We start from the raw sequence: 57671 nt of genomic DNA, 5'->3' as shown, positions 1-57671 counted from the left end.
TAGCAGTAAAATATTATTAAAGATAATGGGAGTTGGTACATTAGTTGCTATTGTCTGTTACATACCAGCAAATTCGTTTGCTAGTTTACTAATCGCAACAATCGCCTTACACCTATTCTATCCAACTTTAATGCCTGCGTTGGATAGTGTCGCTGGTGTTCTTGTGCAAAGTAAACAATTACAACATTATGGACGAAGCAGGCAATGGGGTTCGATTGGTTTTGTCTCTGTCGGCATGGTTTTAACCATTTTTACAGGATGGTTGGGGGATGAAATCATTTTATGGGCACTACTACTCGGTGTAATCGGATTTGTAAGTCTTGATTTTATGCAAACACCTGCTATTTTATCGAAAAAGCCACCAGTAGACCAAACAAAAAACATAGGAATATTACAATTATTCCGTATCAAACACTTCAGCTTGGTACTGATTATTGTCATTCTATTACAAGCGGCACATGCTACGTATTACAATTACGGCTATATATTCTTACAAGAAATCCAGGCACCAACATACCTGATTGGTTTTATTATTAACATTGCCGTAATTGCAGAAATCATCTTCTTCTCCATTGCAGATAAAAAGTTTGATAAATTTTCAATTGGATCGTTACTGACAATCGCAGCAATCGGTTCATCTGTTCGTTGGATATTAGTTTTTACCTTTCCTAATGTGATTATTTTCTGTATAGCCCAAACGTTGCATGCATTATCGTTTGCAATGGCACATTATGCTTTTATGAAGTACTTAATCAAAAACATTCCACATCTACAGATACCAAAAGCACAAGGTGTTTATTCTGCATTGGCACTTAGCTGGAGCACTGCTGTATTCACTATTTTGGGAGGCTATTTATACGAGATCGAGCCGAGGTTATCGTTTATTGGAATGATTATTTGTACGATACCTGCCATGTTGCTTGCGCTTATATATCGAAGGTTGGAACATAGTGAGAGGGCTTTTAAATTCTAATACATTCGGAGCTTTTAACTGAAGTACCGAACATTACGGAATTTTGCACGCTAAGCGAATTTCAACATAAAAAAGTCGAATTCCTGTACGCTACAGGATCGACTTTTTAGGTTTGGCTTGTTACTCTATAGCTCAGTTAATTTGATTAAAGATCATTTATTTTAAAAATCAGATTTGACTATTTCATTGTATTCGCAGATATCAGCTATCATAATTTGCAAGTACTATTTGACCTAACTCTGATACCAATATAAAGCGAGGTCATTCATTGTCGAAGTGTACCCCTGTTGTCTTAACATAGTTGTTATGTTACCTCTATGATAAGTACCATGATTAGCAACATGAAATAAAATTTCTGAGTAAGCTGTTTCTCTAGCTCCTGTCCAAGGATTATTCAAATTAATTTTTTGTTCCAAATCATTTTGGCTATTCATCCATTCTTCATACTGTGAAGCTAGTTCTCCATAAGACTTAACAAATTCATCTACAGAATATACATTAGTCTTTTCTAAGAAAACCATAGAAGCTTCCAATGCTTCTTGCATCTCAATTCCTTTAAGTACTTGTAACCACGTCACATCTACCACATAGATGTGACTAAACGTTTTAGCAATAGTTGGATACGAACTACTAACCTCTTCATAAAGGACATTGCTTGGTAATTCTTTTATTCTTTCTAGTAACACCTTATTAGCCCAAATATGGTACTCATACATATTTCTTGCATGATTCATTTTACATCTACTCCTTAACTTCTTATTTTTTTAAGTTGATATTTGTATTATAAAAAAAGATATATGACAACATCTTGTCATACATCTTCATAAACTTTAATTATTTTTTTTGCCTCATCTATTAACATTGATTGCAGTTCTACAGGTTTTATAATTTTAGCCCCACTACCAAAGCTTAAAAGAATTGATTTTAGCCATCCTGCATGTAGAGGTTGATAAACAGAAATTGTAAATGTCATACTTCCATCACTGTTAATAACTTTTGAAGAATTCTGGAATTGGTCTAATACTTCTGCTAAGGAATTTGGATTAGCCCAGATTACTACATCTTCAAACCCTTCTAGCTTACAGTCTGAATAAGATGAACCACCTTTAATTTCGTGATTCTGTAGAAATTTTTCTTGTGTCAGAGTTATACTCATCATACGTGAAACTCTAAATTCTCTATAATTCTGACGTTCTCTGCAATAACCATATAAATACCAGTTACGGAACTTATAATGAAGGTGAATAGGTTCTAATTCACGTGATGTAAATTCATTTTTATTACTTACATAATCAAAGAGGATTACCCTTTGTTCATGTATAGCTTTTCTCAGATTCATTAATGAATTTGGTTCTGTTCTATGGCTTTCCAAGTCAACCAATAAAGTCTTATTGTTGCTATTTGAATCAAGTATTTTTAATCTATCTATAGTATGTTCAATTTCCTTATCTTCAAAAATACTCAATAAACTACTTAATACTGTGATTAGATTCAATATGTCATCAGAACCTATTAAGCTTTTATCAAATTTGTATCCTTCTATTATACCGAAACCTCCGTTAGTACCTTGGTAAGAAACGATTGGTATTCCAGCCGCACAAATAGCTTCGATGTCTCTATAAATTGTCCGCGATGATACTTGAAATTCATCAGCTAAACTAGAAGCTGACAAAATTTCATTATTTAGGAGCTTGAATATGATGGATATCAAACGTTCTAATTTCAATTCTCATTTCCTCTCCTCAATAATTAATTAAGCGGCCATTATCATTCCACTGACCATACATTCTATTTTTTCTTGTATTTTCAATAAACTTATCCAACCTTTATTAAAATACCCATTTCATTTCTATAACTTTGCATTGTATCAATTCTAATCCTCCTGTATAGTTCAGGAAAATTAATGAAGTTCTGATATAATTGATCATCTTCTTTCAGATGAGTTTCAAAGATTCAGGTCGCATATCGGGTAGAATTCTCAGTCCTTCTTCTTTCATCAAACACTGGCTTTTCCACATCTGTTCTCATTATAGATCGATCATGACAGATGCTTTATCCAATTCCTCAACGAAGTTGTTTCCTAACCAGTCGTTTACATACCCAAATGGTTGACATATAACCCTCTTTCCATGATGATCAACGACACCGTGGCGTTTATGTGTGTGCCCAAAAACAACATAGGCAACATTTTGATATCGATCTACCAACTCGCCAATTTGATTACTGCCCATATAAGCTTGACAAAAATTCATTTTATCGTCATCAGTGTGCCATGTTAGGAATTCTTTGTATGGAACGAAATGATTGATAAACATCACAGGATTATCTTTATGCTCATCCAGACGAAGTCGCCAATTGTTTATCATTTTGTTTAAAACTCCTTCATCATCCATTTCCCATCGTGCATAGAGAGCATCCTTCCAAACTTGTTTTTTCTCTTCTTTAAATTTGATGGGTGGAAAATGTTCTAATCCAAATGAATAATCGTACCATCCCATGTCGCCAATTACGGTATGCCTTCCAATTTGTATAGGTTTATTAAGATAACATGGGTGATTATACATTAAATCATAGCTGTTCCAAGAGTTCTCCTTATTATCCTTAGGTACCCACACATCGTGGTTTCCAGCTACAAAGTATACCTTCTTGTTAGTTTCATTTTGAATTCTTTCAACAAGTTGGATTGCGTCTAACGCATCACCTGCCAAATCACCGGCAATGAAAATCACATCACAGGACTTTTTATTCAACCAGTTAATAAATTCCGAAGTTACACTTCTTCCTAATAATTGTTCATTAATATCTAAATGTAAATCAGACATGATTAGAGCCTTCATTTAATATTCACCTCTATGATATGTGTTAGGAATAGTATAAAGGCTTTTTCAGTATAAAAATAATATATATTTTTATGCTATTAATAAATAATATTGATGATTCTGTTTCAGCTAGGGGTTTTCTAACTCATCTTTTATTAGTGAAATAAAGTTGGCTGTGGTCGTTAAATGTTCTTCATTACTCCTCGTACAAAGTCTTATCGGATGCTTAATAAATACATCTTTGACAAAAACTCTGGCAAGCCTATCGTTATGCAGGTCATTCTTCACTGCAAGTGCAGAAACTAGTGCAACACCGTAGCCTGCTTTTACAGCTTCAATAGACTCTCTCATCCCCTCGATTTGAAGGACGGATTCCGGCTCCTTGAGATTAGCTACTTCACATAATTTCATCACATTTCTTCTTGTGGCACTTCCTTTTTCACGTAAGATAAACGGTTCTCTCAAAAGCTCCTCGAGTGAAACTTCTAGTCCAGCTAATCGATGATCTTCGTGGACAATAAAAATAAGCTCATCGTCAAGAAGCGTGTGTGATTCAACACTTTCTCCCTGCTGTTCGCTATAAACGAAAGCTACATGTACCGAATAGTCTAGCAGCTGTTGAAAGGTCCAATCAGTGTTTCCTTTATAAAGTTGAACATCTACCAAAGGGTATTTTTGCTTAAACTTTACAATCCAATGTGGTACTACTGTACTCGCAGGTAGTTGAGTTGAACATATACGTAAACTTCCACGTTTCCCTGTTAAAAAATCATTCATCTTTGTTTCGATTTCGGCTTCGAGTGCAAAGAGACGTTTTGAATGAGTGGCAAGTAACTCACCCGCCTCTGTCAATTGTATGGAGCGTCCTTCAGAAGTAACCAACTTCATTCCCATTTCTTGTTCTAATTTACGGAGTTGTATTGTCACAGCAGGCTGGCTAACTAAGAGACTTTCTGCTGCGCGCGTAACGCTCCCATGCTTTGCTATTTGTGTAAAAATTCGTAATGCATGAAGATTCAACGTTCCGCCTCCTATCATAAATATTATTTATAATTTAAGTATAATTATATATTAGATTTATTAAATAATCTCCTTTATATTAATATAAGAGGCTACTATTCATATTCATAAAGAAAGGAGCAGAATCATGAAACAAACAAAGGATTTATTAAGAAACTTAAAATCATTAGCCGGTCCTTTTCCGGATTTTCATATAAAAGATTTACCGGAATACCCGTCAGATTTGTTCATGGAATGGTTATATGTTGCGATTGAGAAAGGTATTCATGAACCTCATGCAATGACTTTATCCACTGTTGACAAGGCAGGTGCTCCAGACGCCAGAGTATTAATTCTAAAAGATGTAATAAACAATGGATGGTACTTTGCAACATCGACCACAAGTAGAAAAGGAGAACAACTGAATTTTAACCCAAAAGTTGCTTTAACATTTTATTGGTCAGAAATCGGCAGACAGGTTCGGATACGTGGAGTAGCCACTGAAATGCCATCAGAGACAAGCTCAAATGATTTCTTGAAAAGGTCGAGTGGAGCAAGGGCAATGGCTTTAATTGGACACCAGAGTAAGGAAATGATGCAACGTGAGAATTTAGATGAAGCTTTATTAAAAACAAAGGAATTAGTAAAAGAAGTACCCGATATTATAAGCCCTACCTGGAAGTTATACGCAGTCTATGCAGAAGAAGTGGAATTCTGGCAAGGGGATCCAGAACGGAAACATATCAGGGTACAATATCAGCGTAAAGATGATTATTGGGTACATCGTTTGTTGTGGCCTTAATGAAACTTCCCTTTTAATTCAAAAAGTTATTAATACATCTCACCTGATCTAAACAGATCGCTGTTATACAAATTTCTTATTCTACAAAACTGGCTGATTGTTGAATGTAAAGAATCCATAGTACTAATATAATTTTATCAAAATTGATTATAATCATATTTCCTTTAAAATGATCAATCATTATTATAAATAATCAAAACCTATGAAAAGTGGGAGCATATCCTATTCTCGACTTGTACCTTTTTCTTGAATAATATTCTATTCAAAATTCCTTGTCTATTTGTGAACTATGTAAAGAACCACATCCTCATACAAAGAATGTGGCCACATTAATAATGATTGTTTAGGTTCACCGAAGAACGCTCAATGCACTACTCCAATTGATGACCTGATCAAGCATGGCATGAACTGATTTTTCTTGGAATGCAGCCGGCTTCAACTCGCTGAAATTCTCAAAATCGGTGAAGAGAGAAAGTCGAACCTGAGCACGTACGTCGGCAACTTCCAATTCAGCCATAATCATCCTAAGATTTTCAACTGCAGTCGTAGCCCCGGCAGCCCCGTATCCGACAAAACCGGCCGCTTTATTATTCCATTCCTTATACAAGAAATCAATAGCATTCTTAAGGGCAGGTGACGTTGCGTGATTATACTCTGGCGTGACGAAAATAAAACCATCAAAAGCATCTATTTTTTTGGACCAGGCCTTAGTATGTGGTTTCGTATACTCACCTGATGCTGCTCCCTTCGGTTCATCAAGCAGTGGCAAATCGTAGTCTGCAATGTCCACGATTTCGAATTCAGCATCACTACGTTGATTAGCTATCTCATATACCCAATGGGCAACAGTCTTGCCGTTGCGACCCGGACGTGTACTTCCAATAATAATGGCTATCTTACTCATGTTACATTCCTCCTATTAAAAATTGTGGAATCATGGGGAGTATACCCCTCAAGTAAACTCAAATATTTGGATATCTTCATTCAAACAGTTTTTTAGCGCTAAAACAAAATACCTCTTTACGAGCTTTCGATCACTCGTGCAACTTGAAAGAAATCAACCTTCGCAGTTCTTGCCCCACAGCGCTTAATAACTTCAGCGATTGACTCTTTTGCGATGTCAAAACCCGTTGCTGAAGAGCTTCTCATCCAGGATTCTTTTGACAGCCATTGACCATAGTTCACCACCTTTCGCCCATCATCACTCGCATGAAAACTCGCGGAAACAAATCCAGTAAGATGGGGAAAGTATTGTTCGACTTGATCAGTAATTCCATCAATCAATACCTGTTGGAATTGTGGTTCAACATCAAACTCAACCATCACTGTAAAAAATCGGTTTTCATCTATTGTCACCATTTTTTAATCCTCCTCAGATTATTTAAGTTATCGTTGCTACCACTTAGCGGCTGTTTCCCACTTTCAATGAATCATATTATGGGTTCTGCTCAGTCCTACTTGGTTTATAAGTCATTTAAAAATGCTTGCTTGATGCTTTCTGAAGCTGGAAATAGTAAAGCAATATAATACTTACAAGCAAAAGAGCAAGGAAGAGGTAAATATTACTGTAAACAAATCCGGCCGAGAACAAATTTGCGGGATTCCAGTTCACAACAGCCCCTAGATCAACTACCTTTCCATAAACGGCTCCTGCTACGCTTCCTGCCATAAAGTTCAACATGGAGAAAATACCCATGCCAACCCCAATCTGTTCATTCGGTAATGTTTGGGAAATCGTGTTCGACAGTGTAATGAGTATAAACGCTGCTCCGACATCACCAATGGTTAAAAAGACAGCGATAATAACCGGCGAACTTCCTACAAAGGAAGATAATAAAAGAAAGGCGATGAACATTAACACGGATGATAAGTAGAATAAGAATGGATTTCCTTTCACATCTGCTAATTCACCACCTTTTTTCCCGAGAATAGCAGCAATGACGGCTGCTGGAACCATCACCATGCCAATCAGTTGTGGGTCCAAATGATTGACGTCGGATAACAACAACGGACTAAGATAAACAAAGGAGAAACTGCTCCCACTGACAAGAAAAGTGATCACCAGCCCAAGAGCGTAACGTTTGTTTTGGAACAAACGAGCTTGAAAAAATGGTTCTGCTGCAGAACGAATGCGTACCATGAACAAGACGAACAAAGTCAGGCAGCCAATGGCAAGCATCCATTCTCCTTTCGTAACAGTCAAGAGCAATAGTGCGATTGCCCCGGCAAACAGCCCACCGCCAATCCAATCCACTTTGCTTCTACGCCTTTGTTCGTCCTCCAAATATTTACGGTAAAACGGCAATAGGAACAGCGTAAAAAGCGGTAGGCAGAACAACCATCGCCAATTAGCAATGCTGACAATTAAAACAGGAACAATAGGACCCAATACTCTTCCAAGCGCCAATCCAACTGCGACCATACCCAAAGCGCGACCGCGTCTCTCAGGCGGAAAATATCGGGTGGGGATGATCATAGCCATTGCCGGAATGACTGAAGCCCCCACAGCCTGTAAGATTCGACCAAGAAGCACCATCCAATATACTTGAGCGATTAGGCCAACTATTGAACCAAGTGAAAAAAAGATCAGGCCAAACGTTAATAAATTTTTAGGCTTGCAATTATCGGCCAACTTCCCATAGATGACCGCTCCGATTCCATAAATCAGCATATAGGCTGACGAAACCCAGCTCACTTGGGCAAAAGAAAGGTCAAGATCCTCGGCGATATCTGGCAGCACGATATTAAATACCGTTGCACTCATGACGGACAGGACAAGCGTGAACATCAAAATACGCATTAATTTTTCTCCAGTTTGTTGCTTTACCTCGTTCACCATTTTTTATTTCTCCTTTCCAGATAATAACTTTGTAATAATCCCTCACTTTTTTGACAGTCACCACTGACTGACATTAAGTCTTTAAAAAATAACTAGGGGGTTAAAGCCCTAGTAAATATCGAAATACTTTCTTCAATAAAGTCTTCAATCGAAAAAGCTTCAAGAATGGGATCATTGTTGATTCTCCCCGTGGCTGCACCATAATGCATATACAGGAAGACGACTGCCTGTCTTTCGGGATCTGTTTGTATGATTTTTCCCTTATTGTACATTTCTTCAAAGTAATCGGTTAAGAACTCTTTTAACTGTTGCGGGTGTTTGTGAGTAGATTCCTGAAAACCAGGAAGATTCTCACGCTCTCTTCCACTAATTTGGATAAGTTTTCGATTCTGATGCATGATTCGGTGGTAGTTTCGGCTAATCATCATCAAGTCTGTATGGAGATCCCATGTTATTTTCTTGTCAAAGAGATCTTTCATCTCTTCTGCATAATGATAACGATGAAAAGCTGATTCTAACAAATTTTGTTTGCTTTTAAAGTGTCTAAACAACGTTTTTTCACTAAAACCAGCTTTTGTTGCTATTTCTTCAGTCGTAACGCCGTTGTAGCCTCTTTCTGCCATAAGATCTATAGCAGCCGTCATAATTTTATCAGCAGTGTCCTGTTTTCTATTAGAATTCATTTGACCCTCGACCTCTCAAATTAATGTCAGTCATTAGTGACTGTCACCAGCATACAATATCATTTTTGAATTGTCAAGTTTCATTTGAAATTTTCAGACATGTTCTGCCTGAACAAAAAAACCCCCTGGCTCCTTGGCCAAGGGGTTCAAACACCATACCTTTAATTAGCAGTATTTTTTCTTTCTCTTACCGTTAAGAACAAACCTACACCGATGGCCATTAATAATAGCCCTAACGCCAACCAATTATATTGATTTGTAGCCGTGTCTGGTAAGGCTTCTCCATCGCCTTCTGCTTGATCATCATTGCCTGATGTACTTTCATCACCTGATTCACCGTCATTTTCTGATGAACCATCGTCTCCTGTACCATCTTCATTGTCTGATGGATCATCACCACTTGTTCCATCATCCGCTATTTCAAATACACCATAGATACTGAAGTGAGCTACATCTGCTGTTACTTCACCCGTTGAACTATCGACACTTCCTGGTATGATTTGCTCCTTTTGTTCGCCGTTATCATCAACATAGATAACTCTTAAATTATCCCAATTTGTAACTTTTTCTACGTCCACTTTAAATGTTAATGTTACAGGTGAATCAAAGCTGATCTCTTTACCACCAGACGTTAAAGTGAAATCATACAACTCACTTACTGCATTTGTATGTTTCGACTTAATTGTTTCCGATACCTCTCCTAATTCAAATACAATATCCTCTTTACCTTTGAGAATCGATACCGGAATTTTCACTTGAACGTTATCCTTTTGTAAGGCAATAAAAGCTGTTTCCTCTAACTGATCAATCACTTCTTTTTTGATAATGGTTTTCTTAGTGTCTACATTTGTTTGATAAACATTATTAACTTTCTCTAATTCATCTACATTACTAACAACTTTGTCTTCAACTTCTTGTCCCTCGTCTTCTGATGAACCATCTTCTTCATTTTCGTCTTCATGATCTGATGAATCATCATCTCCATCTGTTCCTGGAGCTTTAACACTAGTGTAGTAATCATTTACTTCACTAGCCGTAAGTACCTTATTACCGTAGATCTGTAAATCATCCATCAACCCATTATATGGCGTATCCCAATAGTTTACACCTAGTCCAAAGACACCATCTGTAGTTGTAAATATATCTGGGAAGTCTGTGCCCGTAAAGGCCTCTTCACCATTTACATAGACCGTAATTTCGCCATTATCGACCGTAAAAGCTACATGTGTCCATTGATTGGTTGGTATTTGTGATTCGGAAGTGGCATCATACCACGTTTCGCTTCCTGACCAAAGCATGGTATTTCCAGCCCCTGGTCCAGACGGTACAAGGCTGATCCAATTATTTTGATCTCTACTACCAAAGAATGTTGTGGTATACTGCGTTATTTCTATTGGATTTAGCCACACAGATACAGAATAATTATTGCTTGCAATTAATCCATTCGGTAAAAGAACACCTGATTCACCATTAAATACAGCCGCTTGTCCATCTATACCTTGCTGATAGGAAATTTCTCCACCTGTATTATTAATGGAATTACCCGTTATCGTTCCAGCACCGGTATTACCTGTTGCATCTTCTAAATTATCTTCAAAGCGATAATGTGCTGTTAAACCATCAGGACTTTGATAAAGAGCCTGAACTTCTTCTGCTGGAAGTACTACTCCATCATAGACGCGAACCTCATCCATTAAACCTTTAAACGGTGTATCCCAAAAGTTTACACCTAAACTAAATTGTGCATCTACCGTTGTAAAGACATCAGGGAAATTAGTATCAGAGAATTTCTCTTCCCCATTAATATATACTTTTGCTTCTCCTTCATTTACAGTAAAAGCGAAGTGTGTCCACTCTCCTGTAGGAATAATGGAATCGGATGTTGCATCATACCAGTCATCACCGTTATGGGACCATACCTTAGTAACGTTTTGTGCATTAGGTACAAGGCTGATCCAATTATTTTCCGTTCTAGCACCAAAAAATGTTGTAGTAAATTCCGTTATTTCTTCTGGTTTCATCCATAGAGAAATAGAATATTGATCACTAGCAATTAAACCATCAGCCAACTTCAATCCAGATTTGCCATCGAATTTGGCAGCCTGTCCAACGATACCGTCAGCAAAGGTAATCTCGCCGCCGGTATTATGAATACGATTTCCAGTAACAGTAGCATCTTCTTGATTACCAGAGCGATCTGACAATCCGTCACTAAAATCATAAAAGGCTGATAGACCACCTTGCTCCTCTGCTGGAACTGTTACGGTTACCGTTAGCGTTTCGGTAATCTCTCCTAAAGCGATCGTTGCTGTCAATTCTACATTGGCATCTTCCGAACCAAATGTCGGTCTATTAACAACTCCTTCCGTTGATATAACTTCTGGATGAGAAGACTCCCACGTAATTTCCGTTCCCTGTGTTGCCAATGTCTGTAAAGTAATGTCTGAAATCGCCTGTTCTGGAAGGCTTTCATTTAATTCTTGTTTAATACCATCTACCACTTCTTGATCGGGTTTACTTTCTACATGACTTCCCCAGATCACAACACCTTCACTTGACATTGCACTAAACGTCATGACCCACTTGTCAGATGTAGGATCATATTGGCGAAGAAACACACCATCGTATGTTGCGCCATCCACTGTCAATTCAACTCTGTAATTATCATATAGCTTCCATGTACCAGTGACAGCACCTGTAACAGTATGGTCTTCATTTAATTTGACCCAAGTTGATTCTGTTAACTCACCAGTAATTTCCTTACCATGATTTATATATTTATAGTCCCCTGTTACAGCTGATTCTGAAACCGCTTCTATTTCTTCGCCAGCATAGTGATATGGTGTTGGTACTGGCCATTGGTCACTATTTTTAAATGTTTGGTGTACACGAACTTGATGCATTTCCCCTTCTTTAGGAAAGCGTGTATGTGTAACAATAAACTCTTTGCCAAGTTCATCATCAATTAAATAAGAGTTGTGGCCTGGCGCCATATATCCAGTACCGATTCCTGAACCTTCTTCACCAAGGTCTCTCTTAAACAGGAAGTTCCCCATCATTTTATTACCTATTTCTTTATGATCATCATTCCCTGGGAAATTACCTACACCTAAATTAAAGCTTTCAGGAAAAACAGCTTCGTTTCCTGCAGCATCTACATAAGGACCTTTAATGTTTTTTGATCTAAACTGTCGCATTTGATAGCCGCCATCAGAAGCTAGTCCACCATACGTAATATAAAGGTAATAATAATCGGTCTCCTCATCATAAACCGCATACGTTCCCTCACCTGATCTTCCATATCCACCAGCAATCTTCGTACCATAATATCGATCAATCATTCTACCATCAGAAGTTTCTCCATCTTCTCCAGGGTAGATCGGTGTACCAGTTTCTTTATCCAACTCTAAAATGAATGTACCACCTGACCACGAACCATAGGTCATATATAGGTCACCATTCTCATCATAGAGAATATTCGCATCAATTGCATTGGTATATAGCGCATTGTTGAAGTTACCTTCTTCGGTAAACCAGTCTGGATTGACTTCACCAATAGTCCCCTCATCAATAAGGTTAGAGATATTGGTATTTTTCCAATGTTTGTTCACATCACTATTATTGTCATAGCTTTCATAATTCGTGAAACCAGAATATATAACAGTGTCGGTATACTCAAATGGACCTTCGATATCTTTTGATACTGCTATACCGATAGCCGAGCGAATATAAGTAGAGGAAACACTATAATATAGCATATAAGCACCTGTTGAACCATCTTCCCAAACATAGTCTTTGTTCCAGAAGATATCTGGTGCCCATACCGCATAGCCCCCTGAACTATCAGCATCATCTTCCCCTGCCCATTTAAATGACTCTGCTAGATTAGAAGATAAGTCACCATAGATAGGGTTATTTTCAGGAGTTTGGTATTCTCGATCCACTATAGAATTCCAGTTACTTAAATTCGTTGATTTAGCAACCGCTATATGTGAACCAAACACGTAATAAGTACCATCTTTAGCTTTAATAATGGATGGGTCATGAACAGAAGCACGGTCAAATTCTTTAGTTTCTGTATTCGTTTGCTCTTCACCGAGCACAGTACTCGGTATGACGAACAACAATAAAAGGCCAATCATTGCTATTCTTTTTATAAAACGTATCATTATTGCTCTTCTCCTTTCGCTCACCTTTTGTAAGCGTGGTCATTTTTCTTAAAATATTTCGAAATTGCTATTACCTTGATGTTAGGGCACTCTTTGCATTACTCCAACATCCACTTTTAGTAGAGTTGTCGAATAAATTCATTTAAACGCATTAAGACAATTTAACATCACTGTTGTTATATAAAATTTACATTTTTGTTAATTATGATTTATAAACACCCCCATTTAGTAATTACAGTTAATGAATCGCTTACATTAAGGCAACATATAAACTGCACTCATTCATTAGGTTACTATAAATATATATCATACTCAATATTTATGATAATAAAATAACAAATTTATTAATAATTAACAAATTTGTTATTGTAATAATTCATTTAGTAGTTATTAAAAATACCTTTAACTATCCGATTTATATCAAAGGTTATCAAGTATTCGGAAGTAAAAGGTATTTCATTTAAAGACGTATAATTCGTCTTAATATAGACTTGATTTAAGCTCACCGTAACACATTTAGAAAAATTAAGAATTTTATACTTTCCTATTCTTAAGAAAAGCGCAGAGCGCCCGTTTAGAAACATAGCGACTTCAGAATCAACTGAGATAAAGGAATCAAGGTGAGGTTACGAACCGATGATGACTTTCACCCAAGGGTATAAGTGCGATTCGTGAAGTCGCCTAGTTTTTGGGCGATCGGAGCTAGGACATCCGCACAAATTTTATGCTTTCTTTTCTTAGAACAAAAGACACCCCTATCAAACAAGGGTGCCTCCCAATCATTTATAATCTTCCTCCATTACTTTCAATCACGTCTTTATACCAATAGAAAGATTTTTTGCGACTTCTATCTAATGTGCCTCTACCTTCATCATCTTTATCGACATAAATAAAACCATAACGCTTAGACATTTCACCGGTCGATGCACTTACTAAGTCAATGCATCCCCAAGCAGTGTAACCCATTAAATCTACACCGTCTTCAATAGCTTCACCCATGGCAGCAATGTGGTCACGCAAGTATTCAATGCGATAATCATCCTGAACAGAACCATCTTCTTCTACTTTGTCATATGCACCTAAACCATTTTCCACAATAAACAGGGGTACACGGTAACGATCATATAATTGATTCAAAGCAATTCGTAAACCGGTTGGATCGATTTCCCAACCCCAGTCACTAGCCTTCAAGAATGGATTACGAACACCTGACATAATATTTCCATCGGCATTCGCTTGATCAGATTTATCTAATTTTTCGGTGCGAGACATGTAATAACTAAATCCAATATAATCGACAGTATGCTCTTTGATTAGTTCTAAATCGCCTTCTTTCATATCTAATTCAATGTTATTTTCTTTAAAGTAGCGATTGATAAATGCTGGGTATTCGCCGCGAATTTGAACATCTGCACAATAATAATTAAACAGACGCTCTTCTTCTAAGGCGTACATCACATTTTCAGGATTTGAATCATAAGAGTAAACGGGAGCATAGATAATCATACACCCAATTTGTGCATCTGGAATAATTTCATGACAAGCTTTCACTGCTAAACTACTTGCTACAAATTGATGGTGAAATGCTTGGAATGTTGGTGTATATTTATCCTCTTCGTTTTGAATGGAAAAACCTAACCCCATAATTGGCATCACTAAACCACTATTGATCTCATTAAAGGTCATCCAATATTTCACTTTATCTTTATAACGATTAAAGATAGCATGTACATAGCGCTCGAAGAATGTAACAACCTCACGACTTCTCCAACCACCATAATTTTTCACTAAATCTAATGGCATCTCATAATGTGAAATAGTTACAACTGGTTCAATGCCGTGCTTGTGTAATTCATCAAATACCCGATCATAAAAAGCTAAGCCTTCTTCATTCGGTTCTTTTTCATCGCCTTTTGGAAAAATTCGTGTCCATGCAATGGACATACGGAATACTTTAAAACCCATTTCTGCAAATAACGCAATATCTTCCTTATACCGATGATAAAAGTCGATTGCTTCATGGTTAGGATACGTATATTTATCTTTATCGATTTCAAAATTAAATCCTGGTTCTTTTAATATATTTAAACGGCCTTTCCCGCCTGGTAGGACATCTGCAATATTCAATCCTTTATTACCTTCATGAAAGCCACCTTCGATTTGATTAGCAGCAGTTGCTCCACCCCATAAGAAATTTTTTGGGAATTGATATGTTTTACTAGTCATCATGTTGCCTCCTTATTCTACATTTTCTCCATTCGATCCAATTACTTGCTTATACCAATCAAAACTTTTCTTCTTACTTCTGTTCAACGTTCCTTTTCCTTCATTATCACGATCTACATAAATATAGCCATAGCGTTTCTTCATTTCACCTGTTGAAGCACTTACGATATCAATCGGCCCCCAACTTGTATAACCAATGATTTCCACACCATCTTTCAGTGCTTCCCCCATTTGTTTGATATGCTCACGTAAATAAGCGATCCGGTAATCATCTTTTATTTCGTTATCTTCATCCAATTGATCCATCGCACCTAAACCATTTTCAACAACAAATAACGGTTTTTGATAGCGATCATATAGTTGATTAGCTGTAATGCGGAAACCTTTCGGATCAATCGTCCAGCCCCATTCAGAAGCTTCTAAGTATGGATTGGTAATCGAATCAAATACGTTTCCACCTGTTTTATCTTTTAATACTTCTGGATCTGTACTCGTAGCTCGAGAACTGTAATAGCTAAAGCCAATATAATCCACGGTATACTTCTTTAATAATGCTTCATCATTTGGTTCGATCGCTAGCTCAATATCATTTTCTGCAAAGAAGCGCTTGGCATAGCCTGGATATTCACCACGAGACTGCACATCAATAAAGAAGAATGATTCACGATCTTGATCCATCGCTTTTTGGATATCATCCGGATTACAAGAATACGGATACGTCATACCAGCTGCCAACATACAACCAATTTGTGCTCCAGGAATGATCTCATGACCTGCTTTTACAGCTAAAGCACTTGCAACTAATTGATGATGAGCTGCTTGATACATGACTTGTTGTTTGTCTTCACCTTCTTTAAAAATAAGTCCTGCCCCAACATATGGTAAGTGTAATAGCATATTGATCTCATTAAAGGTTAACCAATACTTCACTTTATCTTTGTACCTCGTAAAAACGGTTTTAGCATATTTTTCAAAGAAGTCTACTACTTTTCGATTTTTCCAACTTCCATATTCTTTCACCAAGTGAACAGGTACATCAAAATGCGCCAATGTCACCACTGGTTCAATTCCATATTTGTTTAATTCATCTAACACATCATCGTAAAATTGTAATCCTGCTTCATTAGGTTCTGCGTCATCTCCATTTGGAAAAATACGTGCCCAAGAAATAGATAGACGAAATGATTTAAGCCCCATTTCTGCAAAAAGGGCAATATCTTCTTTATAGCGATGATAAAAATCAATCGCCTCATGTGATGGATAGAATTCATTTTCTTGTGGTGTATAGTTTTCCACTTTTCCTAGCATAATCGGAAAACGATTTTCGCCTGTTGGTAAAAGATCAACCGTTGTTAATCCTTTTCCATCTTTTAAATAGGCACCTTCTACTTGATTAGCTGCTATAGCGCCACCCCAAAGAAAATCTTTTGGAAATTTATTTATCATCGTTCAGTCCCCCAATTATTATGTGAAAAAGGAGCCTTTGACAGCCCCTTTCCCTTTATTTAGATGTCAATTCAATAACAGTACTTTCTGCAGTTACACTAGATTGTTCTATTATTTTTAGTTGATATTGTTCATGGTTCGTTACAACTACTGGTGTCGTAATCTCAAAACCAGCTTCTTGAATTCCATCTATATCAAAAGTCAGAAGTTCTTGACCTTTTTCTACTCGTTCTCCTTGCTGTAACGATGTTTCGAAATATTTTCCTTCAAGTTGAACCGTATCTAAACCAACATGGATTAAAATCTCCGCACCATTATCAGATGTAATACCGATCGCATGTTTTGTCGGGAATAAAGCGGAAATGGTTCCTGAAACAGGCGATACTAACTTACCGTCTATAGGTTCAATTGCAATTCCTTTACCTAGAGCTCCAGATGCGAAAGCAGTGTCATCAATTTCTTCTAACTTTCTTACTTCTCCAGTTAAAGGGCTTGTAATTACCTCACTTTTAACTTCTGGTTCACTATCATTGGCTGGCTCCGTATTTGATGGTTTTTCTGATGCTTCAGCCCCTGCTTTTTGTTTTCTAATACCTCCAAAGAAATAAGTTAGAACAAAGGACAATACGGCTGCAACAAGCATAGAAATAATAGCTGCAACAAAGGACTGATTCAATCCTTCTTCAGGATGAATAAAACTTGGAATTTGGAAGACACCTAACCCTGCCATATTGTAACCAAGTGTTCCAAACATACCTAATATGGCACCACCAACAGCTGACGATACAGCAGTAAAAATAAATGGCCATTTTAGTGGTAACGCAACACCATACATACCTGGTTCTGTTACACCGAATATGGAAGAAACAATTGCTGGTGGAGCTAATGCTTTTGTTTTTTGATTTCTCGATCTAATGATAACAGCAGTTAAGGCACCTGCTAATGCAAATGAGTGTGCAAATATTAAAGCTAAAATTGGATCATGACCAATTGTTGCAAAGTTATTAATTGCAATTGGTACAAGCCCCCAGTGTAATCCAAACATGACAAACACTAACCATAAACCACCAATAAAAATACCGGCAATAATTGGACTTAGATCATAAATGCCAACACTTGCGGCTCCTAATAATTGACTTGCCCAAGTAGCAATAGGACCAATGATAATAAAAGTTAAAGGTATAATAATAAGCATGGTTAACAATGGTACTAGGAACATCTTTAATACATCTGGAACAAATTTGGCAAAAGTTGTTTCTAGTTTAGCTGCAAAAAATGTTGCGATGATAATCGGAATAACGGACATCGAATATGTCATTAAGATTACTGGAATACCTAAAAATTCAATATATACTGGTGATTCATACATTGTTCCCGCAAATAACGTATACAATGGCTCACCTGATGCTGGAATCCCTTCCAAGTCAGGGTATACTAACGCCATCGCGATAACCATACCTAAGAACGGGGTTCCTCCAAATTTTTTCATTGCGGTATAACCTAAAATCACTGGTAAGAAGTAGAATAGTCCATCTCCAATTGCATTTAAAATTTGATAGGTTCCACCTTGTTCATTCAATAACCCAACTGCTACAAATAATGCATTAAAACCTTTTAACACACCAGATGCTACTAATACTGCAAGAATAGGTGTAAAAATACCAGAGATCATATCGATAAAACGATTCAGCAAATTGCCTTTTTCTTCGTCTTGATCTACTTCAGCTTTTGCTTCAAATCCACCTTCAGCAACTACTGCTTTATAAACATCTGCTACATGATTTCCAATAACTACTTGATATTGACCGCCACTTTTACGAACGGTTACAACACCATCCATTTTATTTAATGCTTCTGTATTCGCTTTACTTTCATCTTTTAATTTAAAACGGAGTCGTGTAATACAATGAACGACACTGTTTACATTTTCTTTTCCACCAACATGTTGAATAATATCCCTTGCTAACTGTTGATATTTCATGATCGTTTCACCTCTCTAATTAATGTTTTATGAAAGCTTTCATTTTTCATGTAAGGGGTTTATTTAGAGCAAATAAAAAACCTGAATGAACTGGTTTATACACACATAGTGATAGCTATGCGCTTCCAATTCATTCAGGTTATGCCCAATAAGGTAACATTCCTTACTTTTCCTATAGGTTTTGTACATTTAATTTATCACCTTCTTTTTTTCTTGTCAATCACAAATTAAATCGCTTTCTCCATTTTTAGTTCGTCTTTCTTTGTCGATAGGTAACGCGATGAATATGGATTGTCAAATATACCATATCATCTTTGGTTAATACCCAATTAAAATTCTTTTCCAAAAAAGTAGCTATTTTTTCTGTACATTTGTATGCTTGGTGATATTTACTTTGTACTTGCTCATAAAAGAATTCATCAATAGTTTCTTCAATATGCTCTTCACGTAAAAATCGCACCGTAAAGAAACGCAAATGAGTTAAAAATCGTTCATAGTTGATAGAGTTTTCATCTATTTCTGTTTTATAATGATATTTCACGATATTTAAAACCTTGTTGACAACATCAGTTACCTGGACGGCCATTTCCATGTTTTCCCCAGATAGCTGACTATTGATTAAGTGAAGAGCAATAGATGCTGCTTCATCCTCGTTCATTCTTATACCTGTATAATCTTCAATAATATCCAATGAGTGCAAACCAATTTCAAATTCTTTTTTATAATATTTGCGTATCTCGAATAGCAATGTGTTTTTTAATTGAATGCCTTCCTTCATTCTCGTAATCGCAAAACTGATATGATCTGTTAATGCGATATATAAGTAATCATTCAACTTATACGGTAATTTAGACCGTGCATGTTCATAAATTTCAGAAGCGACATCCAAATATTTATCTGACGTATCTTGTAATAATTGATTTAGCTTTTCACTTGTTCCAGTATCTTGTAGGACAAAATTCTTTTCAATTTTATCTTCATCAATTCTTTGTCCCACTTTTTTCTGAAATGCTAAACCTTTCCCCATAACAACCATTTCTTGACCATGTTGGTTAGTAGTGACGACGACATTATTATTTAAAACTTTATTAATTTTCATATCAGACATCCTTTTATTCGATATTTTGGACGTTAAACCTATTTTACCCCAATGATAAAGGAAAAAATGAATTAAAAAACCTAAGCTATTGAATAATACATACTTCCCCCAACTAATACTGGGCGATGTACTATTCAATAACTTAGGTTTTGCCTGCTTGATCAGTAACAATCCTAAATCACAATATAATTATTGTAAACGCTTTTACCAAGGAGTATATCAATATTTAAACAGATGTCAAGGGTGAAAAACGGGACTTTTCAATCAGTGGTTATTTTTGATCCACTTTTCTTAGAAGAACTGTAACGTATTTTACATAACTATCCATAGGCCTTAAGTAATTATATCCATCAAATAAATAGTGATTTTACCCTATGTAAATAGTTCTTCCTAATATGTTAAAATTTGTAATGGATATTATTACCTTTAAGATAAGAGGAGTGGAACATGTCGAATGTGAGAGTAAATATCGAGGAAGTAAATGACTTTGATCAAGAAATAAAAAGAGAAACAGCCTCCATCAAAGAAGCATTACATAAGGTTCAATCAACATTGATGAAATAATAAATATGGAGCGATTTCAGGGAGAAGCAGCAGATGCAGCAAAGGAGTATTTTCAAGTTTTACATGACATATTGCTTCAAGCATTCGTAGGTGTTTTTGAACAGTTGGAAGCTAACATAACAAAGCACCTCCAAGCGTTCTCTGATGAAGTAGACAGTAATAGCCATGCTATTTTACATACTGGTTACTTAGAGTCAGAAGAACATGATATACTAGATACATATAGGCAACTAGAGCACATTCAAAGGGATGTGGAACGCACAATCAATAGCGTTTCAGATCTGACATCTGCCCAACCTCCATCGACTTACCATCTACTAGAATCCAAAGAAAATAGTATTCGTGTCATGAGTAAGCTATCACGTAAAATGAGCACTTATTCCAATTCCTTTCGTAGGGATAATGAACAGATGGAAAGCTCATTACATGAAATCAAAGTATTGATGGATAAAGTGACCAAGCACTCCGTTAAGCATGATACGAAACATAATTTTCAAGTACAGTTACCTTTTATTACTTCATTTGTAGCGGATGCAATCGAGCAAGCGCCATTTGAACGAATGCTCTTGACGCAAAAGGAAAGAGATAGACAATCTATTTTAGCTTTCAGACATTCACGCGAAAGCAGACAATTGACAGGTTTGAAAAAATATGAAAAAGCAACATCCACAGATTTACAATTAGCGGAACGTATCCAAGCCTTTTTCATGTCCCGTCTTCAACACATTCTTCAAGCAAACCGTTGGTGGCAGCAGACACTAACTCAACAAGTGGACGTAACAAAACGTTATTTGTTAAAGGCAGGGATAGCATATACAAACCATGCTACAAATGTAAAAACAGCAGGGAAAGATATCATAAATGGAGCGATAGTAGAACCGGTCACCAAGTCATGGGACAGTTTCAAAATAATTGGTGAGTCTGTGGTAGACTCCGCTCAAGAACGAAATGAAAAGAAGTATGATTCTGGATATGATTTTGCCAACTACGTAACATTTGGTATACCAGACGCGGTGCTAGGCATAAAAGACGGATTTGAACACCGTTATCAAGCGTTAAAAGATGACGTGAGTGTCTCAAACTTTTTAAACTATGCTATGATGGGAACCAGTGAAATGACAGTAAATGCCGTTAATCCTGAGGAAGCTTATTCACCCGAACATTGGCTGAATAGCTTAGGCTTAGCAAGTGCCATAGCTACTGGTGGTTTAAGTGCAGCATCTAGCCAGTTAGTAACCAAATCAACTCTTGCCCGTCCGAAACCAGTAACAACAGGCCCACAAACAACCAAAGTGCAGCTCATCCCTTATCGAAGTGATTATATAAAGGTGAAAATGAATAAAGCACTTGAAGAAATAGGGAAAGTAAAAGTTCCTATAATAGTGAAAGAAGAGCTAGTAACTGAAGTTGGTCAGTTGTCGATGTTGAGGATGGAAACGAAAAGGTTGCAAGAGACGCAGTTGCAGTTGTTTAAAGGACGTGGGGATGGTAATAAAGGGACTTTAGAAGTGAAATTCACAAAGGGACAGCTTGCTACTAAGCCGCAATACTCACCTGTTCCAGAGAAATGGTTAAAAAAAGGTGGAACTGTGAAAATAGATGAAAATGGAACTTGGGTATATACAAATAAGAAGGGACAAACTGTAAGATATCCTGATGGTTATCCAGATTTCACTGAATACTCACATCCAACTGTTAAACCGGTAGAAATTGAAATTGCAAGTCCAACAAATCGTCCTTTAGATTATAAAAACGCAAATAGAAAGGCAAAACTGAATAAAGACTCCGACCCACCAGTTGCTTCTTTAAATGAAGCGCCTGAAGGTTATACTTGGCATCATCATCAAGATGGAAAAACAATGATTCTTGTTGATAAAAAAGTTCATAGAGAATTTACTCATGCAGGTGGAGTTAATATCGTTAATGGAAAATAATTAGGAGGATTTATATGGCAAAAATATTTGATTCACATGATAATCTTTCGTTAAAACAAATAGAAAAATTCGAGATTGAAAATAATGTTAAACTAACAGAATTATATAAAAGTTTTTTACTTAAATGGAATGGAGGAAAAGTAATACCTAATTTATTTATGATTTCTGACGAGCAAGGACCAAGTGTTTTAAATGTTTTTTATGGTATTGGAGATATGTATGATAATTTGACGGATTTTATAGATATAATGGAAGGAAGGTTACCATTAGGATTTATTCCAATTGGAGAGGACCCATCAGGAAATGTTATATGTTTAGGGACAAAGGATCCTTATTATGACAAGATTTATTTTTGGGATCATGAGAAAGAACCAGAAGAGCCTGATGATATGAGTAATATGTATTTTTTAGCAAATAATATTGATGAATTTATGGATAACTTATATGAAGACAATAAAGAATAAAAAAGTATTAGCAATAAATTATATTATACAGCTAACTATGGAACACTTGATTGTCAAATAGATAACAAGTGTTTCATAGTTAGCAACTTATTCTATGGACGACAAAAAAATGCTTACTTAGAATTCATAACTCATGATGGTTGTATCATCAAGGTATGTTTAAATACTTGGAAAGTATAATCGGAATAACTGCACCGTTAATGAAATTAGCTGGATCGGAAAATAGGAAGACGCTAAGTAGACAACTTTTTCCGGTTTACCAAAGTGTTTCATTGGATTGGCATAATCGAACTCCTTTCCTGCTTTCCCCAATTTTCTCCTCCCCATTGTTTGAGAGAGCCTTCGATCATTGGTATCATAATGGCACCAGGCGCGATCATTTTAATATTTACACCATATTCAACTCCTGAGTTGCGTGTTAGTCCGACAACCCCGTGCTTACTTTGCTGAGTAACCCGATTGATTACCACCCCCACAGATTTCTCTAACAAAAGCTGTGTTAACACTAAAAAGGGGATTTCACTAACCTCCTTAAATTAATTTAGAGAACATTTGTATCGATGGCACGGTGGTAGCTATAAGAAAAGCCTACCAGGTAAACCACTAAATGATTCAGTTGATAATGGCTTTTAAGGAGGGTATAAATATATCAGTAATACTTTTAGTGGTGGAACAAAATGAAAATCAAATAAAATATTTACCTACAATAAGAAAAAATACAAACTTAGGATTTTCTGAGATAAAAAACAGACTTGGAAATGGTAGTCCGATAATGGAATGTAATTTGTTTAAAGATGATGAGGACGATACAAAACTTAAAAAATTAATAAATGAATTGTTAAATATTGGTGCGAAGATTAGACTGTATGATGTGAGTTAGTTAAAAATAAAGAAGTAACTGTTGAATACTTGATGAATAGACTTGATAGATATAAAGAAATACAACGACAAAATGAAATTTTAGATGATTTAATGTACGGTGAAGATTAATTTGTGACGGTGTTATTTAGAGTCGAGAAAATTTAGTTACAATATTTTGACGAGAAGACATTTTAAGCTTACGAAGTATTGTTACAGAGAACACGCGAAAAACTTACGAAATTAAACAGGTTCGTTGGTTTAAAGATAGGATTTACTAACTTAATAAAAAACATCATACCTTGATGGGTTTTACTTTAGGAAAGAAAAGCTAAAGAGAGAATTATAAAGTCAACATCGTTGAATTATTGGAAAATACGAGCAAAAGAAGCTTTAGGAGGAAAATAATATTAGTATTTTGCCTGAGAGACTAGATGAAGTTCTTGGAGAAGAAATATATAAACGAGAAGATAGCAAACTAGTACAGTATGCCTTAATAAGGCTAGGTGTAAATGCATCAGATACTTTCCAAGAATTTTATAACCAGTATGCAGGACCTTTTTGGGAAGAATATGTACCCTTTGAATTACTAGATATAGCAGATGAGGAAAGTAATATTGAATCATACACAATCACCTCTAGAAAAGAACATGGTTTTCCGAAGCAGTATCTTGTTTTAAGTGAAATGTCAGCAAATTCGGTATTAGTCCTAGATACTGTAACAGATAAAGTTTATACAGTTAATTTTGAGGGTGGAGACGAACTGCTTTTAAAAGGGGAGTTAAAGGAAACTTGGTCATCATTTTTTGATTTCTTGAAGACATATTTTAATTGTTAATCATGGTTCAATAAAAGATAATTCATAGCTACTTAAAACCTTGATTGGTAATATGCCTTTCAAGGTTTTTTAACTTTAAAGAACTATATGGTTAAAACAATATCACTTTGAAATATGTAGCGGTGGTTTTAATGCAACAACAAGTCAGCTAGTAACAAAACCGACTTTTTACCGTCTCAAACCGGTAGCAACAGACCCTAAAGTCCAACAGCCATGAATCGCAAATGATACCTTAGAAAGAACGACTGAAGGATCTTATTCCAGAAATCTGCGTTCTGCAGGATAGGAGGTAATTTTAATGGCAACATTTGATTTTGTAAAAAATGGAAGGCATAAATTTATTAAACTACAAGAAAGCGAACTGTTAAATGCGGAAGAGAGGCTCGGTTTTGAGTTACCTAATGAACTTAGATATCTTTACTTAGAAGTTGGCTATGGTTTTATCAAAGGAAGAAATGAGAATGCAATAAATAGAATAATGGATCCGGATACTATAGCTGATATTACGTTGAGAGAAGGTATTTACGAGTTTGATCCAGATTTAGAAGGAATATATGAAGATGATGATAAATTAGTATTTTTTGAAGTGAACGAGGGGGTATATTTAACGCTTGATTTAAATACTCCTAAACAAACTTCTATATATTTTTTTGAAACCAAAATAGCTAATTCATTGGAGAAATTTATAAGAAAGATTGATGAGGACTCTGAATACTTTATGGATATAGTTGATTAATAATCTAATCCAGGTGCTAAGCAATAGTAAACAAACTAGCAAGGAATCAGTTTTTTATGAGAAATTTTTAAAAGATTACTCAAGACAGAAAACTTACTAAAAGAGTTATTATAATATAACGTTTGTAACATTGATTTAACAAAATATTAGATATTTATACATAAACTTTAATCTATGTGCCTTTCAAGTTTTTTATGGGGGCTCCCCTGAAAAGGTATATAAGAGTTTGATCTAGATTTAGAAGGAAAAAATGAGGAAGATGATAAATTATTACTATACTTCATCTTTTTCATTTCTCTATTGATATATAAGAGTTTTTCCAGCTGCCAGTTTCCTCATTGGAGAAATCAGTATAAAAATCACTAACAGAAAAAACTACTAATTAAAATGCAATTTTGGATGGTTCGTTTGACACTGGGATCCTCCAGGGGCTTGGTTCGATAACTTTTTTTGTTAGTATTCCAATTGAAGTCTAATACAATAAACAAGGGTTTTCCACAATGCAATCATGTGGTTTACATATAAAATACCAATAGGGAAACACAGACAATTAATTATGAATTATTGACTATGCCTTTTAGACTTATTTTGATTTTAGTGATAAAATTATTAGATACATATATTTATAAACTTCGGAGGAGATAACTTGAATATTTCAAAGTCCATTAAAGCAAAATTATTTGTTTCTATGTTATTGATTTCCATTATTCCCTTACTTTTAATAAGTTCAGTTCTATACACAAAGACAACTCAGGGTTTTAATACTATTCTACAAAATAATCAATCAACAACACAGGATTTGATTACCAATCAATTAAATAACGTATCACAAGATCTTCTTGAGCTTACAAAGTCTTATGCAACGAATCCTATTCTTTTAGAGGCTTTCCAAAATGGTGACCGAAAAAAATTAGGAACAGTAGTTGATCCTATTTTTGAAAGATTACAAAATGAGCATCAGTTAGATGTCTTTGAATTTGGTGGCAAAGATGGAATGGTATCTTTTAGAGGTCATAACCCTGAAAAGTTTGGGGATGATAAAAATGATATACCTGCTATTCAAGCAGCACTAAATGGTGAAGAAACTTCAGGTTTTGCATTTGGCAGTAGTGGTTTATCAGTTAGAGCCTTTGTTCCGTTGAAAAACGGTAATAAAGTAATAGGATCATTGCAAACAGGTCTAAGCGGCCAAGTCATTCAATCTATTACTGATTCCTTTAACGGTGTTCAATTAAATATTATGAATAATGAAGGGAAAATTCTAGTTGCTTCCGATAAAAACAATATTGGGAATGTGTTCAAAGAAGAGTCCATTTTAAATACAGTTTTTAATGGGGATGAAGTATCAAAAGAGAATGAAAATAACCTAGAATCCTATTCGCCATTATATGATCCTACTAATACAGAGGTAATAGGTATGATTCAAATTAAGCAAGATGTAGGTGTTGTAAAAAATATCGATAAAAACATATTCCTTTATTTAATGATTATCGGAATTTCTACATTGATTGTTGCTATCATCATAGCTTTTTTATTAAGTCGGAGTTTCTCTAAGCCAATAAAACAAATAACCACAGTGATGGGCGAATTATCAAAAGGCAATCTAAATAACAAGATTCATGGAAAGAAGAGAAAAGATGAGTTTGGTCAATTATCTAACTCAGTTATAGAGACACAATCACATATTAAAGATATAATTAAAAGAATTTCTGAATTATCTCAAGTTGTAAACAATAAATCTACTATAATGAAAAATGCTTGTAATGAGTTGAAAATAGGTAGTAGCCAAGTAGCATCTACTATGCAAGAGTTAGCCATCGGATCGGAACAACAGGCATCCACATCATCTGATTCAGCTAAAAAAATGAACCAATTTACAGCTCGAATTGATCTTGCAAATCAAAATGGTTCCTCTGCAAATGAATCTTCTTATGAAGTTCTGCAAATCACAGAACATGGGAACGAATTGATGAACCATTCATTGGATGAAATGAATAAAATTAATGAAATTGTGAAAGAAGCCGTTCAAAAAGTAGAAGGATTAGATGATCGTTCAAAAGAAATTGCAAAACTAGTTACTGTGATACAAGAAATTTCTGAACAAACAAATTTATTAGCTTTGAATGCAGCAATTGAAGCTGCAAGAGCTGGTGAACATGGTAAAGGGTTTGCTGTTGTAGCAGATGAGATACGAAAATTATCTGAACAAGTCTCGCATTCTATTATCGAAATTACAGACATCGTAGAAAACATCCAACATGAGTCGAGTAGTGTCACTAAATCCTTAACAAAGGGATATTATCAGGTGGAAGAGGGTTCAAACCAGCTAGCATTAACTGGAAAAGCATTTGGAAATATAGATCAAGCAGTAAGTGATATGAGTAGTAAGATACAAAATATCTCTAGTACTTTAACGGATATCACAACAAATAGTAGGGATATCAATTCTTCGATTGAACACATGTCTTCGATCTCTCAAGAATCAGCAGCTGGCATCGAAGAAGTATCTGCATCTGTGCAACAGACAGACACCTCTGTTGAAGAACTATCAAATAATGCAGATTCATTAGAAAAACTGTCTAGCGAGCTAGAAGTAATGGTGAAAAAGTTTCAATTATAATTTCGATTTCTCTACACAACGTAATCGAAAGCTGATAAAACCTCTTTGGCTTTAACTATAGGATTTTGTGAAAATCTTGATCTTTTACATCATGAATTGGATCTAAATGGATTAAAGATCATATGATTCAAATCTTAAAAGGGGATATGGTTATTTCAAATAGAAACTTAACTCCCTATTAGTCAATTCTTAAATCATTATTAACAATAAAAAACGAAGCCCTTTATTCGAGCTTCGTTTTTGTCATCTTATTTTTTTATTCAATAATCAATCCTCATTTAGGTTAATTAAATACCCGCGACCGAATTAAAAATCGCTTACCTTCTGGGTTTTCCAGAGAAAACATACCTCCTCGACCTTCTACTACATCAATAATTAGTTGGGTATGCTTCCAGTATTCATATTGATCTTTCGACATATAAAAAGGGTTATCATTCACATAAGCTAATAAAATATCAGAATCTCCAACTCGAAATTCTCCTCTTGGATAGCACATCGGCAGCGAGTGTCATAGCTATTGGTGGTTTAAGTGCAGCATCTAGCCGGCTAGTAACCAAATTAACTCTTGCCCGTACTAAAAACCAGTAGCAACTGTTCCGAATGGACAACAGTCCATAAAAACGCATCTCATTCCTTTTCGAACTGATTATATCAAGGGTAAAATGACTAAAGCACTTGAAGAAATAGTAAAAATAAAAGTTCCTGCATTAGTGAAAGAAGAGCTAGTAACCGAATTTGATCAGTTGTCGATGTTGAGAATGGAAACAAAAAGATTACAAGAAACGCAATTGCAGCTGTTTAAAGGGTATGGCGATTATAAGCCGTCTATTAAAAGTAAAAGAGTGGTACCCTTCACCATTTTGTGATGGATACTACTCTTATTTGTTTAAATAAATGGAGTTAGTCCAGCCTCATCTAATGAAAACCTATGCCACCAAACTAATTATCAATAAAATTTATCAAAATGTTGCAGGTGCCAAGCTGCCTCTAGATGACTTGGATTTAATTCCAACACTTGGTACAAAAATTCTTTTGCTTTTTCTTTGTTTTGTAATCCCATATACCCTAATGCCATCATGAAGTAAGAATGAATTTTATTTTTTTGATCCATATCTTCATCAAACACGAGAAAATCTGGTAAGGACACGGCAAAGTAATCAATTTCTAATTTTTTGAATAATTGTGTTTCACCGTAATCTATTAGTTTATTAAATGTACCATTAGCAAGTTCACCATCACCTAATTGGCGGTGTGCGAGTCCTTGATAAAAAATCATCTCTGGTGGCTGATCATTGTAATACATAGCATTAGCGGGATCACTAAGGCCTTGCGTTGCTCTTTTAAAGAAGAGAGTCGATTCTTCTTTTTGTCGATTCAATAAATGGGCTAGACCAAGCCAATAGTTTATATCATTTTCCTGGGCGCCATAAAGCTTGCCCTCACCTAAGTTTTCAGGGAATGTTTTCGCTTTTTGTAATAGATTTATTGCTTTACTATATTCTTGATTGTCCATTGCGGCTAATGCAAGACCGATATGGGAGGTAGTATATTGTTTGGTAATTTTTCCTTCGCCGCCTTCCCATGGATGGAATATTCTATCCTGAATCAAAGGTAATGTTTCTTGATAGTTTCCTCGAATATGTTGAAGCGTGATATATTCTACAAAAAGATCATCTCGTTCTTTCACGAGGTCCATGTGTTTTTCCATGATGTTAATTCGTTTTTCTGGTGAATGACCTAACTTTTTGTATAATTGATCCAATTCGTAAAAAACTCTTGCATCTTTTTTGTCTAGGCTGAAGGCTTTCTCTAATACTTCTTGAGCTTTTTCCTGATTGCCTAATTTATTATAATAGTAAAAAGCTAGGTTGCGAAAAGCGGTAGGGAAGGTATCCTCTATCGCAATCGATTGTTGCCAATGAATTGCGGCTTCTTCGTACCTTTTTTTATCATACAAAAGATTGCCAAGATAATAATGTGCCTTATCTTGTTCTGCTACGGTTTCTAATGCATTGTTTAGTACGAGATAATCATATAAATGATTAGGAAAACAATAGTCTGATGGCTGTTGGTTTGCTTGCCGATAATAGCTTTTTGCTTGATCTAAACGCCCCTGATGATGGGCTGCATAGCCCAGATAATAATCGATCATTGGGTTTGAGTCATTTTTTATCGAACCAAGCAAGAGCTCGATATCTGCAAATCGTCCTGACATAAGCAGATCCTGTGATAAATAAAGGTAATTTCGGGTTTCCCCTCGTGTGATCTTCTCTAATGATTCCCACGCTTCTGTGGCTTTTTCTTTTTCTTCAAGTGCGATATAAGTTAAATACTGTTCATATCTGGCACCAAAATCAACCGGGTCTTTTTTAATAGTTGTTAAAGTATCATCAAGCGCTTGTTCTAGATTACCTAATTGTCGGAGACATGCTGTTCTTAAATTACGTATAATTAAATTGTTTTGATTGATAAGTAATGCCTCATCAACATGGTTTAGTGCCATTTCGATCTCTCCATTCTGGTAAGCGATCATTGCGAGATGACTGATCGCTTTATCCTTCCAAAGACCACTCCATGTTGCTTTGTAAAATGTGCGGTATGCTTCTTTTGTTTTACCCTGCAATTGTAGACATAGACCAAGGTAGAAGTAAGGCTCCATTTCATATGGATTAGGATTATGTCTTGTTAACGTCTCAATTGCTTTTTCTAAATGTTTTTCACTTCCTGATAATTGTCCCCTTCTTAACAGTAACTGTCCGTATGCATTATTAATACGGTAATCACTAGGATTTCGGCGTAGACCTTCCAAATAATAATCTTCAGGCTCAAATGTCGCATGACGATATTGTTCCAAATGCTGACCAGCGAGAAAAAGGTCCTCATTATTTCTTAATGTTTCTGGAGCTTCGATCGCCTTAGCTGCTTCTGGTATTTCTTCAATGGCTGGTGCTTCTGCTTGAAATTCAACTAATAGGCAATCATTCTCTGAAAAAACTTGGATCAGATAGTCATCAAACTGATCAGTTTTGTCTACTTCGAACGTTTTTATCCAGCCTTTTTTAGGTGTGGAGTTGAACGTGAACTCTTGAAAAGTTTTATGCTTATGCTTAATGATTAATTTGACGTTATTGAAAGCTGATGTTGTATAGACACCAGCAGTTAGTACCCCATCATTTAATGTTAAATTTACTGCTGCGTCTACACTGGCATTTTTGATAGCGCCTATATCCTTATATGGCATAAAATATTGTGTGAATTGCTTTTCTTCGTAAGGTTGTATCCAGGTAAAGTCAGGCTGATTATCGGTGAAGACGCCTGTCATCAGCTCTACATATGGGCCATTCTCATCCGTTAGGTTACGATCCCATGCTTTACCAAAATCACCGCTTCCCCATGTCCATTGTTTTTTTCCTGGTGAAATGTGGCGATTGGCAACATGGTAAATACCAGATTGCTCTTTAAAATCATAACTACCAACGAAATTATAATCGGAGTGGTGAACCATATAAGACGTTGGTACAGGAATATTCTTATACTTCGAAATATCCACACCTGCTGAATAATCCATTTTGTAATATTCACCCGTAGCAATTGGGAATTTAGATACATCTCGCTTCCCATGATCAAAGACAAAACGAACGTCAGGCGGAAAAATAGATTGCGTATGATCATTGACTGGAATAGCTGGATTCGCCCACCATAAAAAGGTTTGTGCTTGGCAGGTTCGGTTAAATAATTGACCGGTGATTTCAATGATAGCTTTATTAGGATGAAGCGTAAAACCTGCCATACCTTTCGTTCCGTACATGCGATCGATTTCGCTCACCCAAACCGTTTGACTGCCATTTTGATTCGCTTCTATCGTATATTCGACTGGACCAAATGTATTGGGACGATGATGTTGTGGCCAGTTAAATTCAATCCCTCCCGAAATCCAAGGCCCCGCCAATCCGACTAACGCAGGTTTGATGACTTCATTATAATAAACAAAGTCATACTCATTCGTCTTATCAAGCGCACGATAAATACGTCCACCTATTTCCGGCATTAATTCTACATACAAGTATTCGTTCTCTAATATGACTAATCGATATGTTTTTTCTACTTTTTGATCATATATTTTTTCAATAATCGGATGGGGATACACTTTTCCTGAACTTCCCTGATAGACTCTTTTTTCTAAAAACATTGGATTTTTTTCTGGTTTACCAACTGGGTAAGTCGGAATCGTTACATCCCGCTCATACACTTTTACATTTGTTGTCACAGTATCTTTCCTCCTTATCGATGCACAATAGCTGTTACTTTGAAAACACCTAATAATTCGCTCATCGTAAGTTGTGCTGTCGGCTCAAACTGATCACTATTTAAATACTCTATAATCTCTAACAATAATGCTTGTGTTTCTGGACGTTTTAAATCTGCGGGTTTCTTACATTGTAAACTTGTTACAAATAATTTCCCTCGACCTACTTTTACTTCAAACATATATGCTAGTTTTTTTTGCCTGTTAAAATTATCGATTACTTCAATTATTGGCTCAACTTGTGGAATACTGTCTATGTTTAAAGCACCGACTTGATTGACCAAATGGAACCATTGCCAATTGGAAAAAGGATCATGTGGAAACTTTTTTAATACTGGATGCTCATGTATTTTCATCCCCATTGTCGTTCCTTGTTGCTCTGGAAACCATAAATAATTCCAAAAGGTAGGAAGATATCTTGTCATGATTTCATCCTGTTGGTTTTCTGACATCAGCCATACTGTTCCACCATCTACTACATGCTGAATCACATCGCGTGATAATTGATCTGATATCACGAGGTCAACATTTGGATCCTTTTGAAAACTGTGTTGAACAATGCTTATTTTTTCTTCAAATCTGGCGCCATTAAGGATAGATCGTAATGTAGGCATATTAGTCCAGATTCTGCTTGTATTGTTTGGTAGCGTTGGTCGTGGATAGACCCAATAATCCCAATTGTTCGTAGCTAACACTTCGGCTTTATTGGTTAAGCGGACTTTAAAGTTCAGCGATTTAGCTTTGTCAGCTTGTAATAGAACCTGGATAATTTCTACAGGTTGCAGGCCTTGACCAGTTAAATGGATGCCTCCTATTTCACCGGAATAAACGATTTGATCTCCTTCTGTTAATTGCCATTCTATATTCAGATCGTGGATGGCTTTACCGAAATATGATATATCAAGTTGTACAGTCATTGTTTCCTTATGATAAAATGTTCTCTTATCGCTTCTCGCAAGTAGCACCATATCATTACTAAACTGTCGAAATGCACTCGGAGCAATAATTCCTTTAGCATCCCAAAAGACATCTAATATGCCGACTGTTGCATGTCCTTGACCAGGAAAGTCGCGAATATCTAATAATTGAATACCTGATAGGCCAGGTGTTCTTCTTGCTTTTTCAAATGTTTCTTTTAAAGATCGTGCTAAATGTACGCCAGTCGCTTCGATGAATTCATCTACTCTTGATTGTAGCCCTTTTTTAGCGAGTGATTCTTTGATTGTTTCTAACCAATGCGGCTCTAAGATACCTTGATATTTCTCTTCCTCTTCTGGTCGGACGTACATGGTAAATTGCCCATGCTCATGAGCAATTAGTGGTTTTGTTTCAAGTTTTGTTACCTCTCGGTAGTCAGTAGTTGTATCAGGACTGGCAGCATCATTGATGTGATAGGGAGGATGCCAATTCAACGTTGGTATAAAGAAATCTCCTGCACGATCATGACTAGGTAACTCGCCAAATCCAGTATTATCGGCATAAAGTCTAGTGTTGTCTATTTTTTTCGCATGGTGCACCAATTCATTTAGCTGTGGATGCCCCTCTTGACTGATCAATTCATTTCCCATCGCTAACATGACGAAAGAAGGATGACGATGAAGCTTTTCTAGAATCTCTTCCAACTCTTCTTTATAAAAATCGTGTACGTTTGCCGGTGCATTGATTTGACGTTCGCGATAATAAACACTCCAATGAGGTAATTCCGTTTGGACGAGCATTCCCTCTTCATCTGCTGCTTCCCAAAATGGTTCTGGTGCTGTCCATCCATGTAAACGAACATGATTAAAACCATATTGCTTTGCTGTTTGAAATTGCATCTTATAATGTTCTTTATCCCATACTGGATAACCTGTTTGTGGGAACACACAGCAATCGACATAGCCATTTAAAAAGATTGGCGTGTCATTGACGAGAAACTTCTGATCGTTTGTCGTAAAAGAACGAACACCAAATCGGACTTCCTCTGTTTGTCTGCATTGATCATCCTTATACCATTCCACCTTATATACGTAAAGATTTGGTTCTTCTGGCGACCAATTTTTCAATTTTTGATGATGATTGAGTTGTACAGTTGTCTGCTGATTCATTAATTCCATTTGATCGGAAAGAATAGTATTTCCTTGTCTATCTTCTACACGATGCTTTATCGATAATGGCTTACTAGGTTGAACAAATAAGTCAACAGAAACTCGCAATTCATGATGGTCAGCTTCAACCTTTACATAGCGGATGCCGTTTTTAGGTTTAGCTACAATATGAACACCACCTGTAATGCCTCCCCAATTCGTACCTGTATGATAGGAGTGAATATGACTTTCTTGAAGTTGCATTTGCATACGATTGTCTAGTTTAATGGAAATTCTATTCCTCGAACCTACTTGAATATGATCGGTTATGTCATATTTATGAGGTATACTTAAGCGATTATTTTCAGTGATTAGATGACCGTTAATCCAAAGCTCGGAATGCCAACGAGCACCTTGGATATGTAATTGTAAGTGGTGGTCTTGAAAGTTATCAGGTATCTCGATTTCTTTAGAGTACCATGCGATACCTTCATATTCACGTTTCTTTTTCCATGTACCAATTGGAAAATGATCAGATACTTCTCCAAATCCTTGTTCTTCAATAGAGCCTGGAACTTGAATCACATCAAAAAAATTATCCGGTTCCATTGTTTCCTTTTTTTGGTCTGTCATTAGTTTGAATTGCCATTCACCATTTAGGTTGAGTGTGGCCTGGTTAGACATAACAATCCCTCCGAGTTTAAGATTTTACTGATCCACTTGTTAATCCTTCGATAAAATGCCTACTTGCAAGTATAAAAGCAATAAAAATTGGAAGAACACTGATAGAAGTTCCTAACATAATACCAGCAACATCTGTACCAAATTGAGTCGTCAAATTAGTTAATGCTAAAGGTATAGTAAATTTTTCTGTGGTATTTAAAATAATTAATGGTAATTGGAAATTTTGCCATGAATTTAAAAAAGATAAAATTGCCAAAGCACCGAGACCTGGTCGAATTAATGGAATAACCATCTGAATATAAATTCGAAAATCAGATGCACCATCTATTTTACATGCTTCATATAATTCATCAGGCACTGCTTGTTTTATATATTGATACATCCAGAAAACGCCAAAGGGATACGCTGCAGTTGGGATAATTAATGGCCAATGGGTATCAATCCACCCTAGCCACTTCATCTCCATAAACCATGGAATAATTCCTGCTAATGGCGGTACCATAATGGATGCGATCACTAGCAAAAAAATCGCTCTGTTTCCCGGTGCATTAGTGAAACGAGCAAAACCATAGGCAGCAAATGAACAAACAAACAATATTAATAAAGCATTTGAAGTGGCAACATACACACTATTCCAAAGATTCATGAAAAAGGGAATTTGATCCAATAAATTCTCAAAGTTAGTAAGAAGTTCTACTCCCGGCAATAAAGGAGGAGGAAAGCTGTATATATCTGTTTTTGAATTGGTAGATAATATAAACATCCAAATTAACGGAAAAATAAAGAGTGACACCAACATAATCACAAACAAGTATGATATATATTTATTAGCTATTTTTTCCATAAATTAAACCGCTCCCTGTTATGTTCTATTTCTTAAAAATCTCGCATTTACAAGGGTAACTAGCAGAATTAACATAAATAATACATAGGACTGTGCAGCAGCCAGCCCAAAATTAAAATACTCAAAACCAGTTTGATATAAATACATCCCCATGCTAATTCCAGAGTTGTTCACTCCACCTGTTCCTTGTGTAAGCACATACGGTTCATCAAATACTTGAATTCCACCAACAGTTGCTGTAATCACACTTACTAATAAAATGGGAGCCATAAGCGGTAGTGTGATGTTTTTGATCGTTTGAATGACATTAGCACCATCTATTTTTGCTGCATCATACAACTCATTTGGAATGGTTTGTAATCCAGCTATATATAAAATAAAGTGGTATCCTGTCCATCTCCATATGATAATAAGAACAATTAATGGTTTAATCCAAAATTGTGAACGTAACCATTCATAAGAAAATACTCCATCTGTAAATAAGCTAATAAAAGAGTTAACGATACCTGCATTTGTAGAAAATATAACACTGATCATAATGGCTGTAAGAGCTGGTGCAACTAGAAGAGGAAACAAAAATACAACTCTAAAAAACCCTTTAGCCTTATGAATGTAATGATTCACTAAGTAAGCTAAGATAAAAGCTAGACTAAGTGTTAAAATAGTAGAAAAAAACCAAATATAAACCGTGTTATAAATTGATTTTATAAAGACTGGATCATTAAAAAGTTGTTTATAGTTATCAATCCCCACAAATTTAGGTATCCCAACTCCGTTCCATTCTGTAAAACCTAAAAAGAATGATGCAACAATTGGAAATAAACTAAACATACAAAATAAAATTAAAAAAGGAGAAACGCTTATATAGAACATTTTATTTTGTTTCATTCTATTAGTTAAAGAACCAGCAACTTGCTTCATAGATAAACCACCTTTTTATTTCAGGTTTATGGTAGAGCGGTGATTAACCGCTCTATTTTAAATGAAGTTACGATCTATTATTTAAAAAAGTTTAGATTCATTGTTATAAAGCTCTCATTTTATTGTGTTTTTGCTTCAATTTCTTGTTTTGCCTGTTCCAAAGCTTGTTCAACTTCCATATCACCTAATGTTATATTGGTAAGCATACTATTTACACCATCTGTTGCTACTGGATCGTTCTCTGTTACGTATGGTGTCGCCATTTTTTCCGCAACTTCTTGAAAGATTTCATTAGTAACTTGTCCGCCAAAGAACGGATTTTCATTATTCATCCAATCTTCATCCACTGCATCTAAATAAGCAGGATATAGTTCGTCTTGTTCATACATTGCCTGTAAGTTCTCTGAATTCTGAGTAACAAATTGAACGAATTTCCAAGCAGCGTCTTTATTCTCAGCTTCTTTTGGAATTCCGATAAAATCCCCACCTTGGTTATATGCTGAAGTTCCTTGATATGCAGGTGCATAAGTTACTCCCCAATCACCTTCTGCACCATCCGTATTGTTTTTTAAGTATTTGCCGAACCAGTTTCCAAATAAAAATGTAGCAATGCTTCCTTGTTGAATTGCAGCATTCCATTCAGGTGAATACTGCTCATAAGGAGAGAACGCACCCATGTCACCCAATTGCTCAACAGTATCATACACATACATAAAATGTTCATTGTCAATTTGTAATTCATTATTTTCATTATAGTAAGCTGTTTCTGCCTGTTGAGTAACTGCATTCAATATCTCAAGTGGAACTCCTAACATCCATTGCTCACCTTCAACTGTCAAATCTTCAGCTACGTTTACGTAATCCTCCCAAGTAGCCATCAGTTCATGTACTCCTTCAGGATCTGTTGGTAATCCAGCTTCTTCGAAAATAGGCTTGTTATAAAACATGGCAGCAGGTGCAGAATTTTTCGGAAGTGCGAAAATGTAACCATCATCGTTTGTTACGTAATCCCAAAAATAATCTAGGTAATCCTCCGATAGTTCACCTGCGTTATACGGTTCCTGGCTGAGATCTTCAAATAATTCTAGGTTTTTAATATTTACCACATCATTTATCTCGACCATCGCTACATCAGGGACATCTCCCCCTATAAGTGCCGAAGAAAGTTTATCCGCATATTGATCTTGACCAAACCCTTGCACTGTAACGTTTATATTCGGATATTCTTCTTGAAAAAGTGGTATAGTAATATCTTCAAATGTTTGATCGTTATTAGGCCAAGTCCAGACTGTTAAATCAACTGTTTCATCCTCTGATTCATTGTCTACATCATCTTCACTACTACTACCATTTGAATCGGCTGCATCCTCAGAACAAGCGCTCAGAATAAATAAAACCATTAAACAAAATAAAACCCACATCTTCTTCAATGTAACCCTCTCCTTTTTTGAAAGCGTTTTCTAATATTACAAATTCATTATATAAAGTCACTTTAATAAAGTCAACTTATTTTTGGTGGTTTTATTTAATTGAACGAATTTATCGATTTGCTTGATTGTTATTTACGCATTTTATAAACTAATATAGTAAAGTAACTTTAATATTATATGTATGTTGTATATGAGGAGATGCAAGTATGTACTATGCCAAACAGAGGATCAGTAAAGACATGATGAAGCAGTACAATCAGAAATTAGTCTTGCGTATTTTAATGAAAGAAGGTGCTGTATCTAAATCGACATTATCTAAAATCACAGGACTAACCTTACCAGCTATTACTGATATTGTAGACTCTTTAGAGCAATATCGATTGATTAAAAATATAGGTGAGTCGAAAACTAATAGAGGGAGATTTCCTACTTTATATAAAATAGAAGAAAATGTATTAAAAGTTATTGGAATAGGAATCACTTCTAAACAACTTAACGTGTCTTTCTATAATTTGAAAGGGGAAGAATTAGCCTATTATTCAGAAGGATTACCAAAAAATACGTCACCAGATAATATTATCAGTAAAATCACTTTAGTAATTAATGATTTGTTAACGAAACACGGTTTTCAAAAATCTGAAATATTAGGTGTTGGGGTTGGTATGCACGGCATTGTAGATTTTAAAAGAGGTGTAGCGATTTATCCCCCACATTTAGACTGGGAAAACGTACCCATCAAAGAAAAGCTAGAAGAACAAATGGACTTACCTGTTTTAGTGGATAATGATTGTAATGCATTAACTTTAGCAGAATCTTGGTTCGGAAAAGCACAAGAAGAAAACTCTTTTATCGTTGTCAATGTTGACTATGGTGTCGGTGCAGGTATCATGATTGATAGAAAAATATTTCATGGAATAGATTTTGGAGCAGGTCAGATCGGACATACCATCGTGAATGATGATGGTCCTTTATGTTCATGTGGTAATTATGGCTGTTTAGAAGCTCTAGCAAGTGAAAATTCTATTGTGGAGCAAGTCAAAAAAAAGATAAAAAAAGGCTTTCCTTCTATATTAAAAGATGAGAATAAAACATTAAATAACATGTCAATAACGGATGTTTACAATGCTGTCGCCAAAGATGACACATTAGTGATAAATGTTGTAGAGGAAGCTGCTCGTTATGTGGGAATAGCTGTATCAGCATTAGTTAATATCATCAACCCAGAGAAAATCATTCTAACAGGAAGCCTTGTTCAGCAAGTACCAGATCAAATTTTTAACTGCTTAGTCGACTCTTTTTCAAAACACGCTTTAAAAACAAACACCAAGAAATTAGAAGTAGTGAAATCAGATTTACAAGATAATGCCATCCCGTTAGGGGCAGCAAGCCAATGGATTAATGAACTACTTCTTGGAACATTGCCATTAAATCGGGAGGTAGAGACTGCACAAGAACAGTAAGAAGGTATAGTTCGTTATTATACTTGTTACTTCATTTTGAAGCAGCCAGCCTATTAAATAGGTTGGTTGTTTTATAAAGTTAAAAATTAATATATTCCTCTTAACTTACCAATGACCATACAACTTTTTATACTCCATGCCTTAATCTATGATTGGCACCTGTTTTAAAGGATAGGCACAGGTGCCAATCACTTGTAGAACTCATTTGTTGTATTGGTCTCTATCCAAGGTTAAGGTAAAACAGATCACATTGATTACATAAAACCCAAACCGTCAATCAGCAAGTAAACCCCTGTAACAATGCGTAAAGCTTTTTGATTAATCCGTTTAAATAATAATTGTTCCAAATACAAGCCTAAAAATACCAAGCTTGATGGTCGTGTTTTGCCGTAAATCGAGTACTTCTGTCTCAGTGCCTTTCTTTTAATTTATTCATCGATTTTATAAAACACCCACATTTGTGCTGGTCCATTAGCGATATCTTCCCATGTTCCTATGTTTGCACCACTGTCAATACTAGCCCCCCCTACATCTAATGCATTTCCGTTCGCCATATTTATCAGTTTGTAATAACTATCATTGGACTTTTTTAATTCCCACTTTTGAGAAGCAGTATCATCCCAACCCTGCACATTTACATTTGCCCATGCTTCAGTCGGATCGCCATCTAAAGATAAAAATTTTCCATTCTCAGTATTTTTCACTTTATAACTACCATCATTCAACTCAATAAACTCCCAAGTTTGAGAATCGTCACCATTTGAATTATCCCAAGTAAGGACGTTTTTACCTTCTTGTGACACATCAAGTGCTTTACCACCATTAGGATTAATCAGTTTATATTTAGAACCAGATTTAACAGTGAACTCTACTTCGCCCGATATTTCTATATAGTCTATTTCAACAGCATGTTTATCTTTCATAAATTTAATTGTGTTGTTAAATCCTTTGTTAAGTTCAACTTGCATGGATGCGCTTTCAAAATTTTTCTTACCTGTATACGAATAATTTAGAGTTGATAGTTTGCCATTTACAGTTACGAAACTTGAAGCATCTGGTCTAGCATAATTAGAATAATTAATAGTTAAAGTATAGACTCCTGCTTCTGGTACATTAACATCTTCAAAAAGTAGAGAACTGTTTTTATTATTTATTGTAACAGTCTGCTGTTCTGAGTTATATTTGTTATTCTTTATTCTCACTTTGTTTGGTATAGCGTGTTCAGCTTCTATTCGATAATCACTAGATGGAGTGTCCATCGGCCCATTAGTTGGTATACCAAAATCCGGAGCTCCATCATCATTCCAAGTAAACTTTTGTAATCTGGTTGGACGAGCTCCGCATCCTAGGTCAGGGCCGCTATTTCCGTGGTAAACAATCCAATCTTCAGTACCGTCTTTCGATTTAACAAAAGAATTGTGACCTGGACCATAAACACCGTTTTCAACGGATTTACTAAATAGTGGTTCTGTCGATTTTGACCATGAATTTGGATCAAGTAAGTTACTATTTTCAGAAGCTGTCAGCATACCGATTGCATAATCATCTTCCCAACAAGCACTTCCAGAGTATACAAGAAATATTTTTTCGTTTCGCTTTAGGATAACTGCACCCTCATTAACGTGCATTCCTTTCTTTTCCCAATCATATTCTGGATAAGTTAAGATGACGTTCTCTCCACTTAACGTCCATGGGTTAGACATTGGTGCAATAGCAATAGCACTGCCATGTTCACCAGACCAATCACCATATGCCGCATACATAAAATATAGCTCACCTTTATGCTCAAAAACGGAACCGTCTAACCCCGCATATTGAGTGTTAACTTTTCCTTTTTCAACCCATTCTCCTTCTAAAGGGTCAGAAGCAGAATTTTCAAGAACATATACCCCTCTACAATCGTCTCCACAACCTGTGTTTGCTGTGTAGTAGATATACCATTTTCCATCAATATGGTGAATTTCAGGCGCCCAAATATCTTTTAAATCTGTTGGTTTCTCCCAAATTGTTTTTCTCTCACCAAGGTCTATCCCAGTTAGAGTCCTTGATTTCCAAATATCAATGCGGTGACCTAACGTTCGGGTAAAATAATAATAACCATCCGTATGCAACATAACATATGGATCAGCTCCTGCTGTATTAATTGGATTTGTAAAAGTATAAGTAGATGAATTTATAGAACTCGACTCAGAAGTGCTCTCAGCGTTGTATGTGGAAGTAAACAAGATTGAAATGAAAAGAAAAAGTAAGGATATCTTAAAAGTTTTCCCTTTAATAGTAATCACGTTCCTTTCTAAGGAATTTAAAATAAAATTGGAAATTCAACGATAGATGATGTTTTAACTTATTTGTGGCCTCAAAACTAATATGGCCAACTTTTAAAAACAACACATTACGCTTCATCAACAAGATCATTGTATTTAAACTATTATTTTGTATCAATTGGAACAGTGTAATTTTTCCCATAAACCTAGCACATTTGGATTACAAACATCCCAATCATACCCTACATCTGAAGCAAAATCATCGGTATTGTTTATAAGCCTTGACTAACTACTTTAGGTTAATGTTGTGAGCATTTCCTACACTCGAGTCTTTTCTAGTCCAACACTTGTAAGTAAATTTGGTGTATTACTTGTCTCACTCTGCATCACATTTTTAACTAAATACTCATTTTCACACTTTCGTTAAACTTGGTAACCATTTCATCCATGTACTCCGGATCTCCACCACCAAACATATTCCAAATGAAAACCTAGAGATACATCTAGAATTTCTACTTCATTTCCTTCCGATCCAAACGATCAGAACAAGTGACCAACAAAAAGTTACAAATAAATACGGTAAAACTACTAAACTATTCGCTCGCATTGACACCTCCTTTTATCAATACTCAAAATAGTTACAAATAAAATGGAGTAAAACAATTTATTTGTAACTTAATAAAAGAATACGCTTTTATGAAATAAAATTCAATAGCTTTCGGAATGTTTTTGTTAAATATTAGTTGTTTTTAGAAGCGACTTGTCTAATAACATAATAAATAACTTAACTCCCTATTAACCAATTCTTAAATCAACATCAAAAACGAAGCCCTAGTAGAGCTTCGCTTTTGTCATCATTTTATTATTCGATAACCTAATCCTATTGTTCCAAATAATTAGTTAATTAAATACCCGCGACCGAATTAAAAAACGCTTCCCTTCTGGATTTTCCAGAGAGAACATACCTCCTCGACCTTCTACTACATCAATAATCAGTTGGGTATGCTTCCAGTATTCATATTGATCTTTCGACATATAAAAAGGGTTATCATTCACATAACCTAATAAAATATCAGAATCTCCAACTCGAAATTCTCCTCTTGGATAGCACATCGGCGAGCTTCCGTCACAGCAACCCCCAGATTGATGGAACATTAAAGGACCATGCTTCTCTTCTAACAGATCCATTAACGCCACTGCCTCATCCGTTGCCAAGACCTTCTCTTGTTGTGTCATGCACCCGCCTCCTTTCTTCAGGATTAAAAAAATCCTTTTGGTTGCGTACTATAACTTACGAGCAAGTTTTTCGTTTGTTGATAATGAGATAACATCATGAGATGATTTTCTCTTCCAATTCCTGATTTTTTATAACCACCAAAAGCAGCATGAGCAGGGTAATCATGATACGTATTGGTCCATACACGCCCCGCCTGAATACCTCGGCCGAATCGATATGCCTTATGGAAATCACGTGTCCAAACACCTGCACCTAATCCATATAACGTGTCATTCGCAATATCTAGCACTTCTTCATCATCTTTAAATGTGGAAACAGCAAGGACCGGACCAAAAATTTCTTCTTGGAAAATTCTCATCTTATTATGACCTTTGAAAATAGTTGGCTTAACGTAGAAGCCTTTGGAAAGCTCTCCATCTAATTGATTTCGTTCACCACCAACTAGCACCTCTGCTCCCTCTTGCTTACCGATATCTAAGTAAGACGAGATTTTTTCCATTTGTTCTGTTGATGCTTGAGCACCCATCATTGTTTCGGTGTCTAATGGATGGCCAATTTTGATTGCTTTCACACGTTCTACAGCTCGCTCGATAAACGCATCATAAATATCCTCATGTATTAAAGCACGGGACGGACATGTACAAACTTCTCCTTGATTTAAAGCAAACATCACCATACCTTCAATGGCTTTATCTAAAAAGTCATCGTCCCCGGCCATGACATCTTTAAAGAAAATATTTGGAGATTTCCCTCCTAGCTCTAACGTGACTGGAATAATGTTTTCAGAAGCATATTGCATAATCAGACGCCCCGTTGTTGTTTCACCAGTAAAAGCAATTTTTGCAATACGACTGCTTGAAGCTAACGGTTTACCCGCTTCTAAGCCAAATCCATTTACAACGTTGACTACACCAGGTGGAAGTAAATCATTTATTAGTTCAAGTAAGACATGAATTGATGCTGGAGTTTGTTCTGCAGGCTTGATGACAACCGCATTACCTGCAGCTAGTGCTGGGGCAAGTTTCCACGTTGCCATTAATATTGGAAAGTTCCAAGGAATGATTTGTCCGACAACACCAAGTGGTTCGTGGAAGTGATAAGCGACTGTATCATCATCTAGTTGACTAAGCGAGCCTTCTTGTGCCCGAATCGTTGCTGCGAAATAACGGAAATGGTCAACAGCTAATGGCAAGTCTGCAGCTAACGTTTCTCGTACCGCTTTTCCATTATCCCATGTTTCTGCGACAGCTAGCATTTCCAAGTTTTCTTCAATGCGATCGGCTATTTTATTTAAAATATTGGCTCGCTCTGCTGGAGATGTTTTCCCCCATGATGGCGCAGCCTTGTGGGCAGCATCTAGTGCAAGTTCTACATCCTCAGCAGTAGAACGAGCTATTTCACAAAAAACTTCACCTGTAACTGGTGTCACGTTTTCAAAATATTGTCCTTTTACTGGCGGAGTCCACTCACCGCCAATATAGTTGTCGTATTTTTCCTTGAAGTTCACTACGGAACCTGGATTGTTTGGTGCTTCATATTTCATACTTATTCCTCCCCGCTTTTACTTTTAACAATGCTCAAAATAGGTCATGTTCCATTTGGAAAACACCTACTAAAAATATATTGTTTAATAAGGAAGAATATGTCTGCTGTAAGGGAAGAGATAGGGTGGATCGTATCTAAAACCAATGTATTTGATGAATTCTATTACTCTGCATTTAATAGAGTCTTCAATTTGAACTCGCTAATATTGTCATGATTCATCCCAAATGTATGGAAGTATTACACCAGTTGGGATAATTATAGTAGGGTTACTTGGAGGAATACTAATCAACTTCTTATTCTTTATTATCAATGCCCGTAAAATCTAAAACTGCAACAAACGAATTAAAGTAGGACAAGGACTTTTGTACGATGTCACTTTTTAACTTGTGTCACTATACGTTTATGACAATTTCTGATCCATATGTTATAATAACTGTAAGAAATGCATATAATATAACCCGTAGCAGACACTACGGGTTATGGATAAGCGGTTCCCCCAGTGGGATCGGCTAACCCATAGGGCTAGACCTCTCCTAATTACTTTTCAGGGCAAATAGGGAGGTCTATTTTCTATTGATCAACGAAACGATCAATGCGAGTAATGCAATCAGGAAGGTACCAAATCCAAATAGTACCATGAAACTCTCATACATACTCATAGGCATCACCCCCTCTCATCAGGAGATTAGCCGACCCTACCCTAAAAGACCATTATCCATTTTTTAGTATACCACAAATTGACCGAACACTCATTCCGTTTAATAAATAAACTATATATATTCTCATTGGAGGATCCATAATCATTGAAGTCATCCTCGTTTGTTTAGTTTGCAACCTAAGTCTGATTGTTAACTGTTTTTTCTTTAATCAATAAAATTAGATTTCAAGAGTGAATATTTCAATAACTTTCTTAGTAAATTGCACCATTTTTGCAAGTAATAATACATGATATTTTTGTTTTTTTATTTCTTTTGAACTAGTTTTGTGGTAACGAATTTATAATTCACTAACCTCTAATTGAACAAGCTATTGTGAATTTATACGCCTTTATTTTGTATATCACATACAAACGTTGCATATTCTGGAACAATCAGGCATTTTCATGGAATAAGGAAGCGAATTCTTTTACACTAGAGAATAGATTTAACGGGAAGAGCACTTTATTCACTTGTTGAAGTGATGTCAAACGAACCTACCTTTATAATTGCTATTATAAGAGATGATATAGAAAAACCAGATGATCTTGTAATTTATGATATCTGGCAAGATACAAAAGGCAGTCTTTTTACCTTGCTTCCGTAGTTTTGACCTAACATTATTATTCCAACAAGGAGGTGATAATGATGAGGAAAAGCCGTTTACAACAAGAGAAAAGAGAACGTTTGAGGGTATTTATTATTGGAATCACCGGGAAGATCGGTGGTTTACTTGCCCAGAAGCTTCTCTCCAGGGGAGATAATGTACATGGGCTCGTGCGATGCGATGAACAGCAGAAAGCTCTTGCAGCGCAAGGCATTGAAACGGTTAAGGGGGATCTCGCCAGCATGACTGTGCAAGCGTTGACAGAAGTTTTCGGCAACGCTGATGCCGTCGTATTTAGTGCAGGATCTAATGGTGGAAGTGCAGAGGTCACAAGAGCGATTGATGACGAAGGAGTAACAAAAGCAATTGATGCGGCCCACCAGGCACAGATTGACCGTTTTGCGCTTGTATCAGTAATCCCAGAGGCTTGGCGGGAACGAAACCTCAGTGACGAGGAAGAGTATTACTTTTCTGTGAAGAAGAAAGCAGATATCGAGCTTACTCGGAGTGGCCTAGATTGGATAATTTTACGCCCGTCTTTGCTCGTTGACGATCCAGGGATTGGCACGGTCTCCCTGGGGCCGGCCGAGTCTCACGAGCATATAGCTCGTGCTGATGTCGCTGAAACGCTCGTTGCTTTACTTCATGAACCCCGTATTAGTAAGCAGATTCTTGAACTTAATACGGGATCGACGCCAATCGAAGACGCTGTTCAAGCTCATGTTCGCTAGCTTTAATCCGATTTTTACTAACAATGATGCTGACATAAAGGAGAGAATCTATGACAATTTAGAACTCTTACGAAATGGGGTGGCACGCGAAGAGGGAAATGGTGTTACCTAAAAATTATTTATTGCTCAGTACAACGATACTGGTAACTAATACAATTCATTTAAGACGATCACTCTTTAAGGGTGATCGTCTTTGTCGTATTTGACTAAATACTGCGAAATAAATTATTTCCATAATTATGAAAAATAAGAACGATAATTCTTTATCTTCTGGTATGATTTAAGTAAGAAGTTATTTGGCATTGTGAAGTTATCACTTAAACGAACTGGCAAGTTAGTGCAACAAGAAATTTGGAAAAGGGAGACCGATTTATGGAGAAAATATTAAGAAAATCAAGTGTTTATGGATTATTGTTTGGATTGGTGGTTGCTATTTTTGTTATTAGTTATAAAGATGTGCAGGTAAACAATGGTGTTCGTCATATTACCTATATGCCAGTATTTGAATACATAATACAAATCTTACGAGTAGGAATTATAGGAATGTTTTTAGGACTATTTATTGGCTGGAAATGCTATGAAAAAAAATATAAATCACAACAAGAAAGAACTTATTACCTTCCATTCTTTTTTGTTGTCTTTATCATTTCAATTATTTTAATGGTTATTTTTAATTGGTAATAATATTTCGCTAATGGTTGCTTATATAAAAGAGGTAGGTGAGAGAAAGGAAATGAGGACGTTATTAGAACAATTACGCATAATAATTATTTTTCTATTACTTGGTGGTTTAGGTTGGGCAATTATAGAAAACATTTACACAATCAGTGAAGCAACTGAAGGCTATTCATGGCTCAGTGCATTAGCAATATTAGTTTTACTCTTTGTATTATATATTACAATTTTCTGGTTGGTATCAGGGGGATGGTCGAAAGACATTGCCGAGAAATGTGTCCATTACATTAATCTTCACTTCAATAATACTGTTAATTGCACCATTTATTTTAGGTTCACTATTAAGCTAACGGGCGCTTATTTCGAACAAGGGAAGGTGTTGTATTCATGATTGAATGAAAGAAGTCATCGCAAAGCTAGAAAAGGTGCTTTCAGGTGATTTAAATAGAGAAGAAGTTTATCAGTCATGGGTACATTAAAAGGTGCTTACAACGGTACTAAAAAAGGAAAAGACGGCTCTGTTAACGGTGCAGATGGAAACGAAGATAGTCCAGATGTAAAGAAAACGGTTTGGGCAAATACTGGGACGGATACTGGTACAACGACTCGTGCTGAACGTATGCTGAAACCTGGTGAAATTACGAATAGGATGGGGAAAGCCGTATTTGGAGCAGCTGGTTCTATTGCTGGTTCATCAATGGGTCCAGGTGCTGCGATATTTATTCTTCATGACCTGGTACTAGTTGATATATTAAAATTTGTTCCAAATATTGTCTTAGCGTATATTTTCGTTAAAATGTTGTCTGTACCCCATAATTAAAAATAAAAAGGATGTTTGCTATGATTCCAGCTCAATCAGCATTTAGTCTAAAAGGAATTGGTATGTTATTACGTCTAGTTGCCGTTGTATTCTCCAGTGTAGCAACGATTCTATCTATGCTCCTGCCATTGATTTTCTATTATCAAATTTCGTGGTTAACCTTATTGGGAACCACCTCTGTGCTTTTGGTAGGTGCTATTTTGATTCATGGTGTATTAACGCATGTGTTAAATGATATAGCGGACCATCAATCGGGAACAGATCAATATAGTCCAGGCATACTTTCTGGTGGAAGTAGAGTGATCCAAACGAATACAATGACGGTAACTATGCTAAAGCAGCTTGGCACATTGATGAGTGTTTTCTTAATTTTAACGGCATTTCTTTTTACTGTATTCGGTTATCTAGAATTCGCCATTTTAACCTTAGTTGGTATATGGGGGGCAGTGTCGTATTCTTTGAAGCCATTTCAATTTGCTTATATTCCTTTTATAGGAGAATGGTTCAGCTTATTTCCTACCATGCTAGCGATAGCCATTGCCTTGCCATGGATAATGCTAGAATCTATACCAGATTGGGCATGGCAAAATGCGCTCGTTAATGCCGTTTGGTGCATGGCATGGGTCATGTTTCATCATATTCCTGACAGACATGCAGACCAAAAAGCAAAACCAATGAAACGAACGTCTGTCGTATGGGCAGTAGAACGTATGGGAACTAAAGGAGCCAAATTTCCTGTTTTACTTTACTTCATGATTGTAGGATTGCTATTCATCTGGATTGCTTGTACGCGTCCGGTTGCCGCAATAGGTGTTGGTATTATCTTAGTTTATGCAATCTGGATTGTCTTAAGAGTAAATGGAGAGAATGTAGAGGAATTAACAGCAGTTGAGAAGCGGCTGCTTTGCCTCGCTCTTGCTATCGCAATATGGTTAGGTATTTTTGTATAATAAAGTGAGACTTCCATCGGTGAGGGTTTAGGCCTGTTAAGTAAGTGATTAAAGGAGTAAGGTAGATGCATCAAAGGCAGTGGAAGAAGTGATTCCAGTTGTTCTTGATTGTTTATTATTCTCATTATATATCCGACCTAATCTCTCTAGTCATAGCACCATTAACATAATACTCGAACAAATCCGCATAATGTTAATTAGAGATTTAAGTTATTTAGAAGAACAATTTAAAAACTAGCATTGAACCACCAATAGATAATGAAATCCTTGTCCGTATGGTAGCACGTCCTATTAATCCTTCTGATTTAATACCGATTAGAGGGTCTTATTCTCATCGTATATCATTACCGAATATCTCTGGCTATGAAGGTGTCGGAATTGTAGAAGATGTGGGGACTTCCGTATCTCAAAGTTTTATTGGTAAACGCGTCTTACCTTTACGAGGAGATGGAACATGGCAAGAATATGTTATGACAACATCAGATTTAGCGGTTGTTGTACCGAATTCTATTGATGATTTTATTGCTTCGCAGATGTATATAAATCCAATTACAGCGTGGGTTGTATGTACCAAAGTTTTAAAGTTAAGACCAAATGATGTTTTATTAGTAAATGCTTGTGGCTCTTCCATTGGGCGTATTTTTGCTCAATTATCAAAGGTGATTGGATTTCGTCTAATTGCGGTAACTAGAAATAGTAAACATACAGAGGATTTACTACACTTAGGTGCTTCTTATGTAAAAAAAGTTTCAACTGAAATATGGCAAGATACTTTTAATCATGTAATAACACTAATAAATGATAAAAGATTACGTTTAAGGAGCGTATATACTCAATATAATTTATCAAATGTAAAAGAGGCAGTTCACGTTGTTGAATCTTTAAATAACACCAAAGGAAAAGTGATATTAAAAGGTTAAAGAATATAATTTGTTAAAGTAACTGGTGCTTTAGCTTAACAAGCCAAATGAAAAAAATCGGTTCCTAAACGTTGTAAGGAACCGATTTTTCTATGCTTTTATTTCCTTAATGTTGTAAATCCACATTTTCCTGACGCTACCCCCATGCCCATCAAGCTAACATTCATGAATGTTAGCTTGATGGGCATGGGGGTGTACCAGTCATATTAATAAATTTCAGAGTAAAGTTAAAGAACAAATAAAGCGTATTTAATGAACCATTCTCAGCTATCGTCTATCTTGACCTATACCTACCCTTATAAAAGGAACATTAATTATTAACAGCCAATCGTCCGAGTGGGCCATTTTCAACGATAATATCCTGGAGATCATATACCGAAATTGGAAACATAGGGAAACCAAAAACATATGGGGTAATTTCATATAGTTGGAAGTAAATAACAAGGGATTTATCCGCAATATAAAAGTCCTGATCAGGCCTAATACCAGTAAATTCGCCCAAAAGTGGGATATCCCGCTGTTTTATTTGTTGATCAACTAAGCTGGAGAGTCTCTCCACATAATTACTTCCTGGCTTAAATAATTCACTCAGCTCACATTTCTCCCCTTTTTCCAGATCAAATGTTAGCGACTTGATATAGGTCATCCCATGTGCCGCCTGGTAGTGATACGTATAATTGGAAAGTGATAAACTCAGTACTTGACGCTGGTTGTTTTTTATTTCATATAATCCAATCATTTCTTCCACTGCTGTTGGCATATTTCCAATTTGTTCGTTTATCAGCTGTTGGGTTTGATCAATAATCGCATGATTAATCAACCCTTCCAATTCCTGATTTTGCAACGCTGCCACTTGGGGGTAAAAAACGGTTTTATTGTAACCGTCACTGATTTTGTGCGTTTCTATATGGACTGGAAATGTGTAAGGCATCATCACCCACCCTCTCCTGTTTTTACTCATTGTATTCTTTCAGGAAGGAATGTGTGTAAATGCCTAAAGGAAGACATCACTCCCCTACCTGTTATTTGATAAAACAGCTTCCTTTTTACTGTAACAGGAGATGGTGTGAAAAATTTTCTAATAGACGCTGGTAAAAATAACGAAATAAGCCGTACATCTCTTCATTGGCTCTTTTTTGTAGGTCCAATAAAATATAAAGGAGAAGGTTCCTTTTCCACAATCCTGCGTTGTTGTTTTTGCTCAATAGATTCAATAAGAAGTAATGTGGCTAATAATGTCCGTCACCGCCCGTAAATTGTAATAATTTGTCGATTCTATTTTATTGTTAGCTCTTAGGTAAGTACCAATAAAACATAAAAGCCAGGAACTACAACAGACAATAGTCTAATGTAGTCCCTGGTCCTATGAATCAAGTACTGAATTATTATCTCTTACTTTCCAGAAACAAAGTTTACCACTTCCTTCGTCGTTGGCAAAGCACTTATCGCACCATTTTTCGTGGTGACCATTGCTGCTACAGCGTTAGCAAAGGTCACCATAGAAACTAATTCATCTGGAGTTAAGTCTGTAAGTTTTTTATCCATTAATGAAAATTGATATAAGAAGGCGCCGATAAAAGAATCTCCTGCTCCCGTTGTATCAATGGACTGAACAACAAATCCTGGTACACTTATTTTCTTTTTACCTATAAAAAACGTCACACCCTCTTTGCCTTTTGTTAGAATTAATAACTTAATAGATTGAGACAATAGATGGTTAATTCCTTCTTCTTCTGTGTCTTCTCCTGTAATAAATCTCAGCTCATCATCACTTACTTTCAAAATATCCGCATAAGGAATAAATTCTTGAATCGTTTGAGAATATAATACCTGATCATCCCAAAGGTTTTGTCTTACATTAGGATCAAAAACTATTAATCCGGCTTCTTCCTTTACCTTTTTGATTGCTTCGATATGCGCATATTTCACTTCACTTTCAATCAAACTAACAGAGCAAAAATGTAAGATAGCATTGTCCGTAAAGGTAATCGTTTTTATATACTCCCTTTCTAAAAGCATATCAGCACTAGGTTTCCGGTAAAAAGCAAATTCCCGTTCGCCACCCTGTTTTAACGCAACAAATGCTAATGCCGTGTTGGCTTTATTCGTGTGTAACATGTGGGTAATATCTACTCTATTCTCAGCTAATACTTGTTTTAAGTAGAAGCCAAACATATCTTCACCAACTTGACCAATAAAAGCACTCTTTCCTCCCAGTTTTGCAATGGTGGCTGCAACATTAGCAGGTGCGCCTCCAGGTACTTTTTTAAAACTTTCGACCTCACTCATAGAAACGTCTACTTCGTGAGGAATAAAATCGATGAGAGCCTCTCCAATTGTATATACTTTTTTCATCATTAAACCTCTATATCCCATTTTTCTAGACGATCAACCTCTATTTCACCTTCAGCACTGATTTTTATATTATCCGCCTTCTTTGTTGGATAAATAGTAGACGTTAACGTGTATTTCCCATGATTTGCAAATACCTCTATCGATGACCGGTCAAGAAAAATCTCTAATTCAATTTTATTATTTTCCGGCTTACAGTAAACGGAGCGTTTATACACATGCTCCTCTTCATTACCCACAATCTCGATTCCACTATTTATCCGATTTAGTTCTAGAAAGCTAGTTTCACAATCATAGCTTAATAACGTTTTCTCAACCTGATTGGAACGAACTTCTAGGTCAAATTTTTTCCCAGCTTTTACATCTAATACTAATTCAATAGCACTAACTTCAGCTGATAATTCCTCAATCGCTTTTGATTCATCTGATAATTTAATAGTCTGGTAACTTTGTCTATTGGTATAGTAATTTTTAATTTCTGCAACAGGTCTTTGATAGACATGATTGTTTTTTATAAAAAGTTCCCTTGGTAATGTCATCGAACCAGCCCAACCATGTTGTTCCGTCTCCGTTGGAATGTTTCTTCCCCACATTTGCATCCATGAAATCATGATTCTTCTATTTTTGTCATCTTCAATTGTTTGTGGAGCATAGAAATCTAGACCATAATCTAACTCTTCAACCGTTTCTTTATGAAAAATTCCTTGTTCCCAATCCATTTCTCCAACAATAGCGAGAACGGAATGCGTATTTAGGAAATTGTTATCTTTTTTGGGTAATCCATCGACTGAGAGCAGCAGAACATCCTTACCGTCTAATTCGAATATATCAGGGCACTCCCACATCGGCCCTTCCTCTATTTCCCCATTTAACATGACAGAAACAAACTCCCAATCAAGTAAATCCTTCGATTTATATAGTAGAATTTGTCCTCCACCATCTTCTTTTTTGGAAGCAATTAAGGAATAATAGAAATCACCCTTCTTCACTACTTTCGGGTCTCTAAAGTCCTGTGGTTTTGCATTTTCCGGCAAATCAGCTTCCGTTATAACTGGATTTTGTTCCACTTTCTCAAAAATAACGCCATCTGAGGAAACAGCTATACATTGCACTTGTCTAATATCTTCTTCTGTCTCACCCTCAATATGCCCAGTATACATCAGATAGAGTTTTCCATCTTTTTCGATAGCTGTTCCAGAAAAACAACCATCTTTGTCATAGGATTGATCTGGGGCTAATGCGACTGGAGCGGTTTCCCAGTTTACTAAATCTTTACTTTTTGAATGACCCCAATGCATTGACCCCCATACCGCTTCATACGGGTAATATTGATAAAATAAATGATATTCACCTTTATAGTATATAAATCCGTTTGGATCATTAATCCATCCAATCGCTGCCATTGCATGATAGTCATTTCTATAGTCAGCTATGACACGCTTCCTATTTTCCTCAATATACGCATTTGCTTTTTTTACTGTGTACATTATTATCCCCCCTGTAAAAGTTCTCTCTATTTAATTCCCGTGCCAGTTCCGCCAAGTCCCTGAAGTATATACTTCTGAGCCAATATATAGACGATAATGAGTGGTATCGTTGAAATCGTAAGGATTGCCATTACCTGATTGGTATAAACAGGCTGGGTTGTATTAATATTTGTAATAGCTACTTGGAGAGGAAACTTATCTGTATCTGTTAATACCATTAATGGCCATAGGTAATCATTCCAACTAGCGATAAAGGATAGTGTTCCGACAGTAGCAACAGCAGGTTTAGACATTGGTAATATAATCTTCCAAAAAACAATCCAATTGTTTGCCCCATCTAATTTGACCGATTCTATAATTTCATCTGGTACCGCCTTAAAAAAATTCCTAAACAAGTAAATGAAAAACATGTTTCCAATCATCGGTAAAACAACTGCTAATCGTGTATTAAGAATGCCTAACGTGTGTGCCACCGTAAACTGGGTAATGATAATTGTTTCCACTGGTACAATTAACAAAACTAGTAATATACCGAATAACAACTTCTTCCCTCTAAATTCAAATTTTGCAAAAGCAAACCCTGCCATCGCATTAACCATAATAGAACCCACGGTAATTGTTACCGCATAGATAATACTATTGATTACATATTGAGGAACATTAAATCTTGAAAATAATTCTTTATATGTTAGAAACCATTGAGAAACATCAAGTGAAGGAAGTAAGGATTGTATGCCACCCATATCAAGATAAATCTCTGCTTCAGGCTTCATGGAGGAAACTACCATCCACAACATAGGAAAGATAAATATACAAGCTAACAAAATCAGGAAAAAATATTCGATTGATTTTTTAAGCTTCTTGTTCATTACATGTCATCCTCCTTTGTTAACCTGCTTTGTAGCAATGTTATGATTCCAATTATAATTCCAAAGATAACCGTCATCGCACTCGCGTATCCAATCATTCGATCGGAGAATCCCGACTGGTAAATATAATAGACAGGTGTCATGGTAGAATTCATAGGTCCACCTTGTGTCATAACCATCGGCTGGATGATTAATTTAAATGCTGAGATTAATGTCGTAATCATAATTAAAACAGAAGTGGGCTTTAACAAAGGCAACGTAATATGAATAAAGTTCTGCCATTTGTTAACCCCATCAATTTTACCGGCTTCATACACTGTAGATGGGATATTTTGAAGCCCCGCTAAAAAAATTAACATCTGATAGCCTGCACCCTGCCATGCGGAAACAAACACAATTGTTATCATCGCTTGCTTTGGACTGCTTAAGAATGGCTGAGCTTCCATTCCGATTTTTGTTAATAAGCTATTAATCAAACCTTCTGATGGATTTAATAGATATAACCATAGGACAGATATAACAACTAATGACAAAACTACCGGAGAAAAGTAGGCAACCTTGAAAAATATATTTCCTTTTCTAGGTTTATTAATTAATAATGCTAACCCTAAAGCTGCACCTACTTGTATTGGAATGACGAAAACCACAAATAAGACGATATTTTTTAAACTTTGAATAAAAATTGGGTCTTTAAAGATTTCAATGAAATTTTGCAATCCAATAAATTTGCGCTGATCTGGTGTTAATAAATAATAATCCGTAAAAGCATAATAAATGGCCATCAAGGCAGGTATAACTAGAAAGGTTCCTAATAATATTAGAGCAGGTGATAGAAACGAATATGCTGCTAAATTCTCCCTTTTATTAGTATTCATCAGTCAAAACTCCTTTTAAAGATTCCGACTTGGATAAAACCAAGTCGGAGTAACCTATCTTATTTCAACGCTTTTTCCATTTGAGCAGTCTTTTCATCTAGCAATTTTTGTACATCACTATTTTCTTCATAGTAAGCGACATCGCTGACCGTCTGTTGGAAAACTCTGCTTACCTGCGGATAATTAGGTAAAACTGGTCTAGCATGCGCCGACTTTTGGTTCTGCTGAATTAAAACATTCATTTGAGGTGAAACTTTATCTTGTACCTCTTCAACAACTGAATGAGCTGCCGGAAGTACACTATTCGCTAGAGTAATCTCTGTTAATGATTCTGTGGATGTCATAAAATCAATCAATGCACCAGCAGCTTCCTGTTTTTCAGTTGAAGCAGCCATCGCATATTGCCAGCTACCAGATGGAGAAACTAATTCATTTGTATCCGGAGATGTCGGGTATGGCATAACACCATATTCCACATCTGGATAGTCCTCCATTTCAGCAATTGTCCACGATCCACCGAACTTCATTGGATACTCACCAGTATGAAATCCTTTTTCAACTGGAGTAATTGTTGTGTATCCTTTTTTGACCATTTTCTGAATAAAACTAAATGTTTTGACTGAGTTTTCATCATTAAAATGACTTTCCGCTGTCGATCCATCTTCAGACACTAAATTTCCACCTTGCGACCATAAAAATGGTGAGAAGGCATACATTAACCATTCACTTTTATCATCAAAGCCCATATCAATTGCAGCAGTATCGTAAGTATTAACTAACGTTTCACAAAGCTCCATAAATTGATTCCAATCCCAAGGTTCTTCAACTGTTGGTAACGTAGATAAATCAATTCCTGCTTCTTTGAGCATTTGTTTATTATAGAAGATTCCAACACCAGATTCTGAATACCCAACCGCATATAATTGATCGTCATAGGTACCTTGTTGAATAATACTTGGTAATAAGTCATCTTTATTTGTTATATAATCACCGATTGGTGCAATCATTCCAGCTTCTGCATATGCCGCTGTATTAGGTCCATCCAAAGTTAAAACATCTGGTAATGTATCTGTTGTTAAAGCGGCATTAATTTTATCTTCGTATCCGCCTCCAGCTCCACTCCGTGGAATAAACTCAATCTTAGCGGAGTATGTTCCTTTATACTCTTCATTAAATCGATCAATAGTACTCTGCATTGCTTCCCCTTCAGGAGTTTCATCTGAAGTGTGAACCCAAAGAGATACTTCATTATCACTAGCACTGGATGATTCATTTCCTCCACCACAAGCTGTAACAATAATTGCCATCAAAACTAAAATAGTTAATAATATTACCTTTTTCATTTCTAATAACCTCCTCGTATTAATATGTAACCGCCTACAACGGAATTATATGTCATCCGGTTTCATATGTCAACCGGATGACATATAATTAAAAAAATAGACCACCTCACTGCTAGGTTGTCTCGCCTTCTATCAATCTAACAGGTAAGATGGTTTCCATCTCACTATGATCCCCTTCTTCATTTATTTCTTTAATTAAAATATCAATCGTTTTTTCAGCAATCTCTCTTAACGGTTGTTGAATCGTACTTAACTCAGGTAGTAGTAATCTAGTTGTCTCTGTCCCGTCATAGCCAATAACTTTAAAATCAGAGGGTATGTTTCTTTTTCTCATTTTAGCCTCTCTTATGACCGCTGAGGCAATTAGATCATCACTGGCAAAAATACTATCTACTAGGGGATTCTCATCGAATAATTGTTTTATGACTGCTTGATTATCTCCGTCTGTTTCATAGGTAATAGGGGTCAATTGATTCTCCCTCATAACATCCTCATATGCTTTTCTTCTTAAATTGGCTGGTGTCTCTAAATAAATCGGAC

45 protein-coding genes and 3 pseudogenes (2 of these 48 running past the window's edge) are annotated in these 57671 nt (G+C 36.0%); 16 read left to right on the top strand and 32 right to left on the bottom strand.

The features are described 5' to 3' along the window. Positions 1 to 973: the 3' portion of an MFS transporter gene (locus ACTWP4_RS04110; protein ID WP_443127494.1), read on the top strand. Its footprint begins 197 nt before the window's first position; 973 of the gene's 1170 nt are visible here — the last part of the coding sequence; the start codon falls outside the window, past its left edge; the stop codon is at positions 971 to 973. A gap of 233 nt (positions 974 to 1206) precedes the next feature. On the opposite strand, the gene ACTWP4_RS04105 is transcribed toward ACTWP4_RS04110, so the two are convergent. From ACTWP4_RS04105 to ACTWP4_RS04085, 5 genes and pseudogenes are all read right to left on the bottom strand, one after another. Further along, complete coding sequence (locus ACTWP4_RS04105; protein ID WP_443127493.1) at positions 1207 to 1707, bottom strand: DinB family protein; 501 nt, start codon at positions 1705 to 1707, stop codon at positions 1207 to 1209. Between the two features lie 77 nt (positions 1708 to 1784). Next, complete coding sequence (locus ACTWP4_RS04100) at positions 1785 to 2699, bottom strand: helix-turn-helix transcriptional regulator (RefSeq protein WP_443127492.1); 915 nt, start codon at positions 2697 to 2699, stop codon at positions 1785 to 1787. Positions 2700 to 2715: 16 nt separating this feature from the next. Beyond that, positions 2716 to 2973 (bottom strand): annotated as a pseudogene (locus ACTWP4_RS04095) (YdeI/OmpD-associated family protein); the annotation flags it as partial. Positions 2974 to 3000: 27 nt separating this feature from the next. Further along, on the bottom strand, positions 3001 to 3810 hold the full coding sequence (locus ACTWP4_RS04090) for a metallophosphoesterase (RefSeq protein WP_443127491.1): 810 nt from the start codon (positions 3808 to 3810) through the stop codon (positions 3001 to 3003). A 111-nt stretch (positions 3811 to 3921) separates the two neighbouring features. Then, positions 3922 to 4812 carry a LysR family transcriptional regulator gene (locus ACTWP4_RS04085; protein WP_443127490.1) on the bottom strand — a complete coding sequence of 297 codons (891 nt, stop codon included), beginning with the start codon at positions 4810 to 4812 and terminating at the stop codon, positions 3922 to 3924. A 127-nt stretch (positions 4813 to 4939) separates the two neighbouring features. Between ACTWP4_RS04085 and ACTWP4_RS04080 the strand changes: the two genes are divergently transcribed. Then, on the top strand, positions 4940 to 5593 hold the full coding sequence (locus tag ACTWP4_RS04080) for a pyridoxine/pyridoxamine 5'-phosphate oxidase (RefSeq protein WP_443127489.1): 654 nt from the start codon (positions 4940 to 4942) through the stop codon (positions 5591 to 5593). 349 nt (positions 5594 to 5942) lie between these two features. Here the strand turns inward: ACTWP4_RS04080 and ACTWP4_RS04075 are convergent, their stop codons facing one another. From ACTWP4_RS04075 to licT, 9 genes are all read right to left on the bottom strand, one after another. Further along, on the bottom strand, positions 5943 to 6497 hold the full coding sequence (locus ACTWP4_RS04075) for an NADPH-dependent FMN reductase (protein WP_443127488.1): 555 nt from the start codon (positions 6495 to 6497) through the stop codon (positions 5943 to 5945). Between the two features lie 116 nt (positions 6498 to 6613). Continuing rightward, positions 6614 to 6952 (bottom strand): antibiotic biosynthesis monooxygenase family protein, encoded by a 339-nt coding sequence (locus ACTWP4_RS04070; RefSeq protein ID WP_443127487.1) that lies wholly within the window; start codon positions 6950 to 6952, stop codon positions 6614 to 6616. A 115-nt stretch (positions 6953 to 7067) separates the two neighbouring features. Continuing rightward, positions 7068 to 8432, bottom strand: coding sequence for an MFS transporter (locus tag ACTWP4_RS04065; RefSeq protein ID WP_443127486.1), 1365 nt, complete (start codon positions 8430 to 8432; stop codon positions 7068 to 7070). A 92-nt stretch (positions 8433 to 8524) separates the two neighbouring features. Next, positions 8525 to 9115: a TetR/AcrR family transcriptional regulator gene (locus tag ACTWP4_RS04060; RefSeq protein ID WP_443127485.1), complete on the bottom strand. Its 591-nt coding sequence runs from the start codon at positions 9113 to 9115 to the stop codon at positions 8525 to 8527. A 161-nt stretch (positions 9116 to 9276) separates the two neighbouring features. Next, a complete protein-coding gene (locus tag ACTWP4_RS04055) occupies positions 9277 to 13284 on the bottom strand; it encodes a LamG-like jellyroll fold domain-containing protein (RefSeq protein WP_443127484.1) in 4008 nt (1335 codons plus the stop codon). A gap of 783 nt (positions 13285 to 14067) precedes the next feature. Next, positions 14068 to 15510 (bottom strand): glycoside hydrolase family 1 protein, encoded by a 1443-nt coding sequence (locus tag ACTWP4_RS04050; RefSeq protein ID WP_443127483.1) that lies wholly within the window; start codon positions 15508 to 15510, stop codon positions 14068 to 14070. 12 nt (positions 15511 to 15522) lie between these two features. Continuing rightward, a complete protein-coding gene (locus ACTWP4_RS04045) occupies positions 15523 to 16956 on the bottom strand; it encodes a 6-phospho-beta-glucosidase (RefSeq protein WP_443127482.1) in 1434 nt (477 codons plus the stop codon). 55 nt (positions 16957 to 17011) lie between these two features. Then, a complete protein-coding gene (locus ACTWP4_RS04040; protein ID WP_443127481.1) occupies positions 17012 to 18937 on the bottom strand; it encodes a beta-glucoside-specific PTS transporter subunit IIABC in 1926 nt (641 codons plus the stop codon). Between the two features lie 247 nt (positions 18938 to 19184). After that, positions 19185 to 20036, bottom strand: coding sequence for a BglG family transcription antiterminator LicT (gene licT / locus ACTWP4_RS04035; RefSeq protein ID WP_443127480.1), 852 nt, complete (start codon positions 20034 to 20036; stop codon positions 19185 to 19187). Between the two features lie 569 nt (positions 20037 to 20605). On the opposite strand from licT, the gene ACTWP4_RS04030 reads away from it, so the two are divergent. Beyond that, positions 20606 to 22534, top strand: coding sequence for a T7SS effector LXG polymorphic toxin (locus ACTWP4_RS04030; RefSeq protein ID WP_443127479.1), 1929 nt, complete (start codon positions 20606 to 20608; stop codon positions 22532 to 22534). A 14-nt stretch (positions 22535 to 22548) separates the two neighbouring features. Beyond that, complete coding sequence (locus tag ACTWP4_RS04025) at positions 22549 to 22998, top strand: SMI1/KNR4 family protein (protein WP_443127478.1); 450 nt, start codon at positions 22549 to 22551, stop codon at positions 22996 to 22998. A 159-nt stretch (positions 22999 to 23157) separates the two neighbouring features. On the opposite strand, the gene ACTWP4_RS04020 is transcribed toward ACTWP4_RS04025, so the two are convergent. Continuing rightward, the gene (locus ACTWP4_RS04020; protein WP_443127477.1) at positions 23158 to 23310 is read right to left on the bottom strand and encodes a hypothetical protein; all 153 of its coding nucleotides are present in this window, start codon (positions 23308 to 23310) and stop codon (positions 23158 to 23160) included. A 295-nt stretch (positions 23311 to 23605) separates the two neighbouring features. On the opposite strand from ACTWP4_RS04020, the gene ACTWP4_RS04015 reads away from it, so the two are divergent. From ACTWP4_RS04015 to ACTWP4_RS04000, 4 genes are all read left to right on the top strand, one after another. Further along, positions 23606 to 23878, top strand: a complete 273-nt coding sequence (locus ACTWP4_RS04015) for a hypothetical protein (RefSeq protein ID WP_443127476.1) — start codon at positions 23606 to 23608, stop codon at positions 23876 to 23878. A gap of 387 nt (positions 23879 to 24265) precedes the next feature. Beyond that, positions 24266 to 24694 carry an SMI1/KNR4 family protein gene (locus ACTWP4_RS04010; RefSeq protein ID WP_443127923.1) on the top strand — a complete coding sequence of 143 codons (429 nt, stop codon included), beginning with the start codon at positions 24266 to 24268 and terminating at the stop codon, positions 24692 to 24694. 298 nt (positions 24695 to 24992) lie between these two features. Then, entirely contained in the window at positions 24993 to 25430 is a 438-nt protein-coding gene (locus ACTWP4_RS04005; RefSeq protein WP_443127475.1) for an SMI1/KNR4 family protein, read from the top strand. Between the two features lie 646 nt (positions 25431 to 26076). Next, positions 26077 to 28050 carry a methyl-accepting chemotaxis protein gene (locus ACTWP4_RS04000; protein WP_443127474.1) on the top strand — a complete coding sequence of 658 codons (1974 nt, stop codon included), beginning with the start codon at positions 26077 to 26079 and terminating at the stop codon, positions 28048 to 28050. A gap of 283 nt (positions 28051 to 28333) precedes the next feature. On the opposite strand, the pseudogene ACTWP4_RS03995 reads toward ACTWP4_RS04000, so the two are convergent. Then, positions 28334 to 28555 (bottom strand): annotated as a pseudogene (locus ACTWP4_RS03995) (DUF779 domain-containing protein); the annotation flags it as partial. Between the two features lie 157 nt (positions 28556 to 28712). Between ACTWP4_RS03995 and ACTWP4_RS03990 the strand changes: the two are divergent. Further along, positions 28713 to 28916 (top strand): hypothetical protein, encoded by a 204-nt coding sequence (locus ACTWP4_RS03990; RefSeq protein WP_443127473.1) that lies wholly within the window; start codon positions 28713 to 28715, stop codon positions 28914 to 28916. An 80-nt stretch (positions 28917 to 28996) separates the two neighbouring features. Here ACTWP4_RS03990 and ACTWP4_RS03985 read toward each other — a convergent pair whose 3' ends face one another. From ACTWP4_RS03985 to ACTWP4_RS03965, 5 genes are all read right to left on the bottom strand, one after another. Continuing rightward, complete coding sequence (locus tag ACTWP4_RS03985) at positions 28997 to 32317, bottom strand: DUF5107 domain-containing protein (protein ID WP_443127472.1); 3321 nt, start codon at positions 32315 to 32317, stop codon at positions 28997 to 28999. A 14-nt stretch (positions 32318 to 32331) separates the two neighbouring features. Further along, entirely contained in the window at positions 32332 to 35106 is a 2775-nt protein-coding gene (locus ACTWP4_RS03980) for a glycoside hydrolase family 2 protein (protein ID WP_443127471.1), read from the bottom strand. A gap of 16 nt (positions 35107 to 35122) precedes the next feature. Then, the gene (locus ACTWP4_RS03975; RefSeq protein WP_443127470.1) at positions 35123 to 35950 is read right to left on the bottom strand and encodes a carbohydrate ABC transporter permease; all 828 of its coding nucleotides are present in this window, start codon (positions 35948 to 35950) and stop codon (positions 35123 to 35125) included. 18 nt (positions 35951 to 35968) lie between these two features. After that, complete coding sequence (locus ACTWP4_RS03970; protein WP_443127469.1) at positions 35969 to 36871, bottom strand: carbohydrate ABC transporter permease; 903 nt, start codon at positions 36869 to 36871, stop codon at positions 35969 to 35971. 119 nt (positions 36872 to 36990) lie between these two features. Further along, the gene (locus tag ACTWP4_RS03965; protein ID WP_443127922.1) at positions 36991 to 38292 is read right to left on the bottom strand and encodes an ABC transporter substrate-binding protein; all 1302 of its coding nucleotides are present in this window, start codon (positions 38290 to 38292) and stop codon (positions 36991 to 36993) included. A gap of 215 nt (positions 38293 to 38507) precedes the next feature. Here ACTWP4_RS03965 and ACTWP4_RS03960 point away from each other — a divergent pair, with 215 nt between their 5' ends. Then, positions 38508 to 39761 (top strand): ROK family protein, encoded by a 1254-nt coding sequence (locus tag ACTWP4_RS03960; protein WP_443127468.1) that lies wholly within the window; start codon positions 38508 to 38510, stop codon positions 39759 to 39761. A 428-nt stretch (positions 39762 to 40189) separates the two neighbouring features. Here ACTWP4_RS03960 and ACTWP4_RS03955 read toward each other — a convergent pair whose 3' ends face one another. The 4 genes from ACTWP4_RS03955 to ACTWP4_RS03940 form a co-directional block, all read right to left on the bottom strand. Continuing rightward, complete coding sequence (locus ACTWP4_RS03955) at positions 40190 to 42046, bottom strand: family 43 glycosylhydrolase (protein WP_443127467.1); 1857 nt, start codon at positions 42044 to 42046, stop codon at positions 40190 to 40192. 879 nt (positions 42047 to 42925) lie between these two features. Next, a complete protein-coding gene (locus ACTWP4_RS03950) occupies positions 42926 to 43261 on the bottom strand; it encodes a DUF779 domain-containing protein (RefSeq protein ID WP_443127466.1) in 336 nt (111 codons plus the stop codon). A 23-nt stretch (positions 43262 to 43284) separates the two neighbouring features. Continuing rightward, the gene (adh, locus tag ACTWP4_RS03945) at positions 43285 to 44805 is read right to left on the bottom strand and encodes an aldehyde dehydrogenase (RefSeq protein ID WP_443127465.1); all 1521 of its coding nucleotides are present in this window, start codon (positions 44803 to 44805) and stop codon (positions 43285 to 43287) included. A 565-nt stretch (positions 44806 to 45370) separates the two neighbouring features. Next, complete coding sequence (locus tag ACTWP4_RS03940) at positions 45371 to 45466, bottom strand: putative holin-like toxin (protein ID WP_073200242.1); 96 nt, start codon at positions 45464 to 45466, stop codon at positions 45371 to 45373. A gap of 684 nt (positions 45467 to 46150) precedes the next feature. Here ACTWP4_RS03940 and ACTWP4_RS03935 point away from each other — a divergent pair. The 6 genes and pseudogenes from ACTWP4_RS03935 to ACTWP4_RS03910 all read left to right on the top strand — a co-directional run. Next, positions 46151 to 46840, top strand: a complete 690-nt coding sequence (locus ACTWP4_RS03935) for an NAD(P)-binding oxidoreductase (protein WP_443127464.1) — start codon at positions 46151 to 46153, stop codon at positions 46838 to 46840. A 372-nt stretch (positions 46841 to 47212) separates the two neighbouring features. After that, positions 47213 to 47521 carry a hypothetical protein gene (locus ACTWP4_RS03930; protein WP_443127463.1) on the top strand — a complete coding sequence of 103 codons (309 nt, stop codon included), beginning with the start codon at positions 47213 to 47215 and terminating at the stop codon, positions 47519 to 47521. A 52-nt stretch (positions 47522 to 47573) separates the two neighbouring features. Beyond that, entirely contained in the window at positions 47574 to 47906 is a 333-nt protein-coding gene (locus ACTWP4_RS03925) for a hypothetical protein (RefSeq protein ID WP_443127462.1), read from the top strand. Between the two features lie 75 nt (positions 47907 to 47981). Continuing rightward, positions 47982 to 48335, top strand: a complete 354-nt coding sequence (locus ACTWP4_RS03920; RefSeq protein ID WP_443127461.1) for a hypothetical protein — start codon at positions 47982 to 47984, stop codon at positions 48333 to 48335. Between the two features lie 20 nt (positions 48336 to 48355). Continuing rightward, entirely contained in the window at positions 48356 to 49285 is a 930-nt protein-coding gene (locus ACTWP4_RS03915) for a prenyltransferase (protein ID WP_443127460.1), read from the top strand. A gap of 236 nt (positions 49286 to 49521) precedes the next feature. Further along, a pseudogene (locus ACTWP4_RS03910) lies at positions 49522 to 50205 on the top strand (zinc-dependent alcohol dehydrogenase family protein); the annotation flags it as partial. Between the two features lie 310 nt (positions 50206 to 50515). On the opposite strand, the gene ACTWP4_RS03905 reads toward ACTWP4_RS03910, so the two are convergent. The 7 genes from ACTWP4_RS03905 to ACTWP4_RS03875 form a co-directional block, all read right to left on the bottom strand. Beyond that, positions 50516 to 51136 carry a DUF3298 domain-containing protein gene (locus ACTWP4_RS03905; RefSeq protein WP_443127459.1) on the bottom strand — a complete coding sequence of 207 codons (621 nt, stop codon included), beginning with the start codon at positions 51134 to 51136 and terminating at the stop codon, positions 50516 to 50518. A gap of 461 nt (positions 51137 to 51597) precedes the next feature. Further along, the gene (locus ACTWP4_RS03900) at positions 51598 to 52560 is read right to left on the bottom strand and encodes a carbohydrate kinase family protein (RefSeq protein ID WP_443127458.1); all 963 of its coding nucleotides are present in this window, start codon (positions 52558 to 52560) and stop codon (positions 51598 to 51600) included. Positions 52561 to 52562: 2 nt separating this feature from the next. Then, positions 52563 to 54044: a glycoside hydrolase family 32 protein gene (locus ACTWP4_RS03895; RefSeq protein WP_443127457.1), complete on the bottom strand. Its 1482-nt coding sequence runs from the start codon at positions 54042 to 54044 to the stop codon at positions 52563 to 52565. 26 nt (positions 54045 to 54070) lie between these two features. Continuing rightward, entirely contained in the window at positions 54071 to 54913 is an 843-nt protein-coding gene (locus ACTWP4_RS03890) for a carbohydrate ABC transporter permease (RefSeq protein WP_443127456.1), read from the bottom strand. Next, entirely contained in the window at positions 54913 to 55788 is an 876-nt protein-coding gene (locus tag ACTWP4_RS03885) for a carbohydrate ABC transporter permease (protein ID WP_443127455.1), read from the bottom strand. The genes ACTWP4_RS03890 and ACTWP4_RS03885 overlap by 1 nt, the downstream gene beginning before the upstream one ends. Before the next feature lie 59 nt (positions 55789 to 55847). Next, positions 55848 to 57131 (bottom strand): ABC transporter substrate-binding protein, encoded by a 1284-nt coding sequence (locus ACTWP4_RS03880; RefSeq protein WP_443127454.1) that lies wholly within the window; start codon positions 57129 to 57131, stop codon positions 55848 to 55850. A gap of 112 nt (positions 57132 to 57243) precedes the next feature. Next, positions 57244 to 57671, bottom strand: the end of a protein-coding gene (locus tag ACTWP4_RS03875; RefSeq protein WP_443127453.1) for a LacI family DNA-binding transcriptional regulator. 541 nt of this gene lie beyond the right edge of the window; 428 of the gene's 969 nt are visible here — the last part of the coding sequence; the start codon falls outside the window, past its right edge — the gene reads right to left on this strand; it ends in the stop codon at positions 57244 to 57246.

The organism is Gracilibacillus sp. D59 (assembly GCF_052246695.1).
Taxonomy (GTDB): Bacteria; Bacillota; Bacilli; order Bacillales; family Amphibacillaceae; genus Gracilibacillus.
Note: the sequence above shows the minus strand (reverse complement) of the source record. Positions and strands in the feature narration are given on the sequence as shown.

Excerpts from the sequence above, each read along its gene's own strand:
- ACTWP4_RS03970 (WP_443127469.1), bottom strand. The coding sequence starts at position 36,871 with ATGAAGCAAGTTGCTGGTTCTTTAACTAATAGAATGAAACAAAATAAA.
- ACTWP4_RS04055 (WP_443127484.1), bottom strand. The coding sequence starts at position 13,284 with ATGATACGTTTTATAAAAAGAATAGCAATGATTGGCCTTTTATTGTTG.
- ACTWP4_RS04105 (WP_443127493.1), bottom strand. The coding sequence starts at position 1,707 with ATGAATCATGCAAGAAATATGTATGAGTACCATATTTGGGCTAATAAG.
- ACTWP4_RS03905 (WP_443127459.1), bottom strand. The coding sequence starts at position 51,136 with ATGCCTTACACATTTCCAGTCCATATAGAAACGCACAAAATCAGTGAC.
- ACTWP4_RS04070 (WP_443127487.1), bottom strand. The coding sequence starts at position 6,952 with ATGGTGACAATAGATGAAAACCGATTTTTTACAGTGATGGTTGAGTTT.
- ACTWP4_RS03960 (WP_443127468.1), top strand. The coding sequence starts at position 38,508 with ATGTACTATGCCAAACAGAGGATCAGTAAAGACATGATGAAGCAGTAC.
- ACTWP4_RS03980 (WP_443127471.1), bottom strand. The coding sequence starts at position 35,106 with ATGTCTAACCAGGCCACACTCAACCTAAATGGTGAATGGCAATTCAAA.
- ACTWP4_RS04050 (WP_443127483.1), bottom strand. The coding sequence starts at position 15,510 with ATGACTAGTAAAACATATCAATTCCCAAAAAATTTCTTATGGGGTGGA.
- ACTWP4_RS03930 (WP_443127463.1), top strand. The coding sequence starts at position 47,213 with ATGGAGAAAATATTAAGAAAATCAAGTGTTTATGGATTATTGTTTGGA.
- ACTWP4_RS04045 (WP_443127482.1), bottom strand. The coding sequence starts at position 16,956 with ATGATAAATAAATTTCCAAAAGATTTTCTTTGGGGTGGCGCTATAGCA.
- ACTWP4_RS03975 (WP_443127470.1), bottom strand. The coding sequence starts at position 35,950 with ATGGAAAAAATAGCTAATAAATATATATCATACTTGTTTGTGATTATG.
- ACTWP4_RS03900 (WP_443127458.1), bottom strand. The coding sequence starts at position 52,560 with ATGAAAAAAGTATATACAATTGGAGAGGCTCTCATCGATTTTATTCCT.
- ACTWP4_RS03895 (WP_443127457.1), bottom strand. The coding sequence starts at position 54,044 with ATGTACACAGTAAAAAAAGCAAATGCGTATATTGAGGAAAATAGGAAG.
- ACTWP4_RS03950 (WP_443127466.1), bottom strand. The coding sequence starts at position 43,261 with ATGACACAACAAGAGAAGGTCTTGGCAACGGATGAGGCAGTGGCGTTA.
- ACTWP4_RS04060 (WP_443127485.1), bottom strand. The coding sequence starts at position 9,115 with ATGAATTCTAATAGAAAACAGGACACTGCTGATAAAATTATGACGGCT.
- ACTWP4_RS03885 (WP_443127455.1), bottom strand. The coding sequence starts at position 55,788 with ATGAATACTAATAAAAGGGAGAATTTAGCAGCATATTCGTTTCTATCA.
- licT (WP_443127480.1), bottom strand. The coding sequence starts at position 20,036 with ATGAAAATTAATAAAGTTTTAAATAATAATGTCGTCGTCACTACTAAC.
- ACTWP4_RS03925 (WP_443127462.1), top strand. The coding sequence starts at position 47,574 with ATGAGGACGTTATTAGAACAATTACGCATAATAATTATTTTTCTATTA.
- ACTWP4_RS04030 (WP_443127479.1), top strand. The coding sequence starts at position 20,606 with ATGGAGCGATTTCAGGGAGAAGCAGCAGATGCAGCAAAGGAGTATTTT.
- ACTWP4_RS03990 (WP_443127473.1), top strand. The coding sequence starts at position 28,713 with ATGACTAAAGCACTTGAAGAAATAGTAAAAATAAAAGTTCCTGCATTA.
- ACTWP4_RS04040 (WP_443127481.1), bottom strand. The coding sequence starts at position 18,937 with ATGAAATATCAACAGTTAGCAAGGGATATTATTCAACATGTTGGTGGA.
- ACTWP4_RS04075 (WP_443127488.1), bottom strand. The coding sequence starts at position 6,497 with ATGAGTAAGATAGCCATTATTATTGGAAGTACACGTCCGGGTCGCAAC.
- ACTWP4_RS04080 (WP_443127489.1), top strand. The coding sequence starts at position 4,940 with ATGAAACAAACAAAGGATTTATTAAGAAACTTAAAATCATTAGCCGGT.
- ACTWP4_RS04090 (WP_443127491.1), bottom strand. The coding sequence starts at position 3,810 with ATGAAGGCTCTAATCATGTCTGATTTACATTTAGATATTAATGAACAA.
- ACTWP4_RS04065 (WP_443127486.1), bottom strand. The coding sequence starts at position 8,432 with ATGGTGAACGAGGTAAAGCAACAAACTGGAGAAAAATTAATGCGTATT.
- ACTWP4_RS03935 (WP_443127464.1), top strand. The coding sequence starts at position 46,151 with ATGAGGAAAAGCCGTTTACAACAAGAGAAAAGAGAACGTTTGAGGGTA.
- adh (WP_443127465.1), bottom strand. The coding sequence starts at position 44,805 with ATGAAATATGAAGCACCAAACAATCCAGGTTCCGTAGTGAACTTCAAG.
- ACTWP4_RS03965 (WP_443127922.1), bottom strand. The coding sequence starts at position 38,292 with ATGTGGGTTTTATTTTGTTTAATGGTTTTATTTATTCTGAGCGCTTGT.
- ACTWP4_RS03880 (WP_443127454.1), bottom strand. The coding sequence starts at position 57,131 with ATGAAAAAGGTAATATTATTAACTATTTTAGTTTTGATGGCAATTATT.
- ACTWP4_RS03940 (WP_073200242.1), bottom strand. The coding sequence starts at position 45,466 with ATGAGTATGTATGAGAGTTTCATGGTACTATTTGGATTTGGTACCTTC.
- ACTWP4_RS03920 (WP_443127461.1), top strand. The coding sequence starts at position 47,982 with ATGGGTACATTAAAAGGTGCTTACAACGGTACTAAAAAAGGAAAAGAC.
- ACTWP4_RS04005 (WP_443127475.1), top strand. The coding sequence starts at position 24,993 with ATGGCAACATTTGATTTTGTAAAAAATGGAAGGCATAAATTTATTAAA.
- ACTWP4_RS03915 (WP_443127460.1), top strand. The coding sequence starts at position 48,356 with ATGATTCCAGCTCAATCAGCATTTAGTCTAAAAGGAATTGGTATGTTA.
- ACTWP4_RS04015 (WP_443127476.1), top strand. The coding sequence starts at position 23,606 with ATGATTCAGTTGATAATGGCTTTTAAGGAGGGTATAAATATATCAGTA.
- ACTWP4_RS03890 (WP_443127456.1), bottom strand. The coding sequence starts at position 54,913 with ATGAACAAGAAGCTTAAAAAATCAATCGAATATTTTTTCCTGATTTTG.
- ACTWP4_RS04025 (WP_443127478.1), top strand. The coding sequence starts at position 22,549 with ATGGCAAAAATATTTGATTCACATGATAATCTTTCGTTAAAACAAATA.